Source organism: Martinezella dioscoreae (assembly GCF_009176305.1).
Taxonomy (GTDB): Bacteria; Pseudomonadota; Alphaproteobacteria; order Rhizobiales; family Rhizobiaceae; genus Rhizobium; species Rhizobium dioscoreae.
The window spans coordinates 1-56028 of record NZ_BLAJ01000018.1; the positions used below are offsets into that span (position 1 = coordinate 1).

General features: G+C 58.7%; 54 protein-coding genes (1 of these 54 only partly in view). 17 read left to right on the top strand and 37 right to left on the bottom strand.

The annotated features are described in order from the left end of the window. Positions 1-398 precede the first annotated feature (398 nt). The 7 genes from GDN47_RS29860 to GDN47_RS29885 all read right to left on the bottom strand — a co-directional run bounded on the left by GDN47_RS29860 (position 399) and on the right by GDN47_RS29885 (position 7738). On the bottom strand, positions 399-2354 hold the full coding sequence (locus GDN47_RS29860) for a MacB family efflux pump subunit (RefSeq protein ID WP_152094835.1): 1956 nt from the start codon (positions 2352-2354) through the stop codon (positions 399-401). A 3-nt stretch (positions 2355-2357) separates the two neighbouring features. After that, entirely contained in the window at positions 2358-3677 is a 1320-nt protein-coding gene (locus GDN47_RS29865; protein WP_371864938.1) for an efflux RND transporter periplasmic adaptor subunit, read from the bottom strand. A gap of 4 nt (positions 3678-3681) precedes the next feature. Further along, entirely contained in the window at positions 3682-5181 is a 1500-nt protein-coding gene (locus GDN47_RS29870) for an efflux transporter outer membrane subunit (protein WP_152094836.1), read from the bottom strand. A gap of 284 nt (positions 5182-5465) precedes the next feature. Next, positions 5466-6080 (bottom strand): hypothetical protein, encoded by a 615-nt coding sequence (locus GDN47_RS29875; RefSeq protein WP_113332668.1) that lies wholly within the window; start codon positions 6078-6080, stop codon positions 5466-5468. Positions 6081-6346: 266 nt separating this feature from the next. Next, on the bottom strand, positions 6347-6508 hold the full coding sequence (locus GDN47_RS32175) for a hypothetical protein (RefSeq protein ID WP_168192587.1): 162 nt from the start codon (positions 6506-6508) through the stop codon (positions 6347-6349). Positions 6509-6590: 82 nt separating this feature from the next. After that, entirely contained in the window at positions 6591-7442 is an 852-nt protein-coding gene (locus tag GDN47_RS29880; protein WP_113332667.1) for a helix-turn-helix transcriptional regulator, read from the bottom strand. 68 nt (positions 7443-7510) lie between these two features. Beyond that, complete coding sequence (locus tag GDN47_RS29885; protein ID WP_113332666.1) at positions 7511-7738, bottom strand: DUF1127 domain-containing protein; 228 nt, start codon at positions 7736-7738, stop codon at positions 7511-7513. A gap of 224 nt (positions 7739-7962) precedes the next feature. Between GDN47_RS29885 and GDN47_RS29890 the strand changes: the two genes are divergently transcribed. Then, positions 7963-9108, top strand: a complete 1146-nt coding sequence (locus tag GDN47_RS29890) for a M24 family metallopeptidase (RefSeq protein ID WP_113332665.1) — start codon at positions 7963-7965, stop codon at positions 9106-9108. 22 nt (positions 9109-9130) lie between these two features. On the opposite strand, the gene GDN47_RS29895 is transcribed toward GDN47_RS29890, so the two are convergent. From GDN47_RS29895 to GDN47_RS29920, 6 genes are all read right to left on the bottom strand, one after another. Then, the gene (locus tag GDN47_RS29895; protein WP_113332664.1) at positions 9131-10189 is read right to left on the bottom strand and encodes an ABC transporter ATP-binding protein; all 1059 of its coding nucleotides are present in this window, start codon (positions 10187-10189) and stop codon (positions 9131-9133) included. A 4-nt stretch (positions 10190-10193) separates the two neighbouring features. After that, the gene (locus GDN47_RS29900) at positions 10194-11024 is read right to left on the bottom strand and encodes a carbohydrate ABC transporter permease (protein WP_113332663.1); all 831 of its coding nucleotides are present in this window, start codon (positions 11022-11024) and stop codon (positions 10194-10196) included. Positions 11025-11027: 3 nt separating this feature from the next. Beyond that, positions 11028-11963, bottom strand: coding sequence for a carbohydrate ABC transporter permease (locus GDN47_RS29905; RefSeq protein ID WP_113332755.1), 936 nt, complete (start codon positions 11961-11963; stop codon positions 11028-11030). Positions 11964-12053: 90 nt separating this feature from the next. After that, positions 12054-13313 carry an ABC transporter substrate-binding protein gene (locus GDN47_RS29910; RefSeq protein ID WP_113332662.1) on the bottom strand — a complete coding sequence of 420 codons (1260 nt, stop codon included), beginning with the start codon at positions 13311-13313 and terminating at the stop codon, positions 12054-12056. A 41-nt stretch (positions 13314-13354) separates the two neighbouring features. After that, positions 13355-14521, bottom strand: coding sequence for a PLP-dependent transferase (locus GDN47_RS29915; RefSeq protein ID WP_113332661.1), 1167 nt, complete (start codon positions 14519-14521; stop codon positions 13355-13357). Continuing rightward, the gene (locus GDN47_RS29920; protein ID WP_113332754.1) at positions 14518-15213 is read right to left on the bottom strand and encodes a FadR/GntR family transcriptional regulator; all 696 of its coding nucleotides are present in this window, start codon (positions 15211-15213) and stop codon (positions 14518-14520) included. Before GDN47_RS29920 ends, GDN47_RS29915 begins: the two co-directional genes overlap by 4 nt. A 194-nt stretch (positions 15214-15407) precedes the next feature. On the opposite strand from GDN47_RS29920, the gene GDN47_RS32505 reads away from it, so the two are divergent. Both GDN47_RS32505 and GDN47_RS32655 read left to right on the top strand, forming a co-directional pair. Continuing rightward, positions 15408-15671, top strand: coding sequence for a hypothetical protein (locus tag GDN47_RS32505; RefSeq protein ID WP_113332660.1), 264 nt, complete (start codon positions 15408-15410; stop codon positions 15669-15671). Between the two features lie 363 nt (positions 15672-16034). Beyond that, a complete protein-coding gene (locus GDN47_RS32655) occupies positions 16035-16169 on the top strand; it encodes a hypothetical protein (RefSeq protein WP_257714007.1) in 135 nt (44 codons plus the stop codon). 134 nt (positions 16170-16303) lie between these two features. Here the strand turns inward: GDN47_RS32655 and GDN47_RS29935 are convergent, their stop codons facing one another. Together GDN47_RS29935 and GDN47_RS29940 are read right to left on the bottom strand one after the other, a co-directional pair. Next, positions 16304-17506: an amidohydrolase family protein gene (locus GDN47_RS29935; protein ID WP_152094838.1), complete on the bottom strand. Its 1203-nt coding sequence runs from the start codon at positions 17504-17506 to the stop codon at positions 16304-16306. 60 nt (positions 17507-17566) lie between these two features. Then, positions 17567-18280: a GntR family transcriptional regulator gene (locus GDN47_RS29940; protein WP_113351203.1), complete on the bottom strand. Its 714-nt coding sequence runs from the start codon at positions 18278-18280 to the stop codon at positions 17567-17569. A 268-nt stretch (positions 18281-18548) separates the two neighbouring features. Here GDN47_RS29940 and GDN47_RS29945 point away from each other — a divergent pair, with 268 nt between their 5' ends. The 6 genes from GDN47_RS29945 to GDN47_RS29970 all read left to right on the top strand — a co-directional run bounded on the left by GDN47_RS29945 (position 18549) and on the right by GDN47_RS29970 (position 24914). Further along, positions 18549-19637 (top strand): ABC transporter ATP-binding protein, encoded by a 1089-nt coding sequence (locus GDN47_RS29945; protein WP_152094839.1) that lies wholly within the window; start codon positions 18549-18551, stop codon positions 19635-19637. Positions 19638-19668: 31 nt separating this feature from the next. After that, complete coding sequence (locus tag GDN47_RS29950) at positions 19669-20967, top strand: ABC transporter substrate-binding protein (RefSeq protein WP_113332657.1); 1299 nt, start codon at positions 19669-19671, stop codon at positions 20965-20967. 69 nt (positions 20968-21036) lie between these two features. Then, on the top strand, positions 21037-21948 hold the full coding sequence (locus GDN47_RS29955; RefSeq protein ID WP_145317758.1) for an ABC transporter permease: 912 nt from the start codon (positions 21037-21039) through the stop codon (positions 21946-21948). Between the two features lies 1 nt (position 21949). Beyond that, entirely contained in the window at positions 21950-22771 is an 822-nt protein-coding gene (locus GDN47_RS29960; RefSeq protein ID WP_069615545.1) for an ABC transporter permease, read from the top strand. Between the two features lie 4 nt (positions 22772-22775). Next, on the top strand, positions 22776-23519 hold the full coding sequence (locus GDN47_RS29965; RefSeq protein ID WP_152094840.1) for an aspartate/glutamate racemase family protein: 744 nt from the start codon (positions 22776-22778) through the stop codon (positions 23517-23519). Between the two features lie 108 nt (positions 23520-23627). After that, on the top strand, positions 23628-24914 hold the full coding sequence (locus tag GDN47_RS29970; RefSeq protein WP_152094841.1) for a DUF763 domain-containing protein: 1287 nt from the start codon (positions 23628-23630) through the stop codon (positions 24912-24914). A 47-nt stretch (positions 24915-24961) separates the two neighbouring features. On the opposite strand, the gene GDN47_RS29975 is transcribed toward GDN47_RS29970, so the two are convergent. Beyond that, on the bottom strand, positions 24962-27298 hold the full coding sequence (locus tag GDN47_RS29975) for a glucose/quinate/shikimate family membrane-bound PQQ-dependent dehydrogenase (protein ID WP_152094842.1): 2337 nt from the start codon (positions 27296-27298) through the stop codon (positions 24962-24964). Positions 27299-27652: 354 nt separating this feature from the next. On the opposite strand from GDN47_RS29975, the gene GDN47_RS29980 reads away from it, so the two are divergent. After that, positions 27653-27841: a hypothetical protein gene (locus GDN47_RS29980; RefSeq protein ID WP_113332651.1), complete on the top strand. Its 189-nt coding sequence runs from the start codon at positions 27653-27655 to the stop codon at positions 27839-27841. A gap of 21 nt (positions 27842-27862) precedes the next feature. Here the strand turns inward: GDN47_RS29980 and GDN47_RS29985 are convergent, their stop codons facing one another. The 3 genes from GDN47_RS29985 to GDN47_RS29995 all read right to left on the bottom strand — a co-directional run bounded on the left by GDN47_RS29985 (position 27863) and on the right by GDN47_RS29995 (position 30187). Then, the gene (locus tag GDN47_RS29985) at positions 27863-28591 is read right to left on the bottom strand and encodes an esterase family protein (protein WP_113332650.1); all 729 of its coding nucleotides are present in this window, start codon (positions 28589-28591) and stop codon (positions 27863-27865) included. After that, entirely contained in the window at positions 28588-29547 is a 960-nt protein-coding gene (locus GDN47_RS29990) for an acetylxylan esterase (protein ID WP_152094843.1), read from the bottom strand. The genes GDN47_RS29985 and GDN47_RS29990 overlap by 4 nt, the downstream gene beginning before the upstream one ends. Before the next feature lie 82 nt (positions 29548-29629). Then, a complete protein-coding gene (locus tag GDN47_RS29995) occupies positions 29630-30187 on the bottom strand; it encodes a GNAT family N-acetyltransferase (RefSeq protein ID WP_152094844.1) in 558 nt (185 codons plus the stop codon). Between the two features lie 283 nt (positions 30188-30470). On the opposite strand from GDN47_RS29995, the gene GDN47_RS30000 reads away from it, so the two are divergent. The 3 genes from GDN47_RS30000 to GDN47_RS30010 all read left to right on the top strand — a co-directional run bounded on the left by GDN47_RS30000 (position 30471) and on the right by GDN47_RS30010 (position 33131). After that, the gene (locus GDN47_RS30000) at positions 30471-30692 is read left to right on the top strand and encodes a hypothetical protein (RefSeq protein WP_152094845.1); all 222 of its coding nucleotides are present in this window, start codon (positions 30471-30473) and stop codon (positions 30690-30692) included. Between the two features lie 30 nt (positions 30693-30722). Next, a complete protein-coding gene (locus tag GDN47_RS30005; protein ID WP_152094846.1) occupies positions 30723-31028 on the top strand; it encodes a hypothetical protein in 306 nt (101 codons plus the stop codon). Positions 31029-31340: 312 nt separating this feature from the next. After that, positions 31341-33131, top strand: coding sequence for a GGDEF domain-containing protein (locus GDN47_RS30010; RefSeq protein ID WP_152094847.1), 1791 nt, complete (start codon positions 31341-31343; stop codon positions 33129-33131). Positions 33132-33183: 52 nt separating this feature from the next. On the opposite strand, the gene GDN47_RS30015 is transcribed toward GDN47_RS30010, so the two are convergent. Genes GDN47_RS30015 through GDN47_RS30030 form a run of 4 tightly spaced genes read right to left on the bottom strand, consistent with a single transcriptional unit; the run spans position 33184 to position 37790 of the window. Further along, positions 33184-34146, bottom strand: coding sequence for a Csu type fimbrial protein (locus tag GDN47_RS30015; RefSeq protein ID WP_152094848.1), 963 nt, complete (start codon positions 34144-34146; stop codon positions 33184-33186). 15 nt (positions 34147-34161) lie between these two features. Beyond that, positions 34162-36525, bottom strand: a complete 2364-nt coding sequence (locus tag GDN47_RS30020) for a fimbria/pilus outer membrane usher protein (RefSeq protein ID WP_152094849.1) — start codon at positions 36523-36525, stop codon at positions 34162-34164. 22 nt (positions 36526-36547) lie between these two features. Then, positions 36548-37267 carry a fimbrial biogenesis chaperone gene (locus GDN47_RS30025; protein ID WP_113351177.1) on the bottom strand — a complete coding sequence of 240 codons (720 nt, stop codon included), beginning with the start codon at positions 37265-37267 and terminating at the stop codon, positions 36548-36550. Positions 37268-37292: 25 nt separating this feature from the next. Continuing rightward, complete coding sequence (locus GDN47_RS30030; RefSeq protein WP_113351178.1) at positions 37293-37790, bottom strand: Csu type fimbrial protein; 498 nt, start codon at positions 37788-37790, stop codon at positions 37293-37295. 705 nt (positions 37791-38495) lie between these two features. Between GDN47_RS30030 and GDN47_RS30035 the strand changes: the two genes are divergently transcribed. After that, a complete protein-coding gene (locus tag GDN47_RS30035; RefSeq protein WP_152094850.1) occupies positions 38496-39113 on the top strand; it encodes a hypothetical protein in 618 nt (205 codons plus the stop codon). A 98-nt stretch (positions 39114-39211) separates the two neighbouring features. Here GDN47_RS30035 and GDN47_RS30040 read toward each other — a convergent pair whose 3' ends face one another. The 4 genes from GDN47_RS30040 to GDN47_RS30055 form a co-directional block, all read right to left on the bottom strand. Continuing rightward, complete coding sequence (locus tag GDN47_RS30040) at positions 39212-39985, bottom strand: hypothetical protein (RefSeq protein ID WP_152094851.1); 774 nt, start codon at positions 39983-39985, stop codon at positions 39212-39214. Positions 39986-40258: 273 nt separating this feature from the next. Next, complete coding sequence (gene pepT / locus GDN47_RS30045) at positions 40259-41491, bottom strand: peptidase T (protein ID WP_152094852.1); 1233 nt, start codon at positions 41489-41491, stop codon at positions 40259-40261. Between the two features lie 185 nt (positions 41492-41676). Further along, positions 41677-42201, bottom strand: a complete 525-nt coding sequence (locus GDN47_RS30050) for a DUF992 domain-containing protein (protein WP_152094853.1) — start codon at positions 42199-42201, stop codon at positions 41677-41679. Between the two features lie 251 nt (positions 42202-42452). Beyond that, positions 42453-43700: an adenylate/guanylate cyclase domain-containing protein gene (locus GDN47_RS30055; protein ID WP_113351181.1), complete on the bottom strand. Its 1248-nt coding sequence runs from the start codon at positions 43698-43700 to the stop codon at positions 42453-42455. Positions 43701-43923: 223 nt separating this feature from the next. On the opposite strand from GDN47_RS30055, the gene GDN47_RS30060 reads away from it, so the two are divergent. After that, positions 43924-44505 carry a nucleoside 2-deoxyribosyltransferase gene (locus GDN47_RS30060; protein WP_152094854.1) on the top strand — a complete coding sequence of 194 codons (582 nt, stop codon included), beginning with the start codon at positions 43924-43926 and terminating at the stop codon, positions 44503-44505. Between the two features lie 31 nt (positions 44506-44536). On the opposite strand, the gene GDN47_RS30065 is transcribed toward GDN47_RS30060, so the two are convergent. From GDN47_RS30065 to GDN47_RS30110, 10 genes are all read right to left on the bottom strand, one after another. Beyond that, the gene (locus GDN47_RS30065) at positions 44537-45313 is read right to left on the bottom strand and encodes a phosphate/phosphite/phosphonate ABC transporter substrate-binding protein (protein WP_152094870.1); all 777 of its coding nucleotides are present in this window, start codon (positions 45311-45313) and stop codon (positions 44537-44539) included. A 45-nt stretch (positions 45314-45358) separates the two neighbouring features. After that, positions 45359-46363, bottom strand: coding sequence for an ornithine cyclodeaminase family protein (locus GDN47_RS30070; protein ID WP_152094855.1), 1005 nt, complete (start codon positions 46361-46363; stop codon positions 45359-45361). A gap of 112 nt (positions 46364-46475) precedes the next feature. Beyond that, positions 46476-47993, bottom strand: coding sequence for an HAL/PAL/TAL family ammonia-lyase (locus GDN47_RS30075; RefSeq protein WP_152094856.1), 1518 nt, complete (start codon positions 47991-47993; stop codon positions 46476-46478). 293 nt (positions 47994-48286) lie between these two features. Continuing rightward, complete coding sequence (locus tag GDN47_RS30080) at positions 48287-48709, bottom strand: type II toxin-antitoxin system VapC family toxin (RefSeq protein WP_152094857.1); 423 nt, start codon at positions 48707-48709, stop codon at positions 48287-48289. After that, on the bottom strand, positions 48706-48963 hold the full coding sequence (locus GDN47_RS30085; RefSeq protein ID WP_113332631.1) for a FitA-like ribbon-helix-helix domain-containing protein: 258 nt from the start codon (positions 48961-48963) through the stop codon (positions 48706-48708). The genes GDN47_RS30080 and GDN47_RS30085 overlap by 4 nt, the downstream gene beginning before the upstream one ends. Positions 48964-49203: 240 nt before the next feature. Next, entirely contained in the window at positions 49204-49950 is a 747-nt protein-coding gene (locus GDN47_RS30090; protein ID WP_069615566.1) for an ATP-binding cassette domain-containing protein, read from the bottom strand. Further along, on the bottom strand, positions 49943-51007 hold the full coding sequence (locus GDN47_RS30095; protein WP_113332630.1) for an ABC transporter permease subunit: 1065 nt from the start codon (positions 51005-51007) through the stop codon (positions 49943-49945). Before GDN47_RS30095 ends, GDN47_RS30090 begins: the two co-directional genes overlap by 8 nt. Positions 51008-51115: 108 nt before the next feature. Next, on the bottom strand, positions 51116-52105 hold the full coding sequence (locus tag GDN47_RS30100; protein WP_113332629.1) for a substrate-binding domain-containing protein: 990 nt from the start codon (positions 52103-52105) through the stop codon (positions 51116-51118). Positions 52106-52330: 225 nt separating this feature from the next. Beyond that, complete coding sequence (locus GDN47_RS30105) at positions 52331-53746, bottom strand: ROK family protein (RefSeq protein WP_152094858.1); 1416 nt, start codon at positions 53744-53746, stop codon at positions 52331-52333. Continuing rightward, positions 53739-54680 (bottom strand): tagatose-bisphosphate aldolase, encoded by a 942-nt coding sequence (locus GDN47_RS30110; RefSeq protein WP_152094859.1) that lies wholly within the window; start codon positions 54678-54680, stop codon positions 53739-53741. Before GDN47_RS30110 ends, GDN47_RS30105 begins: the two co-directional genes overlap by 8 nt. A gap of 228 nt (positions 54681-54908) precedes the next feature. Here GDN47_RS30110 and GDN47_RS30115 point away from each other — a divergent pair, with 228 nt between their 5' ends. Beyond that, positions 54909-55829, top strand: a complete 921-nt coding sequence (locus GDN47_RS30115) for a sugar-binding transcriptional regulator (RefSeq protein ID WP_173002603.1) — start codon at positions 54909-54911, stop codon at positions 55827-55829. Beyond that, positions 55829-56028, top strand: the 5' portion of a protein-coding gene (locus tag GDN47_RS30120; protein ID WP_152094860.1) for an HAD-IA family hydrolase. The gene runs 454 nt beyond the window's last position; 200 of the gene's 654 nt are visible here — the first part of the coding sequence; its start codon is at positions 55829-55831; its stop codon lies beyond the right edge, outside the window. The genes GDN47_RS30115 and GDN47_RS30120 overlap by 1 nt, the downstream gene beginning before the upstream one ends.

Sequence of the window (56028 nt, forward strand, 5' to 3'; positions counted from 1 at the left end):
CACGAGCGACGCGATTCAAGTCATCGTGGCATCGCGGCTTGGCCATCCCTTGCGGGGATGGGATCATCTGACGGAATATCCGTGCGATCAAACAGGCTTTACTTGCGTAGAACTCTCGAAAATTCTACATAAACCAATATTGAAAGTAAGATTATAGAACTTACCAAATAGTTCGTGCCGGCGGAAAAGCCGAGACATTAAATTTCGCCAAAATGCCTTGTTTCAGCAACATTCAGAAATGTCAGTGGCGGCAACTGATGTAAAATCGTGGTCGATCAGCAGCTTGGCTCGAGCAGGCTTTGGTCGCCCCGCATACCCGGCTTCGCCATGACGCCCCCAACACGAATGGCGAAGCCGGATTGCTTTCCGGCTCCGCCGTTGATTTTTTCCCCGAAATATCAGTCTCTTGATAATGCCGCGACAGGGTCCAGCAATGATGCGTTGCGGGCTGGCAGGTAGCCGAAGGTCAGGCCGATCGCGCAGGAGCATGCGAAGGCCAGAATGATCGAACTTGCGGAATAGACGAGCGTGAAGTTCGAGCCGAAATAGTTGAAAGCAAAACCAAAGCCAAGCGCCGTCGCGATGCCGAAAGCACCGCCCAGCAGACATACGAGGATGGCTTCGATCAGGAACTGCTGGAGAATGTCGTGACGTCTCGCGCCGACTGCCATACGCACGCCGATCTCGGCGATACGTTCCGACACCGAGACGAGCATGATGTTCATGACACCGATACCTCCGACCAGCAGCGATATGACGGCGATCGCCGAGACGAGCAGGGTCATCGTCCGGGTCGTGCTGGTAATGGTCTGACGAATATCGTCGGTATTGAGGATAAAGAAATCCTTGGTGCCATGGCGGAGCTCCAGAAACTGGGAGACGGCCGCCTCCGCGGCAACACTTTCGGTATTGTCGGCGACTCGTACCGTGACGCTGCGCAGCGACATATCGCCCAACAGGCGGGCTTGGACACCGGTATAGGGTAGATAGACGGAAAGATTATCACTTGAGCCGAAGCCGCCTTGCTGGGAGGCGATGATGCCGATGATGCGCGCGGGAACCTTGCCGACGAGAATGGTTTGCCCAAGCGGATCGAGCCCCTGATCGGCGAACAAGGTCGCCGCCGTGTTCTGATCGATTACCGCATCCTGCGACAAGCGTTTCACGCTGTCCGCGTCGAAGAATCTGCCCATGATAAGTTTCGATCCCTTCACGGAAAAATACGCGTCTCCCACACCATTGATGAGGGCGTTCGCCTCCATCGAGCCGAATCGCACGGTGCTGCTGGTCGAGACGGTCGGTGTAACAGCCGCGACATAGGTCAATTTCGCCAAAGCATCGGCGTCGGCGACCACCAGGGTCTTGATGCGGCCGGAGCGCGTATCGCCGAAGCTCTTGCCGGGAAAGATTTCCAGCGTGTTGGTGCCGAGGCTATTGATATTTTCCAGAACCTTTCGCTGCGATCCCTCGCCGAGCGCGACGACGCTGACGACCGAGGCTATGCCGATGATAATGCCGAGCATGGTCAGGAACGTGCGCAGCCGATGGGCCTTGAGTGCAAGGACCGCCATTCGGAAGGCTTCCGTCAGCCGGCCGGCCATCTCCCGCCAGCTGGATTTGCCGAAGCCGGCCGCGGTAGCGGAGGCTCGCAATGCTGGAGCTTTGCAGTCTGCACGTCGATCGGCAACAATCCGTCCGTCGGAGATCTCGATGATGCGATCGGCACGCGCGGCGACATTCATGTCGTGGGTGACGATGACGACCGTGTGGCCCTCGCCATGGAGCTCGTCAAGAATACGCAGAACTTCCTCGCCGCTCTGCCGGTCAAGGGCGCCCGTGGGCTCGTCGGCAAGAATGACGTTGCCGTTATTCATCAGGGCGCGCGCGATCGAAACTCGCTGCTGCTGGCCGCCCGAAAGCTGGCCCGGGCGATGGCTGTTTCGTTCACTCATGCCGAGCCGCTCAAGAAGCGCTGCCGCGCGCGCTCGTCTTGTTTCACCTGACTGCCCGGCATAGATGGCCGGTACCTCGACATTGCCGATCGCCGTCAGCTCGGAAAGCAGATGATAGCGTTGAAAGATGAAGCCGAAATGCTCTCTGCGCAGTTTGGATAGCGCATCGCTCTCTAGGTGATGCGTCTCTTCGCCGGCGATCGCATACGTGCCGGAGGTCGGGCGGTCCAATAGACCGATGATGTTCATCAGCGTGGATTTCCCCGAACCGGAAGGCCCGACGATCGCGACCATTTCGCCTTCGGTGATGGCAAGATCGACGTCCTGCAGGACTGCGATCGTGCGGTCCCCGGATTGATATTCGCGGCGCACGCGCTTCAGTTCGATAATCGGAGAAGGCATGGGTCAGAACCCCATTGGAGGGGGAGGGCCACCACTGCTGCTCTTGGCGATCGTCGTGCTTGCCTCGCCGACCACGACATTCTCTCCTTCGGAGAGACCAGACAGGATTTCGGCGGAGACGTTGTCGTTGAGGCCGACCATGACGTTGCGGCGGATCCTCTTGCCATTGTCGCTCACGACCTGAACCGTGCGGGATCCTTCGGCGGATTTGCCGCCCAATGCGGAGGAAGGGATGGTGAGCACATTCTTGGCCTGTCCGAGAACGATGTGAACCTCCGCCGACATGTAGGTGCGAAAGTAGTTATCGGCGTTCGGCACTGCAAACACACCGTTGTAGTAGATCGCCGAGGTGGAGGATGACGATGTCGTGCTGCTGCTTGATGACGCTGTTGTGGACGATGAGGTGATGCTGCTGTCGCTGGTGATCGATTCAGGTGCCGGCTCGATCGACTGCAATGTGGCCTCATACCGGGTATTCGGATCGCCAAGGATGGTGAAATAGATCGGTTGCCCCACCTTGACCTTGACGACATCGGCTTCGGAGATCTCGGTGCGAACGATCATCGTATCGACTTGTCCGAGGATGACGATCGTCGGCGCCGATTGCGCCGCGTTCACCGTCTGGCCCTGCTGGTTGACGATGGCGAGCACCGTGCCGTCCATCGGCGCCGTGATGTGCGTGTAGGAAAGATTCGCGCGCGCGGTTTCCACCGCGACTTCGGCCGATGTGATTTGCGCGTCGAGAGCTGCAATTTGGGCGGTAATCTTCTTGACGTTCGCTTCCGCACTGTCGAGGTCCGCCTTGGAGCCTGCCTGGTTGCGGAATATCGCCTGCTGGCGAACGAGCGTCGTCTGTGCGTTTTCAAGATCGGCCTCGCTTTCCTGGCGCTGTGCCCTAACGTTCGCCAGGGAAGCTTGAGCGGTCTTCAGGTCGTTGCTCTGTGTGGTCGAGTCGATTTCGGCAACAAGGCTGTCCTTCTTGACGGTATCGCCAAGCTTGACATGAAGTGCCGTGATCCGACCGGAGACCTGCGCACCGACCGCAACCAGCTTGATCGGCCTGAAGGTGCCGGATGCGAGCACGGCTTCCTCGACATTGCCCCGCATCACCGGCGCCGTGATGGCCGATGTCGTCTGCCTGCCGAAATAGCCGTATCGGAAAGAAAGGAGGCCGATTACGGCAAGGGCAAGGAGACCCGCATAGAGCATGTGCCGCGGTCTGATACTCCGCTTTGGCAGCGCTCTGGCGGGAAGAGGGCTTGCGTCCTTGGCCCGTTTCGGGTTGACGGTCGGCGGTGTCTTATGTTCCAGGGTGTTCAGCATGAGATTATTTGACCTTGGCCAGATGGGGACCCGTATCGGCGTCAACGACGACAGGCGTGGAGACATCGACCTGTCCGTCCCAACCTCCACCCAGCGCCTTGTTGAGTGCAATATAGTCGGTAGCGATCGATGCTCTGCTCTGGATCACGTTTTCTTCAGCGCTATAGAGCGAGCGTTCGGCATCCAGCACGTCGAGAAAGTCGATAACGCCGGCCTTGTTCATGGTATGCGAGAGGTCCGAGGCCCGGCGGTAGGAGCTGCTGGAGGAGACGAGCTTGCCGTACTTCAGCCGTTCCTGGGTCAGCGATACGATAGCATTCTCGACATCCTCCATGGCCGAAAGAACAGCCGATTGGTAGGCGATAAAATACTGATCCCGTTCGGCCTTGGCGACGTCCACGGCGGCCTTGAGCTGTCCGCCCTGGAAGATCGGTACCGTCAGAGTCGGGCCGAATGTCCATCCGATGGAGGACTTCTTTGCAAGATCGCCGATACTGGCTGCCGACGATGAAATGTCACCGGTCAGGGAGATCGAAGGATAACGATTGGCTTCGGCCTGACCGATCTTCGCTGTATATTGTGCAAGCTGCCGTTCTGCCAGACGAACATCCGGCCGCGAAATCAGAATATTGGCGGGAATGCCGACGGAGACATTCATCTTCGGGCTCGGAATCGGACCGCCGCCCTTGAGCCTGTCCTCAAGCGTGGCCGGAGGCTTGCCCAGCAGCACACCCAGGCGATGGACAGCTTCCGAATAGGAGATTTCGTAGGTTGGGATATCAGCCTCCGTGCTGTTAGCGAGCGCGTCAGCCTTGGCGGTATCGACGCCGGTGGCGCTGCCTGCCTGATATTCTGCATGGGTAAGAGCAGCACTTTCGCGCTGCGATGCGGCGGTGCGCTTGGCCAGATCGCGTAGCGCTTGATATTCACGCGCCTGGACATAATAGGATGCGACATCGCCGATCAGGGTCAGCATGGTGTCGCGCAGCTGCTCATCCGCAGCATCGACGCCGTATTTCGCCGCTTCCGCGGCGCGCTTGTTGCCGCCGAAGAGATCGAGCTCCCAGCTGGCGTCGAACCCCCCGTCATACAATGTGGAAAAGGTTGCATCTGTCGTGCCGCCTTCTGCAGCCGACGTGCGTGTGCGTGCCGCGGAAGCCGTTGCCGATGCCGTTGGCAGCAATGCGCCCCTCTGCTCCCGATAGGTGGCGCGCGCTTCACGGATCTTTGCCTTGGCTGTCGCAACGTCAAGATTGCTGGCGATCGCCTCCGCGATGAGCGCATCAAGGGTCGGATCCTTGAGCTGTTTCCACCATTGCGACAATTGCGGGGTTTGCGAGGGCTTGCTTGTGGCCTTGCTGCCCCAATGCGTCGGCACGGCAAGGTCGGGTGTCTTATAATCCGGCCCTACGACACAGCCTGTCAATGTTCCGACGAATATGGCGGCAATGGCAATATTCGACGGTCCCGTGTTTGAGCGCAAACATATCGGCAAGATTTCCATCCCTGGCTTGTTGATGCAATGCACTGGCCTCGATTGGGGCCAGGAAGACGTGGAGCGTGAGGGAGACCATCGCTTTTCCTCTGCGAAGAAGGAATGGCGGTGCTCACACGCCATTGGTCCGGGAGCGCCGGGCGGGGCGTTCCCGGACCATTCGGCCCGGCGAAGGGCCGCTCCTTCCAACCAACAGGGGCGTCCGGGGGGATCTCGATTGGCTGGAAGCGGAGAGGAAATGGTCTGTCGTGGTGAGGTGGAGGGTTTCGCCCAGAAAGACCCTCCATTGATGATCAGTGGAACGGATGCGGGCCGGGAACGAGCGAGCGTTCCGCGTCCGCCAGTTTGGTGAGCTGATCGGCGTTCAACATGTTGCGCAGAGCCACAGCTTTGTCCTTGAGAGCCTTGGCCTTCGCGGCACGATCCAGTACGCGATCGGCTAGGCGCTCTCCGAAAAGTTGAGCTTGCCCGTCGCTCTGATGAGCAGCCTGGGACGCGGCATCGTCGTCGGGCGCCGGCAGGTCCGGCAGCTCGTTCTTTGCGGGAGTCAGGAGATCGATCAGGGCGCTGGTATAATCCCGCCAGGCGTCGAGCTGGTTACTGCGGACGCCGATCAAGGTTTCGAGCGCTGACAATTTTTCCGCGATCATCAGGGCCGGGTTCGGTCTATGTGGAGGCCCCGGGGGCATGGGCATACCCCCGCCAGAGGCCATCATCGGCCCTTCGGGATGACGGTCCTGGAAATACCAGCCGTCCGATGGCGGGCCGACCGGACCCGGTTGCGCGGTCTCTGCGCCTGCAGGCTTTTGCTGCTGGGATTCGATTTCTGCACCGGCTGCATAAGCTGAAACGGTTGCACCGCCAATTGCCGTTACCAATAAAGCCGCGACGATAAGTCGTTTGTTCATAATCAATGCCTTCGCTACGAGTAACTGCAGCAAAAGCTAATGCGACCTTATGAATGCAATACGTCGATATGTTTCCTAACTTTTCCCGCAAGGGGAATATTGCGAATGAAGTTTGCTGATGGCCTGGCAGCAATGCTTCATTACAATTTCCTCTATTGTCGCCTTAAAGTTCGACTTCCAGTGTAACAACAAGCGACATTCGGGTCGATCGCAGGTCGTAGATGGAGAGAGCTGTCGCTTGGCGGCGGCTCTCTCCACAGCGTTGGCTATTCCTTGCTTCCGGAAGCAGCAGATGTCGATTGATCCGCCTCCTTCAACGCGGCCGCACATTCCTCGCAGCACACTTCCACCGATTTGCCGCCGAGATTGACCTTGATGGTCTCGGCGCCGAGTTCGCAATCGCAAGCGGCACATGTGGTTCTCTTCATCTCATGATCCTTTCCTGATCGATCCCCTTGCCAGGGCAGGATCATAAGAGCACCGATCATCATGTCGGCGCTGTCGGAATCTTTAGCGAACCGCGTAGCGCTTGGGCTTCAACTGTGCGGAGCGCTGGAATTCTGCTGGCGTCAGGCCGTAGGTCTGTTTGAACGCGGCGCTGAAATGGCTATGGCTGGAAAACCCGAGATCAAGCCCGAGCATGGTCAGGTCGTCATAGGAAGCGAGCAGATCGAGCGCGCGTGCCAGCCGAAGCCGCAGCTGATAGCGGTAAAGAGGGATGGCTTCTACCTGCTGGAAGACCTGTGTCAGGTAGACGGGCGAGACGCCGACATCCCTGGCGATCTCTGCAAGCGTCCAGCGCCGTGCAAGATCGGACGACAGAACGAGTTTTGCCCGGTCGACGAGCTTCTGCCGGCCGGAACTTGCGCCGGCCGCATGCGATGTCCGCTCGCCCAGAGAACGGCGCACCAAAGTCAACGCCAGTGTTTCGCCTTCGAGGCTCTCGGCTATATTGCGGCTGAGCCCATGGCGAAGCATAGCCACGAGCGCCTGTGCGCGGGGATCGATGCGTCGGCGCTGGCGGCGAAAGATAACGCTTTCACCGGATTGAACCTGTTCCTTCGGTGCAAGCTCCTGAAGAACGCTCTCGTCTATACTAAGATCGAGACAGGAATCACCGCCGTCAACAGGATGACTGATTCGATATTCCTGCCCGTTGTTGAAGAACAACACCTGGTTTGCTTCCGCAACAGTATCACTCTGGCCGACGTGGCGCTTGAAGACGCCACGATAGGGATAGACGAGGCTCGTCTTGTGGGCGCATTCCTCTCCGCTCTTATGCCGGCATTCGCCGTTACAGACGATATCGCGGATGACGACGGTTTTCGTCTTCAGCAGCAAGGCGGTCGAAATTTCTGACATGCCGAACTTCCCCATCCCGGCGTTAACGCCCGTCGCACCAGCGGAGCTTAGCACATCCTGCGCCATTTTTAGTAGCGACTATAAATATGAACATCGCTCCCCTTCTGGCCTCGGGAAAGGCCAATGTCCTTCAACTGATCGTCCGACAGTTCCAGAAGCGCATTGCGGTTCCTGCGCTCGACCATCTTGCGTGCGAGCGTGCGTGCAAGGTCCTGCAACGCCGAAAAAGGCGAGCGTTGAGCCTTGCGGAAAGCGCCGGCCGGTTCGGAAGAGGTGATGATGTTTGTGGCTTGCATGGCGATACTCCATCGGTTGCTTCGATGAGAGCAGTGAACCACTGGAGCCGTGTTCGCGCTGTCAGATAATTTAGCAATCGAACGCGGCTGCAGCCTTTCGGGAAAGTGATTATATTTGTATTTTCCTTGTCGACATAAGTCTTGCAGCAACGATAGTGTCGGCGCTGCTCCGCATGTTGCGACAATCACACTATGCAGGGCGACGATCATTAAGGAGAGTAGGAATGTCGTGGCAACATCCAGTACCCCGGATCACTGCGGAGGAAAGACAACAGCGCCTTTCGAGTCTTCGAAAGCTGCTCGATGCAAAGGGATTGGCCGGCATGTTGCTCGGGCCGACCGAAAGCCTCCGCTACTTTACCGGTCTGGTCTGGCACGCGAGCGAGCGGTTTCTCGGCGCATTGGTGACGCCGACAGAACTCTACTACATCGTACCGGGCTTTGAGCGTAGCAGGGTGGAAACCCTGCCGCATCTACCGGCCGAGATCCTGGAATGGCAGGAGGAAGAGAGCAGCGCGGCATTGATCGCCCGCTTGCTCGGAAATGCCGGCATCTTGGCGCTCGACGACAGCATGCCGCTTTATTTCTACAACGCCCTGGCGGCCGAGCTTGGAGCTGAAAGGCTTGTGAATGGCGGGCCGATCATCAATGGTATGCGCCGCATCAAATCTCCGGCCGAAATCGCGCTCATTCAATATGCCATGAACCTGACGCTGGACGTACACAGACAGGCTCATGCCTTACTCAAGCCGGGAATTCGCGCATCGGAAGTCGTCGAATTCATCGACCGGCGGCATCGCGAGGCAGGCGCCGATGGCGGTTCGACCTTCTGCATCGTATCCTTCGGCGAAGCCACGTCCCTGCCGCACGGCGCAGATGGCGACCAGACGCTTGGCGAAGACGACGTCATTCTGGTGGATACGGGTACCCGCATCGACGGCTATCATTCCGACCTGACGCGGACCTACAAGCTGAAGAGCGGCGATAGCGCCTTCGAGGATGCATGGGCGATCGAACGGGAGGCGCAGCAGGCCGTTTTCGACGCGGCAAAGCTGGGTGCTGCCTGCTCCAGCCTGGATGATGCGGCGCGCGCTGTACTCGCCAGACACTCGCTTGGCCCCGACTACGAGCTGCCGGGACTGCCGCATCGCGCCGGTCACGGCCTTGGCCTCGAAATTCACGAAGAGCCTTATATCGTGCGCGGCAACACGACGGTGCTGCAGGCGGGCATGTGCTTCTCAAACGAGCCGATGATCGTCTTTCCGAAGAAATTCGGCATCCGGCTCGAGGACCACATCTATATGGCGTCGGATGGGCCGCACTGGTTCACACAGCCGTCCAGCGGACCGACGGAGCCCTTTGCGAGCTGAGAATTTCTAGACAGGGCGGCCGTCAAGCCGCCCTTTTTCCATCCTCATCGAAGACATGCAGATGCTGCGCCGGGAAGGAGACGTTCACTTGCGTTCCCATACTCAAAGCAGTGCGATCCAGGGTGAATACCTTGAACGGAAGGCCGTGCAGCGAAAGATGCAGGATGATGCCGAAGCCGGTGGGTTCGATAAGTTCGACATTGGCCGTCATGTCGGACGAGTTGGACGACAACACGACATGCTCAGGCCGAATGCCGAGCGTGATCTTCGCAGCGGTTGCTAATTTGAGCGGCGCCGGAAGCGAAACGAGCGTGCCATCCCTGAGCTTGACGGCATTGCCCTCGTAAGTCGCATCGAGGAAGTTCATACCGGGTGAACCAATGAAGCCGGCCACGAAGAGATTGGCGGGGCGGTCGTAGAGTTCGAGCGGGCTGCCGACCTGCTGAACCACCCCGCCATGCATGGCAACGATCCGGTCCGCCAGCGTCATCGCCTCGATCTGATCGTGAGTCACGTAGATCGAGGTCGCTTTAAGATCGCCATGCAATTTCTTGATCTCGGCACGCATCTGCTCGCGCAAGCGAGCGTCGAGATTCGACAGCGGCTCGTCGAAGAGGAAGGCTTTCGGCTGGCGCACGATCGCGCGGCCCATGGCGACGCGCTGGCGTTGGCCGCCTGAAAGCGCCTTCGGCCGGCGCTCCAGCAGCGGATCAAGGCCGAGCTTGGATGCCGCACTGGCGACAGCCTTGGCAATGCCATCCTTGGCCACCTTCCTCAGCCGCAGGCTGTAGCTCATATTGCCGGCGACATTCATATGCGGGTAGAGCGCATAGGACTGAAAGACCATGGCTATGTCGCGGTCCTTCGGATGCAGCTCGTTGACACGATTGTCGGCAATGCGGATTTCGCCGCCGCTGATGTCCTCAAGGCCGGCGATCATGCGAAGCAGGGTGGACTTGCCGCATCCCGAGGGGCCGACAAGAACGACAAACTCCCCATCCTTGATCCTGAGGTCGATATCATGCAGCACCTGCACGTGGCCGTAGGCTTTCTTGACGTTCTGAATATCGATCGATGCCATATGACTAACCCTTGACCGCGCCAGCCGTCAGGCCTTGCACGAGATAGCGTTGGATGAGCAGGAAGAAGAGCGCGGCCGGAATGAGCGCCATGACGCCCGCCGCCATCATCTGCCCAAAATCCACCGAGAATTTCGAGACGAAGGTGAGAAGCCCGACCGGGAAGGTCGCGGCTTGATTGCCGTTGATGAGCATCAGCGCGAAAAGCAGCTCACTCCATGCCGCCGTGAAGACAAAGCCGAGCGTTGCAGCAATGCCGGGCAGGGTCAGCGGCAGGATGATCTGCCGGAAGGCGGTAAACTGCGTCGCGCCGTCGATCATGGCTGCCTCTTCCAGATCCTTCGGAATGCCGTCGAAGAAGGATTGCATCAGGAAGGTCGCGAAAGGCACGTTGAAGGCCGTGTAGACGATGACAAGGCCGGTCAGGCTGTTGGTCAGGTGCAGCGGCGTCAGGATCTTGAAGATCGGCGCCACCAGCATGACCAGTGGAAACATCTGCGTCAGCAGCATCAGCGCCACGATCCAGTATTTGGCGCGGAAATTGAAGCGCGAGAGCGCATAACCGGAGAGCGACGCACAGATGGTCACCGTGATCGCCGTCGAGGCAGAGACGATCAGGCTGTTCTTGAAGAAGGTCGGAAAGTCACTGTGCTGCAGCACGAAGGCATAGTGTTCCCAGGTCGTGCGCGACGGCCACATGCGTACACCCTCGGTATAGAGCAGATCATTCGGCGTCACCGAGACCTTCAACAGCCAGAAGAGCGGGAAGAGCGCGAAGACCACGTAGCAAAGAATGGCCAGACGATGGGCGATGGTGGGAAGGACGGATCGTCTCATGGCTCAATCCTTATTCAGCAGGGTCTGCCGCAGCAGGATGATCAGCATGGAATAGGCAAGCAGGAGGACCAGCAGCACCAGGGCGATGGCCGAGGCATAGCCGAAATCCAGCCGCTTGAAGGCTTGGGTGAAGATATAGCTCGCGACGATCTGCGTGCGGTCCGCCGGCCCGCCCCCGGTCATAACGACGATCAGATCGGCGAAATTGGAGATCCAGACCGTTCGCAGGAGGACCGTGATGGCGATGGTCGGTGCGAGGAAGGGAAGCGTGATGGAGCGAAAGCGCTCGAACCAGCCGGCGCCGTCGATTGAAGCCGCCTCATAGAGATCGCGCGGGATTGCCTGAAGGGCGGCAAGGAGCGTGATCGCGAAAAAAGGAATGCCCCACCAGACATTGGCGATGATCGGCCCCCACATCGCATAGTTCGGATCGGACAGGATATTGCCGGGCTCACTCATCAGCCCCATAGCATAGAGCCAATGCGGGATCGGTCCGATGACCGGGTTGAACAGCCAAGACCAGTTGAGGCCGGCGAGGAAAGAAGGAACGGCCCAAGGCAGGAACACCAGCGCCTGAACGATCGATCTGCCGAAAAACGGTTTGTCCAACAGAAGTGCCAGGATCAGCCCAAAGATGAACTGCAGCACCACGGAAGCGCCCGTCCACCAAAGTGTATTCTTCAGTGCCCAGTAGAAGGCCTTATCCTTGGAGAGATCGCGAAGGTGTTCCAGGCCGATGAAGCCGCCGGAAAACGGATTGAGCAGTTGAATATCGCGAAAGGCGTAGGATATGCCGATTGCCAGCGGCACCAGCATCACGGCGATGATGAGGATGAGGGCAGGGGCGCTGTAGAGATAGGGTTCCGAGGCGTCGGCAAGGCGCTTTAGCCACGGCCTGCGGTCGTGACGCCTGTCGAGCGTGTCGGTGATCGAAGTCATCTGCAAGAGTTCCCGTTCGCGGCGTTCGAACGCCGTCTGTTTCAATTGGGCAGAGATGGCGGCGGATCGCTCCGCCGCCGCATGTGCGTTCTATTTCTTGGCCAGGAATTTCTGCTGGGCCTTGGTCAGATAATCGGCCCATTGGTCGGCCAGATCCTTCGCCGAGATATCGCCGAGCAGCGCCTGCTGCGAGGTCTTGATGGCGAGGGAATCCTTGAAGAAGGCGAATTCCTCAAGATAGGTCGGCATGACAGTGGGCACGGTGTCCTTGTCGGCCAGTTCCTGGAACCAGCCCTTGAACTGATCGCCGGCATAGAAGGGGTCCTTTTCCGCGGCCGTATAGGCCGGCAAGGCGCCGATCTTCTTGTTCCATTCCAGATTGCCTTCCTTGCCTTCAAGGGTCGCGATCAGCTTCCAGGACAGATCCTTGTTCTGGCTTGTCGCGAACATCGACCAGCCGGCATAACCGATGGTCGGGAAGGACTTGCCATCGGGACCCTTCGGCAGCGGCGCTACGCCGAAATCATCCTTCTTCATGCGCTCGGCGACTGCGATCAGGGCGTCCGGATCCTGATCGAGGAAGGCGCAGGTGCCGGAATAAAAGCCGGCAACGACTTCGTTGAAGCCCCAGTTGACGCTATCTTTCGGCGCATAACCCTTCTTGTAGAGATCGACCATCCATTCGATGCCCTTGGCCCAGCCGGGGCTGTTCATCGTCGATGTGCCGTCATCCTTGAAGTACTTGTTGTCGCCGGCCATGGAGGCGGCAAAGATCATCCAGCCGTTGAGACCACCCGGACCGCCGCGCATGCAATAGCCGTATTTGCCGGGCAGCTTGGAGATCGCCTCGGATGCCTTGACGAATTCGTCCATCGTCTTCGGCGGCTCGGCGACGCCGGCATCCTTCAGGATCTTCTTGTTGTAGAACATGGCGCGCAGATAGAAGCCGTAGGGCAGCATATAGGCGGTGTTCTTGACATCCCGACCGAGCTGAAGCGCGCGGGGCGTCAGTTCACTCGTATGTTCCCACTTGGCGAGGTATGGCTCGAGGCTTTCGAGCATGCCGTTATTGCCGTAGAGCGACAGCCAGGTATCAGGCATTTCCATCACGTCGGGCGTATCGCCGGCCGAGACCATGGTGGCGAATTTCTGGAAGGCCTCATTCCAGGGCAGGGAGATGATGTCGACCTTCGTACCTGGGTTCGCGGCTTCGAACTTTGCGACGATCGACTTAAGCGTCTCGGTGCGCTCCGGGCTCGTGATGACTTCCACGAGCTTCAGAGTCGTATCGGCAAAGGCGGTGCCGCCCATCAAAGCGGTAAAGAGTGCTGCCGTTATCAGTCTTTTCATGTTGGTTCCCCTTTTTGGATTTTCCTCTCAGATTGACGATGTCACGAGGCGGCGGCGATTGCCTCCTCGAGTTCCTTCCACAGGGCCTCGGTTCCTTCGAGGCCGATATGGAGACGTACGGAGCGCGGATTGATGCCAAAAGTATGCGCCGAATTCGGCTGCGCCTTCTGCTGCAGCACGACTTCGCCCGGCACGATCAGGCTCTCATGTCCGCCCCAGCTCACACCCAGCTTGAAGAGCGTGAGGCGATCGGCAAAGGCGCGGATATCGACGCCCTCGCGGAAGATGAAAGAAAACAGGCCCGAGGTGCCGTTCAGGCCGGATGGCAGACGGTTGGCCAAGCCCGGATGGCAGACCTGCTCAACGACATCGAGCTCCTGCAGACGTTTGGCGATGGTCAGCGCCGCCGCCTCATGTGCCTTCATGCGAATCGGCAGGGTGCGAAGGCCGCGGATCAGGAGCCATGCGTCGAAGGGCGAGAGCTTGCCCCCGAGATAGGGGTAGGCTTCGGCTTTCAGGCGAGCGATCATCTCCTTCGAGCCGGCAACGACACCCGCGACCACGTCGCTGTGCCCACCGAGATATTTGGAGGCGGAATGGATGACGAGATCGACGCCGAGCTTCAGCGGCTGCTGGAAGTAAGGCGTGGCCCAGCTGTTGTCGATCATGGAGACGACGCCGTGCTGCTTGGCGAGTGCAGCGAGCGCGCCGACATCATGCGCTTCCATGACCCAACTCGTCGGGCTTTCCATGTAGAACACCTTGGCGCCGGGAAGCACCTTAGCGACCGCTTCTTCGTCGCGACCATCGACATAGGTCACGTCCACCTTCATGCGCTTTAAAACCGTGCCGAAGAGGCGGAAGGCATCGGGATAGACATGCTTGACCGCAACGATCCGATCGCCCGGCTCGACAAAACTCAGCACTGCAGATGAGATCGCCGCCATACCGCTGGCAAAACCGAGCGCATCCTCGCCGCCCTCCAGCTTCGCCAGCATCTCCTCGAACATGCGCACCGTCGGGTTGAGACCGCGCGTATAGATCGGCCGCACCTTTTCGCCGCGATAGGAGGCGATCATCTCGTCATAGTTCGAGAAGGTGAACAGCGACGTCTGGAAGATCGGCGGTACGACGGCTTCGGCAAAATTGCCGTCGTCGTGAGCTGTAATAAGGGATGCAAGTTCGAACGGCTCTAGCCCGTCGGTCATTGGGACATTTCCTTGATGTCTTCCTCGACGACGTCGAGAATTTTCAGCGTTTCGGCGCGCGCAGCCTCGGGATCCTGGTCGACGATCGCGTTGAACAGCGTGCGGTGATAGGGAAAGGACCGGCGGGCAAAATCCTGCCGATCGAAAGGATGCTCCCAGAAGCGCTCGAAGGTTTCGCGCATCTGTTCGAGAAGCTGTCGGAACAGCGGGTTATGCGTGGCGTCATAGACGGCAAGATGGAAGGCAAGATCCTCAGGCCCGGATGTGCCCTTGGCCATATGGACGCGCTCCATCTCGTTGAGTTTCTCTTCGATGATGACGAGGTCTTCGTCGGTGCGCTTTCTCGCAGCCACCATGCCGGCCTCGCATTCAATGCCGCGGCGGACCTCCAGCGTCTGCAGCAGCGCATCGCGCAGATGTGACGGGTTGAAGGAAAGCGGCATATGGATCGTCGCCTTCGAAACAGGCTTCAGCAAATAGGTGCCGCTGCCTTTGCGCGTCTCCATGACGCCGAGTGCCTGGAAATAGGTGATCACCTCGCGAATGGTGGAGCGCCCCACGGAAAGCGCGGTCATCAACTCGCGCTCGGTCGGAAGCCGGTCGCCTGCCTGCAGCTTGGACGATTCGATGAAGGTCGACAGCGCCTCGATGACTTGCTGCGTCCGATCGATGGAAGGAAGAGGGGTAAGCATGGGTTTCGTCATGGGATGATAAATTGGTCTGACATCTGCCATCAGGTCAATATCTTTTTCTTGGCGCGGTCGTTTTTCCGGCCCTTAAATCTTTAAGGGCGCAAAGCGAGCGGCAACGAAGGTTGTTTGCGGCCTTCAAGAGCACTGGCAGCGCTGATAGAAGGAACGTGTTGTGAGTCCCGGGCTGGAAGAGAATGGCCGCAAGAGATCGATATTCACGGAAGCTGGAATGCGCGAAATGCGACCACACCGGCTTCGCCGAAGTTTCCGAAACTGACGATCGTCGAGCGACGAACCGCGATTTCAAGATCGACGAGATGCCGCGCGGCTTTTCCACGGAACGGCCATCGACTGATCCGCGCAAGCATATGGTGCGCTGCCGGTGCGGCTCGGTATTTCCTTTCGAGCAGGACACGATTTATGCACCAGGCGGCGAGCCGCGGCGCAGCAAAGCATAGGCCGAAAAGAAAAAAGCCCCGCACAGGCGAGGCTAAGCTTGTGCCGCTCCGGGGAAATCGGAAGCGACGCGGCATTGTCTAACGGTCGTCTTCTCTCCCGGCTAGGTCAGTTTTACCGATAGCGGTACGCTCAAGTAAAAAAGCTCTTCATTCGTGAAATGAGATTGGTTTCCAGGCTCTCTCCTAGTGGCTGCAAAGATGCGAGGAAACTATCGTGCCGTGCAATATATTCAGCCAGCGTTCATTTTCCCACGGGCAAAAAGGCAATCACCGCAACGCCTTGCGGTCGTCGAGGCCCGGCTTCTATTGGTTTTCGAGCCTGGTTGCCGGGCCTCGCAGATACTGAAAAACTCGGATACCCACATGCGATTGCTTCGCGCCTTCATCGATTGGATACGCCGCAGACGGCGGCCGGAACAGGAAACGATCCAACATTCCGCCGACGACCCATGGGTTCTGCAGCAGATCGAGAAATTCGAGAGAGAGTTGAAGCGCTAGAGCGGTTCAGGTTTTCACGGAATACCCGAACCGCTCTAACTCTTTGTTTTCACGCAATTCCGGACGGAAAACCGCTGCACACTTTTCCTGGAGTTGCTCTAGCAGGCTCACCGATTCGTAGTCCTGGTGCCTGATCAGCGCCGCAGGACGGTCCCATCTTTGGCGACGAGTTTGCCCGCCTTGTAGACCGCGCGTCCTTTCGGCACCGCGACGACCGCCTCGGGAATATGCTCCGCCTTCAAGGTAACGAAGTCGGCTTTGGCGCCGATCTTCAAGCCATAACCCTCCAGGAGCAGGGCCTTGGCGCCGCTTTCCGTCACGACATCGAAGGCAACCTTCAATTCTTCGTCGGTATAGAAGCCGGACCGATAGCCGATCATCATGGCGCGACCCAGCATGTCGCCGTCGCCATACGGCCACCAGGAGTCGCGAATATTGTCACTGCCGCTGAAAACAGTGACGCCGGCAGCCCGAAGCAGGGCGACGGGCGGGAAGGTATGGGCGCCGGGTGCGTTGGTCATGATGGAGACACCGCTCTCGGCGATCAGGGCCGCAGCGCGCTTGGCCGCTTCGATCGAGAGATCGCCAAGTCCGTAGGCGTGGCTGATCGCGACGTGCCCGCCCATGGAAAGCTTACGCGTGCGGGCGCAGATTTGCTCGATGGTGAAGAGGCCGAGCGTGCCGCCGTCATGAAGATGGATGTCCACATCGACGCCATGCTTCTCGGCGACGCCGAAAACCACATCGAGATGTTTTTCGACATCGCGGTCAAAGCTTGCCGGATCGAGCCCGCCCACAAGGTCAGCTCCCAAGGCGATCGCCTCGTCCAAGAGCTTGGGCGTGCCGGGGCTCTTCAGAATGCCGCTTTGCGGAAAGGCAACGAGCTGGATGTCGATCAGGTCGCGGTATTCTTCGCGCACGGCAAGCACGGTCTCCAGCGATTTCAGTCCAACGGAACCGTCCACCATGACATGACTGCGCATATGCGTGCTGCCGTTGGCAATGCAGAGTTCGAGCTGGTTTCTGGCTCTTTCGTCCATCGGCGCGGCCTGCGCCATGTTTTGCGCCTGGAAGGCAACACGTTCGTGGACGTCGAAGCCGTTGGTGCACGGCTTGTGCGGTATCCAGGCATCACCGTAAAAACTGGTATCGAGATGAATATGCCCTTCGACGAAGCCCGGCACGACGAGGGCGCCTTCAAGGTCGATGAGCTGGGAGGCAGAAATCGGTGCTCCAGTCTCGGTAATCAACACGATCCGCCCGCCCGTGACGCCGATGTCCTTGATGGAACCGTCGGCAAGTTTGGCCCGGGTAAAGAGAGTTTCGATCGTGCTCAATTTTTTCTCCATGAATCGATGGCCACCGGTCGCGCGCGAAATGCCTGGGCAGCGGATGTCCTACCGCTCGAAAGCCTCTTTCAGGCCGAAGCTTTTGCGCTCACGTAGGTCAAGATCGGCTTCGATATGCGCGATATGATGCAGCATGAGATGACAGGCCGTGTCGACATCCTTGCGCTCCAGCGCGGTGATGATGTCCCCATGCTCGGAATGGCCGCAACTGGAGGCGCTTGACTGTCCATAAAGTGCAATCACCAGCGAGGAGCGAGCAACAAGCTCCTCCATGAAGCGCTGCATGATGAGATTGCCGGAAATGGCCGCCAGCATCAGATGGAAGTCGCCTGAGGCCTTGATCTCGGCCCGGCGCGCGGATTGACCCCGCTCTCCCATAAGGCGGCCTTCTTCCACGAGGAGCTGCCGGAGCTGTGCGAGCTGGGCCGCGGTGATGTGTTCGGCCGCCGATCGCACTATCCCCGGTTCGACCAGGCGGCGCGCGGCGAATATCTGTCGGGCTTCCTCTGGCGATGGATAGGCGACGAAAGCGCCTCGGTTTTTCTCGACGCTGACGAGCCCTTCATAGGAAAGAGCCTGCAGGGCAGCACGTGCCAGTGTCCGGCTGACGTTGAAGAGAGCGCCAACATCGCTCTCGGACAGTTTCGTGCCCGGTGCGAGCCGCCGCTCCACGATCGCGTCGCGAATGGCCTCGCGGATTTGTTGCGCGCCGCTATCGGTGGCGTCGCTGGGCGTCAAAAGCGCATCTGTTGAAGAGTTCATGATCGGTAGCCTGAGTAACTGGCTGCAATGATAGACAGGTTTCGCGCGGAAGTTAAACGAAATCTGATGCAAATAAGCCGGTAAAATGTATACAATATTTTGCATAAATCGCGCACAATAGCCTATTTCCTGTGCAGATTCCTAATTGCCTATCAGAAGGCAAAATTTATTTACGGAGAAAAAATTCAGAAATTCCAGCCGGTTAGTCAACCTCCGACAAAACTGGCACGATTGATGCAGTGTCTTTCCCAAACCAAAGGGGAAGATGATGTCGAAAGCGGCAGAGATCGATATAGTGTCCGTTTCGAAGGTCTACGGCACGACCACGGCTGTCCATGCGATCAGCCTGAAGATACCGGCGGGTTCCTATTGCTGTTTCCTCGGCCCCTCCGGCTGCGGCAAGACATCGACCTTGCGCATGATTGCTGGTCACGAGGGGATTTCCTCCGGCGATATCAGGCTCGGCAATACCGTAGTTACCGATTTCCCGCCCGCCAAACGCGGCACGGCGATGATGTTCCAGTCCTATGCGCTGTTTCCTCATCTGGATCTTATCGACAATGTCGCCTTCAGCCTGAAGATGAAGGGCGTTGCCAAGGAAGAGCGCCGCGCAAAGGCGCTCGAAATGCTGAAGCTGATGCAGATGGAAGCCTACGCCACACGCCGTCCGGCCCAACTTTCAGGCGGCCAGCAACAGCGTGTCGCGCTTGCCCGCGCCCTGATCACCGATCCGGAAGCGTTGCTGCTCGACGAGCCACTTTCGGCGCTCGATCCCTTCCTGAAGATCCGCATGCGCGCAGAACTGAAGAAGCTGCAGAAGTCGCTCGGCATCACTTTCGTCCATGTCACGCATAGCCAGGAAGAGGCGATGGCGCTTGCCGATATCATGGTCATCATGAATGACGGCCGGATCGAGCAGGCAGGCTCGCCGCGGGAGGTGTTCGAACACCCCGCAACGGCCTTCGTTGCCCGCTTCATGGGTGATCATAATGTCTTGTCCGGCCGCGTAACGTCGAGCGAAGAAGGCTTGATCACCATGACCGTGCCTGAAGGGCAGGGCTTCTCGGTAAACGGGTCAGGTCGGGCCGTCGGCGAAGCCGTCGATATCGCGGTCCGCACCGACCGCGTCCGGCTTTCGCCGCCATCGGACAAAGGGCTGGGCTTCAACGGCGTCGTCTCCAATATCGAATATCGCGGCGCAACGCTGAAGATCACCGTTATCGGTGCTGGCAGCGACGATTTCACCGTCATCGCAAGCAATGACGACGATGCGACTAAATCGCTCACCGTTGGCGATGCTGTCTCACTGAGTTGGGCTCAGGAGGATGCAATCCTTCTCGGCCGTATATCCGCATGAAAATCCGAAGCATTAAAAAAGGGGAACTGACATGACGACTGAAACCAGGACTGAGAAGACCACGAAGGGCATTTCCCGCCGCTCGCTGCTGAAGACCGGCGCTGCCGCTCTCGGCGCTATGGCCGGCTCCGGCGTAATCACCGGTTTTCCGACCATCTGGGCACAATCGAACATCACGCTGCGCCAGTTCGGTACCGGCGTTTCGAACATCAATGCCATTGCGGAGAAGTGCAAGGCCGATCTCGGCATCACGCTCGAGATGACCGCGACCGATTCCGATGCCGCCGCGCAGCGTGCGGTGACGCAGCCGAACAGCTACGACATCGCCGACATCGAATACTGGATCGCCAAGAAGGTCTTCCCGACCGGCGTCTTGCAGCCGATGGACGTCAAGAAGCTGAAATATTACGACAAGATCGTGCCGCTCTTCATCACCGGCAAGCTGAAGCCGGATAGCGTTATTGCGCAGGGCACGGCGCCGCACACCGTCGGCTTCGTCGAAGGACAGGGCTCCAAGAAGTTCGCCAAGGAGCCGACGCAGTGGATGACGATGGTTCCAACCATCTACAACGCCGATACGCTCGGCATCCGCCCGGACCTCACCGGCCGTCCGATCAACAGCTGGGCCGACATTCTCGATCCTGCTTTCAAGGGCAAGACCGCGATCCTCAACATCCCGTCGATCGGCATCATGGATGCCGCGATGATCATGGAAGCCGCCGGCAAGATCAAATATGCCGACAAGGGCAACATGACGAAGGCGGAAATCGACAAGACGATCGACTTCCTGATCAAGACCAAGGGCGATGGCCAGTTCCGAGCCTTCTGGAAGTCCTTCGACGAAAGCGTCAACCTGATGGCATCTGGCGAAGTGGTTATTCAGTCCATGTGGTCGCCTGCGGTCGCTGCCGTCCGCTCCAAGGGCATTGCCTGCACCTTCCAGCCGCTCAAGGAAGGCTATCGCGCCTGGGGTGGCGGTCTCGGCCTTGCCTCGCATCTCAAGGGTGCGCAGCTCGACGCGGCTTATGAATATATCAACTGGTACACCTCCGGCTGGGTCGGCGGCTATCTCAACCGCCAAGGCTACTATTCCGCCTGCATGGAAACGGCCAAGAACTTCATGTCGGCCGATGAATGGGGCTACTGGATCGAGGGCAAGCCGGCGCAGGGCGATATCCTCTCTCCGGAAGGCAAGGTCATGGAGAAGGCCGGCGCCGTTCGCGACGGCGGTTCCTTCGAAACCCGCATGGGTGCGGTTGCATGCTGGAACTCGGTCATGGATGAGGACCGCTACATGGTTCGTCGCTGGAACGAATTCATCGCTGCCTAAGCTGCGATCGATCACTTCCTCTCCCCGTCCGATACGGGGGGAGGATCCTATCAATGGAGAAGCCGGACCATGGCGACAATCGCTTCCTCGGATGCGGAGCAGGAAACTCAAAAGGCCCGACGCGGTTTAGCCGTGCCCGGCTGGGCGGTTGCTTATCTGCAGGCAACGCCGCTGTTTCTCATTCTCGGCTTCTTCTTCCTGTTACCGATCGCCATGATCGGCGTCGTCAGTTTCTGGGATTATGATTTCGCTGGCCTTTATCCGGCATTCCTGACCACGAATTATACCGATACGCTCGGTTCGTGGGTTACATGGAAAACCTACCTCAACACATTGAAATTCACAGCAATTGTCTGGGCGCTGACGCTCTTCATCGGCTTCTGGGTCGCCTATTTTCTTGCCTTCCATATTCGTCGCACCTCGACGCAGATGATCCTTTTCCTCGTCTGCACCGTGCCCTTCATGACATCCAACATCATCCGCATGATCTCGTGGATACCCGTTCTCGGGCGCAACGGGCTGGTCAATTCGACGCTGATCGAGATGGGCCTCATCCCGCAGCCGATCGAATGGCTGCTCTATTCCGATTTCGCCGTCGTGCTCGCCATGGTCCATCTCTATACGCTCTTCATGGTCACTCCGATCTTCAACACGCTGATGCGTATCGACCGTTCTCTGTTTGAAGCCGCGCGCGATGCCGGCGCCAGCGGATGGCAGGTGTTGTGGAATGTGGTGATCCCGCTTGCCAAGCCCGGAATGGCGATCGGCAGCATCTTCGTCGTCACGCTCGTCATGGCGGATTTTTCCACCGTGCAGGTGATGTCGGGCGGCCAAAGCGCATCCATCGCGCTGATGATGAAGAACCAGATGTCGCTGCTGCAATATCCGGCCGCAGCCGCGAATGCGGTGGTGCTGCTGATTGTCGTGCTGCTGATGGTTGCCGCCATCCTACGTATCGTCGATATCCGCAAGGAGCTCTAGGATGAACCGTGAAAAGCGCAGCCTGGAATTTTATGTTCTCGCGATCTTCTTCACGATCTTCGTGTTGTTTCTCTATGGTCCGCTGTCGGCGGTCATCATCCTGTCGTTCCAGGGGCCGGATGGCGGCTTGACCTTCCCGTTGAATGGCGTCTCGCTGCATTGGTTCGCCAATCTTTTTGAGAAGCAGGCGGTGGGCGATTTCGGTGCCTCGTTCCAGCGATCGCTGATCCTCGGCGTTATGGTCATGATCGTCACCGTCGTTGTGTCGCTGCTGGCCGGCCTTGCCTTTCGCCGCCGCTTCCGTGGCTCGACGTTTCTATTCTATGCCACCGTTGCGAGCCTCGTGGTGCCGTCCATCATCATTTCGCTCGGGATCGGCGTCGTCTTCCAGCAGGGTGGCATTGCGCCGGCCTGGTATTCCTCTGCCTTCGGCGCGCATCTGACCTGGACCTTGCCTTTCGGCGTGCTGATCATGTTTGCCGTCTTCAACCGGTTTTCGCCGGCCTATGAGGAGGCCGCTCGCGATCTTGGCGCCAGCTCCTGGCAAACCTTCCGTCATGTCGTGCTGCCGATGATTGCCCCGAGCCTGATCGGCGTCGGCCTCTTCGGCTTCACGCTGTCTTACGACGAGTTCGCTCGCACCCTGATGACATCGGGCACCTACAACACTCTGCCGCTCGAGATCTACGGCATGACGACCAACGTCACGACGCCGGTGCTCTATGCGCTCGGGACGGTGACGACGCTCTTCTCCTTCACCATCATTTTGCTGGCGCTTGCGGTCATGACCATGCTCGGCCGCCGCCAAGCCAAGAAAAGTTGAGATCATGCGCCTGCTGCTCCTCAATCCGAACACCACCGTTTCCATGACGGAAAAGGCGGCGATCGCTGCGCGCGCCGTAGCTGGCCCCGGTACGGAGATCATCGCCGCCACCTCGCAGATGGGGCCGGCTTCGATCGAGGGCTATTATGATGGAGCTATTGCCGTGCCGGGCATGCTGCGCGAACTGAGGGAGAGGCAGGCTGAAGGCTATGACGCCGCGATCATCTGCTGCTTCGACGACACCGGCCTGGAGGCCGCACGCATGTTCTGCGACGTTCCGGTCGTCGGTCTCTGCGAGGCGGCCGTCGCGACGGCCGGCTTCCTGGCACAGCGCTTTAGCGTGGTGACGACACTCGAGCGGTCACGCATCCTCATCGACAACCTCGTCCATCGTTATGGCATGGGTTCACGGGCAAAAGTTCGCGCCTCCGACATCCCTGTCCTCGAGCTTGAAGATTCGTCTTCAGGTGCAATCGGAAAGCTGCGGGCGGAAATCGAGCGTGCGCTTGCCGAAGATGGAGCAGAAGCCATCGTCCTCGGCTGTGCCGGGATGACCGATCTCGCAAGAGAACTGCAGTCGATCTACGGCGTCCCGGTCGTGGATGGTGTCGCCGCAGCGGTCAAGCAGGCCGAAGCTTTGGTGTCCCTGGGACTATCCACCAGCAAGCGCAGTTCCTACGCCTCGCCATTACCAAAGCCTTTTTCAGGGGCAATGCAGGATTTTGCACCGGCACCGGTATTGGCCTAATCTCATCACAATCCAACAGTACCACCTCCAATGATCGCTAAGCGTTGCGATTGGCATATCTTCGCTGCCGGGACTACAATGTCTCGGTAAATAACGAGAGTCGTGGATTTGGCACAGAGAGCCGGCAAAGCTGATCTTCCCCTGCATGGCGGACGCGTACCGCGCTGGCTCGGCGATCGCATGACGCGCCTGGGCGCCGTCATCACCGAAGCGATCGTACAGCATTATGGGCGTGACGAGCTCTTTCGCCGTCTCGCCAATCCCTTCTGGTTCCAGTCCTTCGGCGCCGTCATGGGTATGGATTGGCATTCCTCGGGGATCACAACGAGCGTTCTCGGTGCCTTGAAGCGCGGCCTGACGCCGCTTTCGGGCGAGCTCGGCATCCATGTCTGCGGCGGCCGCGGCGCGCATTCGCGCAAGACGCCGGACGAGCTCATCCATATCGGCGATCGCGTCGGCCTCGACGGCGCGTCCCTTGCCATGAAAAGCCGGCTGATCGCGAAGGTGGATAGCGCAGCCGTGCAGGATGGCTTCGATCTCTATCTGCATGGTTTCATCGTCGCCGATGACGGCAAGTGGGTCGTCATCCAGCAGGGCATGAACGATGAACGGCGGCAGGCGCGGCGGTATCATTGGCTATCGGAGGGTTTGACGAACTTCCTGGATTCGCCACACTCTGCCATCGAGGGGCGCGAGCAGGGCGAGATCATTAATCTCGCCGATCGACGCGCCGGCCACTCCCGCGACGGTCAGCTGGATTTGCTCGCTTCCCTGGGGCCGGATAAAATCGTCCGCGAATTCAACGCTCTGGAAGGGAAAGTTCCAGCAATCGGCAAACAAGAAGCGCAACCGATGCTGCCATATCTTATCATGCCGGCACATCACGACGTGCGTCAGGAAGATGTGAACATGCGGCGCCTGCACGGAAATCTTGCTGCGGCTGCCGATCGTGGTCCGGTGGATTTCGAGGATCTGCTTCTGACGCCCGGCGTCGGCGCACGCACTGTAAAGGCTTTGGCGATGGTCGCTGAAGTCGTTCACGGCGCACCTTGCCGCTTCTCCGATCCCGCGCGCTTCTCGCTCGCCCATGGCGGCAAGGACCGGCATCCCTTTCCGGTGCCGCTGAAGGTCTATGACGAGACCATCAATGTGATGAAATCGGCGGTCAGGAAAGGGCGTCTCGGTCGCGACGAAGAATTGTCTGCGCTGAAGCGCCTGGATGACCAATCGAGAATACTGGAGCGCTATGTCACCGGCCCCGATCTCAAGGAGATCGTAGCGGGCGAATTCGACCGCTCCTTCTCCTATGGCGGCCGCAGCGTTTTCGGCTGGGAGCCTCCCGTGGACGCCGAGGACGATGGTGCCGAGGGCGGCCTCCGCTCTTCGAAGAGCTAAGCCGGGTACGGCAGAAGGGAGCGGCTTAGTGCCGCTCCATTATCGGCTCATGGCAGCGTATAGCCGATCACATAGTCGCCTGGTTTTGTTCCCACAGAACCGTGACCACCGGCCACCATGACGACATATTGCTTGTTGTCGCTGGCGGTATAGGTCATCGGCGTTGCCTGGCCACCCGCCGGTAGACGCGCCTGCCAGAGTTGTCTCCCGGTCGTCACGTCATATGCCCTGAGATAATTATCCACGGCTGCCCCCAGGAATGCTACTCCGCCCTTGGTGACGATCGGCCCGCCAATGCCGGGAACGCCGACCTTGAAGGGAAGGGGCAGCGGCGTCATATCGTGAACGGTGCCGTTCTTATGCTTGTAGGCGATCTTGCCGGTCTTCAGATCGACACCGGCGACATAGCCCCAAGGCGGTGCCTGACAGGGGATGCCGAGCGGACTGACGAACGGACCCATATAGACGCCGTAGGGTGAACCTTCGTTTCGGTTCAGGCCTTGTTCGCTGCCCTTGTCGCCGGCTCCCTTCGGCGGGATCTCGGCGCGCGGCACGAGTCTCGAGGTGAAGGCGAGATAAGTCGGCATGCCGAACATGATCTGCCGTTCGGGATCGACGGCGACGCTGCCCCAGTTGAAGGTGCCGAAATTGCCGGGGAAGATGATGGAGCCGCGCAGCGACGGAGGCGTGTAGCGGCCTTCATATTGATGCTGATGGAAGGCGATGCGGCAGGCGAGCTGATCGAACAGCGAGACGCCCCACATGTCCTTTTCCTGTAAGGGCGGCGGCGAGAAGGTCAGATCGGAAATCGGCTGTGTCGGTGAGGCGTGATCTTCCGGAATGGTGCCGCCGGGAGCGGGAATTTCCTTGAAGGGAACGATCGGCGCGCCGGTGCGGCGATCGAGCACGTAGATATCGCCCTGCTTGGTCGAGGCGACCAGCGCAGGAACCGTGCTGCCATCGGCCTTGGTCAGATCGACGAGCACTGGTTGGGCAGGCACATCCATGTCCCAGAGATCGTGATGGACGAATTGCTGCACCCATTTGAGCTGGCCGGTATTGATATCGAGCGCCACAACCGAGGAGGAGAAGCGTTCGACATTGGCGCTGCGGCCCATGCCAAGCTGGTCGGGCGTCTGGTTGCCAAGCGGAACATAAACCATGCCGAGCTTTTCGTCGGCGCTGGAAACCGACCAGCTATTCGGTGAGTTGGTCGTATAGGTCTGCCCGGCAGGCAGCGGCGCCGTCTGATCGGGATTGCCCGAATCCCAGTTCCAGAGCAGTGCGCCCGTCCGGGCATCGAAGGCGCGGATGACGCCGGATTGCTCCTGGGTGGAGTAGTTATCGTTTACCGCGCCGCCAATAATGATCTTATCGGCGACGATCACGGGCGGTGAGGTCGAATAATAATAGCCCGCCGGATTGTATTTCATGCCGGTTTCAAGATGCAGGGTGCCCTGATTGGCAAAACTCGGACAAACCTTGCCGTTGGCGGCATCAAGCGCGATCAGCCTGGCATCCGAGGTCGGCAAATAGACGCGATCGGCACACGGCGCGCCTGCGGCAACTGCCGTGTCATGGTAATAGGAAACGCCGCGGCAGGTCTGATGCTGCCGGTTGGGGTTCATGCCGGCATTGGCATCGTAGCGCCATTTTTCCTTGCCGTCCGTCGCACCGATGGCGATCGCCAGGCTATGGGGTGTGCAGATGTAGAGCGTGTCGCCGATCTTCAGCGGCGTGACCTGATAGGTCGTCTCGCCAATGTCGTCGGGACGCTTCACATCGCCGGTCTGATAGCGCCAGACTTCCTTGAGGTTCGCGACATTCTGCGCATTGATCTGATCGAGGGGCGAATAACGTTGGCCGAAGGAGGTTCTGCCATACTGATGCCATTCGCCATCGGGCACATCGCCGCCCATCGGGGCATTTGCGGCTGTTGCCGTCGGCAAATCGCCGGAAAGATCGTGCGGATCGGTCGTCATCGAATAGACGGCCACGAGGATGGCGATGATCAAGGGGATCGCGAGCGGCCAGGGATTGGCCCCGTAGTGAACGCCGTCCAGGCTGCGAAAGCCCAGCGGGCGCCGGACCCATGGCGTCAATAGCCACAGACCGATCAGAATGATCAACCCGCCGCGCGGGCCGAGTTGCCACCAGTCGAAACCGACCTCCCATATCGCCCATCCAAGCGCTGCCAGCACGAAGATCGCGTAGAACCAGAGCGCGGCGGCTTTCCGCGTATAAAGCAGGATGGCGGTTACCAGGAAGGCAAGACCGGCCAAAAGATAAAAAAGGCTTCCACCGAGCAGTGCAAGCCACAGCCCACCGCCGCCGAGCGCCAGACCGATAAGTGCGAGGATGATCGATGTGATTACGAGGGCCATGATCTGCTCCAATCTAACCGTCGATGAGACAGTGATTACTCGAAGGCTTGCAAACTCGCGCGAGGTCCCTCCGGACCTCGACGGCTGGCTATAACGAAATCGGTGTCTGTAGTTTCGCCGGCAACGAGAGGAGCCACGCCCAGGGCGATTTGGATCGGTTCATCAATCCCCCTAATCAAATCAGAGACTGAACGTCACGATTGCGAGAATGTTCCAATCCACTCACCCGTTCAAGCTTTAGGATCTGTGGACTGATTTGATTAACGAACGTAGTTAATTTTTTAACAATTGTTGAGATACTAATGGAACAGATATTGGAATCAAGGGTTTCCGTGCAGAGCCGGAGGACTATAAATGAATATGAAGATCGTGACTGCCCAATCGGAAGTAGCAACCGAGGACACCGGCACTTATCCGGATGGCATGATGGAACGTATTCTTGTCGAGTTTTCCGCAAGCTCCGAACGGCAGCATCGCAAATCTCACGAGCGTGATTACGGCACGCACAAGGTGCTACGGCCGATCCCGGTCGGGCTTGCTTGAGCGACCGGAAACGCGCTTTCGCTAGATGTAGAGCGGCGCCATTCGCCGCCATGCGCCTGCCTGATGGGCGCGCCCATCCCATACATGCAGCCGATGATCGATCCGCTTGTCGGCTAGCAAGTGGCTCAGATACCGATTGTTGTCGAGGAAGGGATCGGCATCTCCGATCGCCATCACGATGTCGATCTGGCGCAGGCTCTCCAACCGCCATTCGCAGGCAAGTCTCGGCAGAAAATGCGTCGGGGTGTGAAAATAGATATCGTCGTCGTAATAACCGTCGAATAGATCCGTGAAGGATTCGACATTCGTCGTCAGGTCGTAACGGCCGGAAAAGGCGACCAGCTTGCGGAAGAGGTGAGGGTGGCGAAAGACCAGGCTTGCGGCCTGGAAAGCGCCGAGGCTGCAGCCGTGAACGATGGTGCACTCGTGCCCGTTCTTCTGCGCCATCAGTGGCAGGACTTCGTTGAGAATATATTCCTCGAACGCATTATGTCTGCGAATGCGCTCGGCCGGATGGCGATGGAAACCGTAGAAGGTTTCGGTTGCCAGTCCCTCGATGCAGTAGAGCTGAAGCTGTCCGGCATTCAGCTTGTCCGCGAGGCTGGCGACGATGCCGACCTGCTCGTATTCCCAGAAGCGACCGTCGCGGGTGGGAAATACCAATACCTTGGCGCCGGCATGGCCGAACACCAGCAACTCCATGTCGCGATGCAGCCGAGGACTGTACCAGCATAGGTATTCGCGGTTCATAGCACCTTGAAGAATTGCCCGACCTTGTCTCGCAGAATCGCGTTCTGCTGCTCGCCGCCAGCATAATCGAAGTGACCGGCATCCAGAATGAAGGTTTCGTTAAATTTCTGCAGCGCATTTGCGACAGAGAACTGGCAGGGTGGTGCGACTGCGGGATCGAAAAGCGCGGGTGCGACAAGCATCGGCACGGTGATGCGCTGCGCGGCGATCGCGGCATCGAAGAACCGCAGTGTCTCGAGAACGCTGCCGTGCTTTTGCTGATAGGCCTGAACCGATTGGGCGCTGCCGACGGTTGGCAGTGTCAGCCATAGCTGCCGGTGGCCAAAAGTCGGGACGATGAGATGGCCGCGCCTGATCCGCGCATCGAAAGGAATTGCCAGGGCACCGATGCCGCCACCGAAACTGATGCCGCTATAGCCGATATGGCCGGCAAGCCAGGGATAGAGGGTCTCCAATGTCGAGACGGCGAGCCAAATGTCTTCCACGCAGCCGCCGATGACATAGGTATCGCGGCTTTCGATGCCGCAAAGGACATGGCCCGACGCATCCGAGGGGATTTTCGGGCTGGCGCTGAGGGAGAGCCCGCGGCAGCAGGGAAAAAGGATCGCCGTTTCTTCCACCGGCCAATCGAATTCCGGTTGGTCTCTTCCGCCATATCCGTGTCCGACAACGAGGCCGCGCCGCACCTGTCCGCTGCGGGGAATGAGCAGCCAGCCATTGATCTGAAATAACCCTGTCGACGCGTAGCCGATATCAAAGACGTGCCAATTGTCGTGGCGCAGCTTGCTGTGGCGAAGCTTGGGTTGCGGATCGACGGCGAGAGCCGCCCTGTAGCGCTGCTGCCAGAAATCGTCGAAGCCCGCCGGGGCTTCCGGCGTCTCTATCGCCTGCAACTGTGCAAGCTGCATGCCATAGGTCGGATCGAAATCGAAGGGGTGGGATGTCGGTATGCTCATGGCAGATATTTCGCGTGAAAGGACGGGGAACGCAAGAATAGGGATGGCCGATCCGCAGGCTTTCGGCGCGGCTTACTCCTGTTCATTCATGGATTTTCTGCTTGGGACGGTCGATGCGATAGAGCACGTGCGGTCGCAGAATATGGCCTGGCGGCACTGTGATGTCATCGAAATCACCGCCCTCGACATAGATCATGCCAATTTTCTCCATCACGCGGCGGGAAGGAATGTTGATCGCCGAGGTATAGCCGATCACGCAATCAGCCTGCAGTTCCTGCCAGGCGAAATCCAGGCAACGTCGGCTGATTTCCGCTGCATAACCCTGCCGCCAATAGCCACGCCCCAGAATCCAACCGATCTCCAATGGAAAATTGCCCGGAACTTCCGGACCAGGGCGTGAAAGACCCGCGCCGCCAATCAGTGCGCCGTCGGCTTTCCGCTCGACGGCCATGAAGCCGAAACCTTCGTTGGCCAACTGCGCGTTGGCTTCATCGATCAGTTCATCTGTCTCGGCAGCCGTGAGCAGGCTCGGATAGTAATATTGCCGAACCTGCGCATCCGCGTTTACGGCTGCAAAAGGAGCGCGGTCGCTATCCTGCCAAGGCCTGAGAACGAGCCGGGAGGTTTCCAGAGTAAGCATCGTTCTCCCAGGGACGAACGGATTGATCTCGATGGCGCGATCGCGCCCAATCTTTGACAGGGCGGCAGGCTGCGCCGTATCTCCATCGATGAATTCATCATGAAAGTCTATATCTGCCTACCGATATTAGCCTCTGTGCTTTCTGCCGCACAGCAGGAAAGATGACGCAAATAGACTTGGTTTGTTGCGAACTGCTGTCGCTTCCTTGCCTTCGTTGAGGTATAGTAGAAGCATGATCAGGGTCCTAACGATACTTGCGGGAATTTCGATTGCAGGCTCCGCAATGGCAGGTCAAATCACTCAAAGCACCTACAATGTTCAGGATTGCTCGAGTGCGGTGGATCAGGTTCTGTCGACGACCAAGGGACGCCTCCTATCCGTCAAGCCACGCGAGAATCGTTGTATCGTGACTGTGATCGTTCCGCATGGCGAGCAACGACCGGAAAAGGTCGTGGTTCGTGTCGACTACGGCAATAATGACAACAGCCAGGAAAATGGCCAATAACCGAAAGCGGTGAAAGGGACCGCGTGAGAAATGGGCGAAGTCATCCAGTTTCGGCCCGCAGCGAGATACGGCAAGCACCTTGATGCGCAGGCTCGCATGGAAAGGGAGCTGCAGCTTCCTCTTGCAACGGCGGACCAATCCACCCGAAAGGCCATCCGCGCGAATCCGCCGGATACGTCGATGGCTCCCAAGTCAAAAATTGGGCTGCCCATTAGCGGCATCGTCATCGTAGTCGGCTCTATCCTGGTCTATGCGCTGGTGATATCCCATGTCGTCGGCCAGCCACATTATTCGGCTCGGGCCAACCTGATGCCTTCGATTTTTCTGCAAAACTAGACTTGCCCGGCAAGAACCGCTTGATGAAGCAGGTTCGCTATCAAGCAGTTGCCATACGCGCCGCGAACGCATTTTCGGCACTATTCTTTCCTATCGCATGCACGGAGCACGACGCCGGCAACCGGCCGCAATATAATTGCGGCTCAAGATCGACAAAACTGTCATCCCGCGCGCGGAAGACTGTCATATCAGGCCGACTGTTCGGATATGCGGACTTAAAGAACATGAGAAAGATTTAAGCCTGTTCGTTAAGTGAAGATTCCATCAAATCTGATGTAATCCGCAATAGACGGTGATTTTGGAGAGCATTTATTGTCGCGGCTTAAAATTCAACAGCTACAATGGATCGGCGCAATAGCTGTTATCATGGTTTGCCTGATGATGGCCGGCTCGACGATTGCCTTCAGCCTGTCGGATTACCTCAACTATAAGCGCGGCGTAATCGAATTCGGCCGTTTTCATACGGCGCTGCATGCGGCCGCGACGATATCGAGAGAGCGCGGTCCTGCAAACAGTCTCATGGGCGCTTCGGAGCGTGAACAAGCGCAATTTGCCGCCGATCTGAAAGCAAGCCGCGAAGCAACCGACAGGGATATCGCCAAGCTTGAAGCGCTCTTTAAAACGGAAATAGACCAGTCCGCGGAAATGCGCAGCGCATTCATGGCGCTTAAGGCTCAGCTGGAGAGCGGCCGTCAGGCGGTCGATGCAGTGGCCGCCTTGCCACGCGGCGAGCGCAGCGGCGCAAAGATCGCAGACGCCATACAGGCGATGTTCCGTGCAGCGGATCGCGCCCAGGATTACCGGGATGTCGCCGGCCGATCGGTCATCGCACTGGCGCCTGAGACAGGCGCCGAAGTCATGCTGACCTCGATGGCCGGAACGCTCAGAGAGCGTGCCGGAAGGCTGGGCTCCTATGTCGTCATAATGCTGGCCTCGCAGGGGCAAGCCCGTTCCCACTATAGAGCTGCGTTCGACAACGAGTTAAACCGGCTTTTTGAAGTGAATGCGCTGCTGAAAACCTATGCGCCCGTTACATTGCAATCTCAGGCTTTGGCAAGGCTGTTGGATCAGGTGACGGTCAGTTACTTTGCCGGAGCGCTGCCTTACGCTCAGCGCGTCGCTTTTGATCCGAATGCGAGCGATGCGCTCACACCCGGAGAGTTCACAGCGAAATACGTGCCTGGTATGAAATCGACCGAGAACCTGCGTGAACTCATCGAAACCGCGGCATTGAATTCTCTTGGAGAAGTACAGCAGAAATCCCTGAGAGCCATGCTGATCTCCGCGCTGCTTGCCGTCATGGCGGTATCGGTTGTGATTGGGTTGGCCTACGTGCTCAGGCGTTCGCTCTTTCGGCCGATGCTGGCCGTCATGCGACAGATCGACGAGATTGCCGTCGGCAACCTTACGACGCCACCACCGATACCTCACGCCGGACGTGAAATGCGGGAGCTGTTCCTGCGTCTTGACCTTTTGCGTGAGCAGCAACGCTTCAAGCGGCACCTGGAAATGGAGCGCAAATCGATGACGGAGGAGTTGAGACGTCTCTCCCAGACGGATGCACTCACTGGCCTTCTCAATCGGCGCGCATTGGAGGATGCGGTGGAGGAATTGCTCGCGACCCCGACAGCGCGCTCCCGAGGCTTTGCAATCATCATGTTCGACATCGACCATTTCAAATCGATCAATGATCGGTACGGTCACGCCGTCGGCGACATGGTGCTGCAAAGGACGGCGCAGATTCTAGGCCCCTGCCTGCGCGCGGCCGATCTATTCGCCCGCTACGGCGGTGAGGAATTCATCGTCGTAATGGGTGACGTCACCGAGGCCTCGGCGCGTTCAACGGCCGAGCGATTGCGGGAAACATTAGCGCAAGCCGTCGTCAGCGATGAGCATGGCTTGAAGGTGACTGCGAGCTTCGGCGTCGATTGGCAGGCGCAATGCATGTTCGAAAATTGGGAAAAGCTGGTCGTCGTTGCGGACAACCGGCTCTATCAAGCCAAGCGCAACGGGCGCAATTTGGTCTGCTCGTCCGAGAAGACGACTGGACAAACGGCAATCTCCGCCTCGAGACGCGGCCAGAGCGGCGCAAGCGCGGCCTGACACGCTTCGCTATGACCGAGATCATCCGAACCTGCTCATTGGAAACTCGTGGTCAGTAGGTGAGTGTCACCACGACGGTATCGGTGTAAGTGCCTGAGGATGGCGTGGTCTGCGGTGGCACTCGGCCGTAGACCGTCAACAGTTGAGCACTGCCGGTTCCCGTTCCGGCGACGGTGCTGCCCGGCGTATTGGCATCGCCCCAGGGCTGCAACCGGTTGGTATCCTTGTAGAGGCCGTAGGTCACCGTCTCCGATCCTTTCGCCATTTTTCTCGCCGTCGGCGGAGCATTCGCGCCGCCACCGCCCAAGGAGATCGTATAGGTCGTGCCCGGCGTACAGGTTGCCGTGACGGAACCCGTGGCATCGACATTCGTGCTCAATATGCCCTGTGTCCCGAAATCGATGTTCTGGACAGTGACGAGGCAATTGGCGGCGACAGTTGCATTGACGCTGAATGATGCGGTTCCAATCGTTCCAGAGGGAGCAGAACAGGTAGTCGCACTACTGTAGCTGTAATAGAAGGAGGTGTAGGTCGATGTGAAGCTGGACGTAAACGACCCCGGCACTGCCGTCGGCGGAGAGCCGAGTGCAGCTCCATAGACCGTTATGCTGCCGGTTGCGCCGATCAACGAGCCATTCAGCAAGGCCATTGTCAGCGCATAGACCGGTGCGCGTGATGGATAGGACCAACTGCTCGATCCCCACACCACGCTTCGGCCGTTGTCGGAATAGAGCTGATAGTTCAAAGAACTGCTGCCGTTCAACATCTGGCGCGCCGCGGCCGACGATGCTCCTCCACTGCCGGCGCCGATGTCGGGGCAAATCAGAAGCCGCTTGCCTAGGTCCAGGAGCCCGCCGGAACAGGATACACTTATCGTAGATGTCGAATTGACCGGGGTGCCCGATAAGGTATCGACCGCGCCAAAGTTCATATTGGTAGCCGAGAAGTTGCAGCTTTGTGCAGCGCATAGCGAAGGCAACAACAGTGCGAGCAAAAGAGTGAGCGAACGCAGCATCTTTTCAACTCCCTTTTAAAGGCACCTGACGTCATCGATGACGACCTGTTCGCCTCGCTGCGGCTTGTAGGCGAATTCGGCATGGCACTTCGTTCCGTCTTCAAGTGATATGTCGATTGCGTTCCTTGCGTGCAGTCCGCGAATGTAGGCCTGTCCGTCATAGCCGATGACGAAATCCTCGCTTGATCCTTGTAAGGTGCCGGCGAGCCCGGCACGCAGCGGCACCCCGTTCTTGTCCTTGATCGTAATGAGAGCGGCTTGCGGTGCTTCGGATACACCGAACTTGACGACAACGCCGCTGCGATCCGCCGGCACGACGATTTCCTTCGTTGCCGGCACGTCGGCGTCAACGGGTAGGTTCTTGGGATCGATGGATAGGGTATTCGGTTCATAGGAATTGAGATTGGGCACCAGGATGCGGCCGCTCGAATTGGTCTTGCCGGCAGGTCTGTTCTGCTGTTGAACCTCGACATCGGGAGCGCCGACATCGACGACGGCAAAGGCATCGTCAATCCTATTGGTGGCAAAGACGCCACCGCCTGCAACAGCAATGGCTCCATCGACGCGAGCGACAGCATTGGTCTGATGATCCTGTTGCTGAAGGCCCGCCTCGAGCTGCGCGAAGGGAGCCCGATAGCTGATTGCCCCCTCGCGATAGGTGTCTTCGCCTTCGGAGGTACGCAGGCGCCAGCCGAAACTGCCGTCCTCCTGCTGCATCGACTTGGAAACGTCGGCCACGACGCCGAGGCCGTTAGGCCCGCCTTGTACACCCGTATTGGCCGTGACATTGCCGCCGAAGGGAATAGAGAGGCCGGCAAAGAATCCGAAATTGCTTCGGTTGTCGAGGTCCGCGAAGGCGGTGGCATAGACTGTCGCACGCTTGAAGGTCTGACTGTAGGAAAGACCGGCTATCTTGCTCCTGGTGCCGTCGGCACTTTCCAGGTTGGTGTAGGAAAGGTTGAGGCTGGAAAGATCGAGTGGCGTTGGCACGCTCAGCGTGATCTGATCGATGGCTCGCGGCACACCAGCGCTGAGGATGCTCACATCTCCGGCGGTGCTGGTTGTCGGCCGAGCGGAGACCGAGGCTATGTCGTCATAATCGCCAAAGGTCCGCTGCACGCGGGCATAAAGAGCCCATCTGTCGTAACTGAGCTCGAACGCGGCATTCATTAGCGCGCCGGAACGCGACCCGCTTTTGCTTGCCGCGCCCGCTATTGACGCTACACCGAACGAGCTCACCGGAAAGGCGGCTCCCGCACCGCCATTCAGAAGATCGGCACCGCCCTCGAAGTGGCCTTCCAGTGTCAACCAATCGGTCAGGCCGTACCTTGCGGTGGCGGCGCCCATGATACGGCCGTCATAATCATTGGAATCCGTTCCGAAATTTAGACGCGGAGTGCCGAGCTCGGCGGAAAAATCCAACAGGCCTCGGCGCAGAAGCCAGTTGGAGGAATAGAAGGGCAAGGTCTGCGTCGTTTCCCGCCCGAGGCTGTCACGCAAAACGACGGTCGCTTGCCCGCCTCCGGAAAAGACCGGCAGGTTGGTCACCTCGAATGGTCCGGCAGGGACATCGCTCGAATAGGTGCGAACGTTCTGCGTATAGATATCGAGTGTCGAAGGGACGGCGGCCGTCCCGGTAAAGGAAGGCAGCGGTTCGGTCACCAGGTCGGAGCGCAGCGCAAAATTGCGCTGAAACTGAATGCCGCCAAAATAAACTGGCCGTGTCCATGACAGGCCACCGGTCGTCAGGTCGCCAGCACGATAGGTAACGAGATTCTTTGGATCGGAGTAGCTCCAGGTCGTGTTGAGGCGAGTTATACCGTCGAGGCTGCCTTCTGAATATCCGGCGAGGAAGGACTGGCTTAGCGTGCCGTACGGGCTGAAGAGCCGGACATCGAAGGATCCGGATATTCCCTGGAACAGATTTGAACTGCCTTGGAAGAGACCGTTGGAACTTGCGTAGAGGGAATAGTTCAAGACGGCGCCGTAGCCGGCCTGGGGTGCCGGGATCGCGTTTTCCTGCTGCTGTCTGACATTGATGACGCGGGGTGCGCGCCCCTTATCCGTCGTCTGGACATAAAGGCGCTGCGTTTCATCGTCGACCTGATAGGACAAGCCGGGCAAGGTGTTGAGCTCGACCAGCTTGTCGTCGGCCGCGCCGGCTGGCGGCTTAATGCCGACTTCGCGCAGCTCTTCCGCGGTTGCCGCGAGGGAACCGTTCGGACGCTGTTTGAAATTGCCAATCATCTTCATCGATGCATTGTTGATGAATACTTCGAGGTAGACGTCCAGTGTGGCCGCCGGTTGGCCCGCCATGGCTGCGTTTGCCGGCAGATCCGGCACTTCCTGAGCACGCAGCGCCGAAACTGAGAAAAGCATGCATATGAGAACGGTGCCGGCACTACCGTTGATTAACGGCGACTTCAGCATCGAACGGCCCAAGATCGCTCTGGCCATGGAGTGTTACGACGCTGCCGGTGAGGGATTTTGCTGTTCCCATCGGCCATTGCATCGTCGCGCCAGCAAGTACGTATCCAACCAGCCCGTTGCGGCTGCCGATCTTCGTTGTGCCCTGCGCCAGGGTTACGTTCGACAGACGGAAGCGGCTACCGCCATTGTTCCTGCCGGTCAGAGAAAGGTTGTTGCCCTGTCGTTTGAGGCTCCAGACGATATCGGCGGGTTTTACGTCCGGCCGTTTGAAGAAGGCTGGAATGGACTGGCGCATGATGAGGGTGACCGTGCCGGCGCGCGCGCGGGCAGGGTCTGGCAGCTCATCGACGATAACACGATAAGTCTCTTCGGCCCTGACAGGCGCCTTGCTCGTACGAACCACTCTGACTACATACTGAACATTGGGATTCAGTCTCGCCGCGGGCGGGCTGGCAACGACATCCCGGGTCGGCTCCAGGGTTTCTATGCCGCCCGCCTGGCTCCACTTGAAGACACGTATCTGGACGTTGATCGGATGATCTCCGTCATTGGCGAGGTTCAAGACCGTGGCAGCGGCCGGCGCCGTGAGCTCAAGACTTGTGGGAGCCACTCGCAGAGATGCCGCGTTCAAGCCGTAAGCACCGAGCAGCAAAAGCATAGTCGCGGCAATGCATGGCAACATGCGTTGCATGACGGCCTCCTGAATCTGTGAGTTTTCAGTAGGTGACGGTAACCGCCACGGTATCGGTGTAGACGCCCGCGGCTGGGGTGGTCTGCGGGGGTACCCGGCCATAGACATTTATATTCTGGACTGCGCCATTGCCTGTGCCTGAGACGGTATCGGTGCCTATTGTGGTGCCCCAAGTCTGCGTTCGGTTGGCATCGCTGTAGATCGCATAATTGATCGTCGCACTTGCCGGGCCTGTCATGACACGGACAGCTGTTGTCGCTCCCGCACCAGCGCCGGCACTCAGGCCGACATTGTAGGTCTGCCCGGATGTGCATTGCACACCGATGGTGGTTGCCTGATCGATATTGCTGGTGATGACACCGATGGTGCCAAAGTTGAGATTATTGGCGCTCTGTACGAGGCACTGCGCCTGGATGGTGATGGTGACCGTCATATTGGCGGTTGCAGTGGCAGCCATCGCCGGCGATGCTGCCATGGTCATTGCGATACCAGTCAGGACGGCACCGCAGAGCATTCTCAGCATTCACATTCCCCCTCGCATATGCTTCAGAAAATATCAGAATATAATAAAATAAGCACATATATGCTTCGCTGGCAATCAGGCGGGAATGCGCTTGGACGGACGCGACAGCATCGAAAGAATACCCCTAAAGTATAGTTTGATTTTACTCAGCGAATACCCATAGATAATTAATAGTTTTAAAAAACATGGTTAATAATATTCGATGCAATCCACCTGCAGCCAGGATAAGTGCGGCGAGAATATGAGATTCAATTTAACCGAATCAGCGACTTTGAGGAGCCATCCGCCCTGAATGATTCGCCATTTCGATCACATAGCTGCAGCAGAAACATCAATTCTTGCCGTATGTTCGCAGCCGTTTGACTTATACTCGCCATCCGCGAACTCCGACCGACCATCGAGCCCGGGCCTATTTTTCATCGCAGGTCTTCCGATGGTCTTATGAAGCGGAATGTTAGCCTGATCTCCAGCGTGTCGAAGAAACCATGCCGGCATGGATGCATACGAGCCGCAGCAAAAGTCACCGGATTTACGGCAGGCTGAATGGCGGCCCTTGAATGCGGCTCATCCATACCGTCCGGATACGCAAAGTGCATTCGTCAACATTTCTTTGCAAAAGGTCTGCAATTGGCCATGTTTCGGTAAAAGCCGCGCCACAGTTCGCATGAAAATGGCTATCCGGGATTTTGTCAAAAGGAGCGGTCGATGGATGCGCAGCCTATGAGGTGGTGGAATGGTCAAAGCGAGACAACCCGAAGGCTGGGTTCCGGGCTTGCTGTTTGCGGCACCGTTGTCGGTGCTCTTTATGTCATTGTTCAAACCGGCCCCGTCGACCGCACCATACAGTTCATCGACGACAGCGGCCGCGTCGTTATCAATCGCCCAGCACCCGCACCGCAGCTTGCCGTGAACCATTTACAGTTAGCGATTGATGCGAGCCCGGCAAAGCCGCAGATGGCAGTGCCAATCCCGCAACCTTCGCCGCTTGCTGCCATGACCAAGACCAATTTGCCGGTAAAGCGCATTGCATCGCATTCCGATGCCGCAAAGACCAGGATCGCGTCATCCGGTGACGTGGAACATTTCGACCGCTGCCTGCCGCAATGCGAAACACAGGATCCGCTGATAACAGGTCACCCGGAATATGCTGAGGCAACTCCGCCGCTTGCAAACGACGATCCGCCTCCCGTGCTGGAGGAAAGGGTCGGATTTCATCCGCTTGCCGGCGCGCGCAACCTTTTGAACAGAGCGGTGGATGCCCCTGGCATGATGTTGCGCCGCAGCCGGCAGATGATCGACAATGTGGCCCGCGTAGACTGGTAATTGGGACGCATGTCCGTGCCCATTGCCGATATCGAGGCAACGGGCGCAGACTTTTATTCTCGAGCGAAGGGGTGTTGAGACACCCGACGAAAAGCCGCCTATAGGCCGCCGGCGCTCGCCGTACTGCGCAGCAGCCGGCAAAGGCTGACAAGACCAGCATCGAAATTGCCGGATGCCGTCACCTGACGACAGGCAATCAGCATACGTTTCTGCTCAGCGCTCGACATGGTACGGAAAGCGGCAAGCGTGCGCGTGCTCGATCCCCTGCCGGAATTGCCGGAGCCCAGCCCGAAGCCGCTCGTGCCGCCTGTGCCTCCGGTTGCCATACCCATTCCACTGGAGCCGGTACCCCCAGTCGAGCCAGTCCCGCTGCCGGTTCCACCGCCGCTGCCGCCTGAACCGCTCCCACCGATACCAACACCCACGCCGGCGCCCACTCCGGATCCGCCGACGGAGACACCAGCGCCAGCATTGACACCACTTGAGCCTCCAACCGAAGCGCCGAGACCAGCGTTGACGCCGTTGCTATTGGCCGATGCGCCTACGCCGGCATTGACTCCGTTGGAACCGCCAACGGACGCGCCGACGCCCGCGTTCACACCACTCGTTCCGGATACGGAAGCACCCGCACCGGCGTTGACGCCGTTCGTGCCGCCGAGCGATGCACCGACGCCGGCATTAAACCCATTAGAGCCAAGCCCTGCGCCCAAACCAGCGTTGATGCCACCAGCCGATACGCCAACACCCAATCCGCTGCTTCCGGATCGGCTGCCACCGTGATCCGTCCCGCCGCCGGGCTCTGCATAACTTGTCGAGGTCAATAGAAGAAGAGCGGACGCAGCGATTGCCATCCGTGAAGATTGTATTTTCATGACTAAACTCCGTTTCAGTTTAGGCTTTTGTCAGCCTGTTTCTGATTGTCGGAGCGCGCGCACCGTAGAGTTGGAATGAAGGGGCCTATTTATTCTCCTTTCCTCCCAAGACTATATTATAGAATATCCTAATTTAGTAATGCTTCAATATAAAAATTCGCGAATGGCTTGCATAATGACAAAGAGATTGGCTCCGAACAGACCAAAATGGTCTATTTCGCGACAGGGTTACTAGGCTTTTATAGGATGAACGAGGTTTTTTCTCGAAAGCTTTCAGGAGCGCTCCGCCCACACCTTGGCCAACTCTACAAGCGTCTTCACGGCTCTTTCCATATCCTGCCGGCTTACCCATTCCAGCGGCGAATGAAAGGCATGCCCGCCGGCAAAGATATTGGCGCAGGGCAGCCCCATGAAGGAAAGCCTGGAACCGTCCGTACCGCCGCGAATGCTGCCGCGCACTGGCGTCATGCCGGCACGGCGGATGGCCTCGACAGCATTTTCGACGATTTCCGGATGGCGATCGAGAATCGTCTTCATGTTGCGATACTGATGCCGAACGGTGAAGGTGTGCGAGGAGCCGGGATAGGCTTTCATGACATCCTTGACGATCGCCTCCAGCATAGTCTCCTTGTCGACAAGGCCTTGCTCGTCGAAATCGCGGATGATGAAGCCGAGTGAAGCCTTCTCCATCGAGCCGCTGATGCCGGTAGGGTGGATGAAGCCGTCGCGACCGTCCGTCGTCTCTGGAGCTATGTTCTTCGGCAGCCTGTCGATGATCGCGCCGGCAATCCTGATGGCATTTTCCATTTTTCCTTTGGCGAAGCCTGGATGGATGGCGGCGCCATGGATGATAACCTCGACACTGTCGGCCGAGAAAGTCTCGTCTTCTATATGCCCCGCCGTTTCACCATCAACCGTATAGGCGAATTGCGCTCCCAGCTTCTTCAAATCCACCTTGTCGACACCACGCCCGATCTCTTCGTCCGTCGTGAACAGAAGCTTGATGGTGCCGTGGCGGATATCGGGATTGTCGACGAGATATTTGGCGGCTGCGACGATTTCGGCAAGACCGGCCTTGTCATCCGCGCCAAGCAGCGTCGTACCGTCCGAGGTGATGATGTCGTTGCCGATCTGATCGCGCAGGGCAGGGTGTTCTTCAACGCGAATGACCTGCTGCAGGTCGCCGGTGAGGCGGATATCACCGCCGGAATAGTCGCGCACGATCTGCGGTTTGACATTCGTGCCGGTAAAATCGGGCGCTGTGTCCATGTGGGAACAAAAGCAGATGACGGGAACCGGCTTGTCGGCATTCGATGGAATGGTGGCATAGACATAGCCGTGCTCGTCCAGATGTGCATCGGCAAGCCCGATCGCTAGCAAATCCTCAACCAGGATGCGCCCGAGATTCTTCTGCTTCGCAGTGGAAGGCTGCGTGACCGAAGACGGGTCCGATTGCGTGTCGACGACGACATAACGAAGAAAACGATCGGTGACGGTATCGGTCATGAATCTGGCTCCGAAGAATCTCTAGGGTTTACATAGCTATAGCGCCGCGAGGGTACATGGATAGACCGATTTTGCGCGGAAGGCGCCGGTCTGCGAAGCTGGCTGTCACCGCCCCGACAGAAAAGGCCGCTCCAGCGCCAGGCAGGAGCGGCCATATTCAATGGTCAAGACTTTAAGCAAAACACTCAATCGACCGACGTCAGCGTGACCGACGTACCGGTAGCCGCAACGTTCAAGCCGAGCTGACCCGTAACGCTCACGGTCTGAAGGTGGATGGAGCCGGCGGTGCCACCGACAAGGATGTTCGTGCCCACGCCGGCACCGACAGTGGCTTCAACGGTAGCACCCTGATAAAGGCCGCTCAGAGAACCACGATGGTAGCCGGCTGTCGGCGCGAAGACGAGCCAAACGAGCCGGCTGCGGGTCGTAAAGCCGAGATCGACGCCCATCTTCCGGATCGCGCCGGTATAATGATCGACACGACGCGAATGACCGACCGTCGAATGGAACGTGCAATCCATTTCCTTTGCAGAGCCGAGGACGTAGCCGACGCCGCCGCCGATATCGCATTCGAGATAGCCGATTTTCACGCCATTGCGGTCATCCGGCTCCTCGCTATAGGTCGCCGGCATGTCGGCTGCGCGCGCCGCAGCGGTGCCCGCAACGATCAACGCCGCCCCTGAAAACGCCAGGGTCAGGATTTTTCTCATCTGTTTTCTCCTTGTCAGAGTATTATGGGTGGCAAACACCCTCGTGGTAGAGCCGATAGAATCAACCCTCATTTAACGTTCGTACGCGCAGAACGATCCCCAAATTAAGGCGGCTATCGTCATGATCCACTTCACAATATAGGGAAGTCCTTCCGCCACGGCACCCTTTGGGCATTTCACGTTTTGCAACCGACTGAATCGCGCCGTACAAAATCGAGGATTTGCAGGGCAAAGCTCGCCCTGCCTACCCGTCAACCGTGTTGAAGCAAGACTTCCTTGGCGGCAAAGGCGAACACATCGACCGGTTCTCCAAGCCCCTTGAGAGGGAAGGAGCCGAGGCTTTCCATATCCCGCCTGCAGCCGGCCATGTCGACGAAGGCCTTGGACAGAAGTACCGGCCGCTTGACCTCCTTCGTCAAGGACTCCAACCGTGAAGCGATATTGACGGCCGGACCGATGACCGTGAAATCAAGGCGAGTGCGTGAGCCGATATTGCCATACATTACGTCACCGACATGCACGCCGACACCGTAGCGCAGAATTTCACGGCCATGCTTGCGGTTTTCCTCATTAAGTGCGGCAACGCTTGCCTGCGCCTCGCTGATGGCAAGAAGCAGATTGTGACAGGCATTCGGATCGCTCAACGGGAAAATGGCCAACAGGCCGTCGCCCATGAATTTGAGGATCTCGCCGCCATGCTTTTCGATCGGGTCGACCATCGCGTCGAAATAACCATTCAGTAATTCGATGACATCGTCGCGCGGCCACATGTCAGAGATGGTGGTGAAGTCGCGCAGATCGCAGATGAGGATCGCTGCACCGACGGTGGTGCCGCTGCCGCGCGTCGTGGCGCCGGCCAGGATCTTCTCGCTGGCATGCGGTCCGACATAGGTCCGCAGCAGCGTGCGGGCCATGATGTTCTTCAACCGGATCTCGGTCACCATTGTCAGGGCCGGCAACAGGTCCTTCAAGAAAGTGATGTGCTGTTCGGTAAAGCCGCCCGGAGCATCCGAGGCAAAGGTCACGATATGGCGCTTGCCGAGCGTGTGGTAGATCGGCCAGGCGATATAGTCGGTCAGTCCTTCCGCCTGCATTTCTTTATATAGTGGATATTTCAGCTCCGATTTTTCACAGACCTCGAGATTTTTCCGGACTTCCGTCGCGCCATTGAAAATCTCATTGATAGGGCTTGCCAGAAATTGCGGCGTGTTCTCGACCCCATAGCTGAAGGTCGCGATATCGGCCTCCTTCATGCCGGTGCGCCAAAGAATTCTCGCCCCTAGCCATTGCGGATGCAGCGTTCGGAAGTGCATCGTCGCTCTTGCGACCGGAACTCCGATTGCCCGCATTTTCTCGCAGAGTTCCACGAGGATATTGTCGATGAAACGCTGGTCGCGGACATCATTCATAAGCCAATCGAGGATCTTGCTTTGTTTCGTCGGCCAATTGCCCTGGTCGTCCTGTGTCGAGGCGGCAACGGCCTCAAGAGAAGATTGCATTTTCTATACCCCACAAATTCCGTCACCTGTCCTGAACAGAGAGCGCCATTCGGTCCGAAGGGAACTATACGCGTCTCGTCGTTGACCGGGAACGGCAATCGCCGTTATTTCGCGATTTCGTAAATTATGCGCCCAGCTATGGCGGTAGCGCCTTGAATCAGCCATAGGCTTCATATGGTTCCGCAACTGCTGCGGTGCAAGATTTCATTAAAGAGGTGAGGCATTGAGAGCATATCTGGCAGGCCCGGAAGTCTTCCTCCCGAACGCTAGGGAAATCCTCGATCGCAAGATCGCGCTGGCGCGCAGCTATGGTTTTACGCCGGTTTCTCCCGGTGACCTTGCCGTGCCTGAGACGGAGACGCGCCGGCAGCGCGGCCTTGCCATCAGTTCCATCAACGAGAAACTGATGATGAGCGCCGATCTCATCATCGCCAACCTGACGCCGTTTCGTGGTGTCGCCGCCGATATCGGCACGGCCTTCGAACTCGGCTTCATGTGCGCCCGCGGCTGCCCGGCATTTGCCTTTTCCAACTGCCTCGATAACCACTTCGAGCGTGTGAGCAGGCTTTATGGCGGCGAAGTGCAGCTCGGGGAGGACGGACGCCACCGTGGTCCCGACGGCATGGCGCTGGAAAATTTCGACATGACCGACAATCTGATGCTCGATGGCGGCATAGCGACACGTGACGGCGTCATCGTCACGCGTCAGGTCGCGGCTGACCAGCTCTTTCTGGATCTGACGGCCTTCGAGGAATGTCTGGGTCTCGCAGCAAAGAAATTATTGATACACGTCGCCAGCGCATAATGTGCCGGCTATTGATTGGCGCATCCGAACTTCACCATGTTCCGAGAGCAGAATCGATGGCGCGCGCTCTTGCGGGAAGCTGGTCATAAGCGGCAACATCCGGCTCGGCAAAGGCCAGCAGTCCGAGCGATGCGAGAATATCGCTCCCTTGCCGATCTTGGTGGGCATTGAGAAGAACGGCGCGTAGCGCGTCGACGATATCTGGCGATTGCTGCCTTGCGGCCACCAGCAAAGGGAAGGGAGCCGGCTTCGTGGTAGCGACGATGCGCAACGGCGCAATCATGTCCGGCTCGTGCATTGCCATCAGCTGAAAGGCATAGGCGTCGATGGCGCCGACATCTATGGTATCTAAACGAATGGCGTCGACTACGCCGCGTGGATTGAGAAGTGGGCCGACGATCTGCGCCGCTGCGGGTCTATTCGCAAGCATGGAAAAGAATTCCCTCGGCGCATTATAGCCGGACTGAGAGTCCCGCACGGTCCAGCCCCACCGTGCAGTTGCGAGATCGGCTTCAGTCAGCGCTCTTTCACGAGCGGCGACGATATGGCTCGCATAGACAGGCTGCCCGTTTGCCCAGTCCGCCAGGGAAACCGGCGCGGCCAATGGCTGCGGACGCTCCGCCGGCGATAGCCGGGAGAACGGAAAGCCGCACATGAAAACGGCACCCATGTCCGGACGTCTCCATAGGTCGGACAGAGGTGCCGGAGCCGCATGCGCAATGATTTCGAGCTCGACGCCTGACCGGTCGGCAAGCCAATGAAAGAGCTCATCCCAGAGACCGGATATTTTCGGGCTCAGATTGTACATTCGTGAGCAGGCAATGGCCGCGGCAGAGGATATCGTCATGACGCGTCACGCAAACCGAAGGCGCTGGCCGATATTCATGCGCTTTGCCTTTTCAACCATGGCTGCGCCAAGCGCGACGTCGGTGGTGCTCAGGCCCCGATGCCAGAAGAGGATGGTCTCGTCATCGCTTTCGCGGCCCGGCTTCGTGCCGCAAACGATCTGGCCGATTTCGGCATGCAGCGTCTCCGCCGTCACCTTACCTTCATCGACATGGCGGCGAAGGGCACCGAAGGGACGCCCGGGTCCGCATTGTCCCCAGTCATCCACGACGACCTTGTCCATGATGTCGGTCAGGTCGAATTCGAGTGCACTCATCGTGCCATAAGGTACGACGAAAGCGCCTTTCTTGACCCAGGCGGTCTTGAAAAGCGGCGTCGGCTCTGGCAGCCGGCTCGCCTCGATCATGATATCGGCGCCTTTCAGGCAATCCTCCCAATTGTCCGTCACGATGATCGTCTTGCCGAGATCCTTTTCCAGGCGCGCCGCAAAGGCGTCGCGACTTTCTGGACGGCGCGAATGCACGCGGATCTCATCAAAGTCGAAGAGGTGATCGAGCAGCCGCACGTTCCAGTAGGAAGTGCCGCGTGCGCCGATATGGCCGAGGATCCTGCTGTTCTTGCGGGCGAGATGGCGCGCGCCGATAGCCGTGACCGCGCCGGTGCGCATATCGGTGATGGCAGTCGCATCGATGATCGCTTTCGGTACGCCGGTGCGCGGATCGAAGAGATTGAGAACCGCCAGCTCCGAGGGCAGGCCCTGCTTGTAGTTGTCGACGAAATCGCCGACGACCTTGACGCCGGCATAATCGAGCGGCTTCACATAGCCGCGCAGCACATTGAAATGACCCTTGTCGGAACTCTCGGGCACGAGATGAACGCGAGGCTCGATGACCGTCTCGCCGCGCCCCTGCGCATCGAGCGCCTTGGTCACGGCGTCGAGTATTTCGTCGTTGGAAAGGGCCAGCGCCTTGGCGTCGATGGCGTTGAGATAGTCGATCCAGATTTCCTGCATTACCGTTCTCCAGCATGTCACCGGCCGTGCCGGTTTATCGGATGATGCAGGCCGCCAGACGGCCTGCGAGAAAGCGAGGCGGCGGGCGTGGACCGCCTTGCCGCCATATCGATCAGGAAGCCATCTCCATCATGTCGGCATTCTCAATGAACTCCGACAGCCTCTGAAAATCTGGTCCTTGCGCACGATCTTCCTCCAGCGGCGGGACAATTTCGCGCACCTTGCGATAGGCGCGCTGCGTTCCGCCGCCGAGCTCGCCCGCCACACCGCGCAGATCAACGGCCTGGGCGGACGCGACAAGCTCGATCGCAACCAGATAACGCATCCGCTCGATCATCGCCTCGATCTTCGTCAGGACACTCGGCGCCATCGACGCCTGATCCTCGACGCCGTCCGCGACCGGGATCGGCGTGAGCGAAACCGGATTGGCCAGATGGCGTATCTCGGCTTCAAGCGCCGAGACCGTTTTCTGCACGGTGGCAAATCCTGTCCTGCTCTGTCCGAGCGGGGTCAGGAAGCGCGGCAGCTCCGACATGCCCGGAGACATGATTTTCATCGTTCTGTAGGCGGTCGCCGCCGCACAATGTGCGATTGCCTGGCCAAGCCGCTCCCATGCGAGAACGAAGGCCGTCATGTCGAAATTGCCGTGAGACAGGATAAGTCCCTCGTCGGCGAGCACGACGGGATTGTCCCCGGAGCTGGCAAGCTCGATCTCGGTGGTGGCGCGCGCTTCTCCGATCGCGTGGAGCAGGGCACCCCAGACCTGCGGGGCACAGCGATAGCTCAAAGGATCCTGCAAGCGCCGCGCCGCACCGTCGACAAAAAGAGAGCTCCCGGAAAGCAGCTCGCGAAGTCTCGCCGCGGTTTCGCGCTGGCCGAAGGCTGGTCTTGCCGCCAGCGCGCGGTCATCGAAAGCCGAGACATTGGCGCGGAATGCCTCGAAATTCAGTGCGACGGCTGCAAGCGACCAATCGAACAGGCGCACGATATCCTCGATGCAGAGGCAGGCCTTGCCAACCGACAGGCTGTTGGCGACCACGAGGACGTGGCCATCCTTCGGCGCGACCGGCAAAGGTTTCAGACCGAGTTTCGAGAGGGCATCCCGCGCCGGCATGATCGCGCCATCAAGCTCCGCCTCGCCGTCGCCCAACAAGGCCCGTGCCATATGCGCCAGAGGCGCAAGATCGGCTGCGCCGATCGAGCCAAGCGAGGGAACCACCGGATGAAAGCCTGCATTCAGCGCGGCGACGAGACCGGCGAAAACCGGGAGCGATACGCCGGAGCCGCCAGCCGCCATGCCAGCAATACGAGCGGCCATCATCGCCCTGATGATTTCGCATGGCAGCGCCGGCCCGACCCCGACGGCGCGGGCTTGCGGTACACGTAACTGAAAGGCGATCAGGTCGTCCGTGGCCAGCCGTGTGTCGACCCCGGCACCCAATGCCGTCGTCAAACCATAGACTGGTTTGTCGGCTGCCAAATAGCGTTCGACGACTGCGCGCGCAGCGGCGATTTTGTTTTCAACGTCAGTCGAAACCTCGATCCATGCGCTACGGCGCGCTATCGAAGCAATGTCGCTTATCTTCGGTGCGGTACCGGTGAAACGCACGATGGGTACGGCTTCGGTCATGCCTGCTTGCCTCCAGGAAAAGCACTTATAGCCCGGTGGCTCTTCCTCGATCCAGCCTCCAGATTGCATTTGTTGCCGGGATGGCTGAGGAGTCGCACATCCCGTTTGAAGATTACGAATATTTCCTGATTAGCTCCCCGATTAAGGATCGAATGCATTCGGTACCGCGAGAGTAGGAAGATCGACGGGTGCGGTCACGCGGATCGTCGGGCGATGCTCAGCGTGAACAAGCTGTTGCCATTTGAATATTCGGATTGTTCGGCAGACTTATCACGCGACTGCCTTAACCGTCTTCATTTTATGTTCCAAGGGTTGATGACGCTTAAACCGCCAGCCTCAAAAGGGCTAGTATCGCGCGTAGCTACCATAAAGCCATGTGAGGCAGCCGTGGCGGCAATATAGCCGTCTGCCGTGCCAATGGATTTGCCTGCCCTCCTCGCTAACGCCATCAAATCGGCATAGGCTTGCGAGGCATCCAGGTCAAAAGGCAGAACCCGGTTGGCAAAAGCCGGTAAAACCTCCCTTTCCAATCGGTCTTGATAGATTGTACGCCGCTTGCCCTCAGGCATCGCAGCCAAGCCGAAGCGCAGTTCGGCAACGGTGATGATCGAGAGGTAGAGTGTTTCGATCATCTGCGCATCGATCCACGACAACACATTCGGATCGGGCGTGATCTTCCACAGCTCGGAAATGACGTTGGTGTCGAGAACAATCATTCGAAGCTAATTGGCCCGACCGGGGTCTTATCGCGAAGCTGGTTGAAACCCTCAGCTTCGGCTTCGGTTAGCCCTCCCGCTTCACGAGCAATGGATGTCAACAGCGAACCCAGCTTCAGGCGGCCTTCTGGTTTTGCTGCCTTTTCCAGAATATCGCGGATCTCGGCTTCAGTGCTGCGACCGTGCATAGCAGCTCGCACTCGGATCGCACGATGCACCTCGTCCGGCACATTGCGAATGGTGATCGATGCCATTGCTTCACGCTCCCATATTTGATTGCATTGATAGCAATATATGAGAACGCAATCAAAGCAAAGCAAGCGGAAACGCGCTTGCTGGCTTTCTACGCGCTCCAGCATTAACTGCCGGCCTCTTGGTTCTTGCTACTGCTCTGGTGAATCCAAAATGAGCGCCTTTGATTGCTGATAACGAAACGGCAATGGCGACGAAACACCATCGCCGCCCTCGGCTCAAATCATGTGCCGGCGATCCTGCTAACCGCCGACCATGAGCCTCACGACTTCCTCGTGATTGGTGTCGGCGATGTTGCGTTCGCCGGCAACGATCCCGCGGCGCAGGACGACGATGCGGTCGGAGACCGCAAAAATGTCCTGCAGATTGTGCGATATGAAGATGACGCCGCGCCCCTGCGCCTTCAGCGACTTGATGAGGGCCACGACCTTGCGCTGTTCCGGCACGCCGAGTGCTGCGGTCGGCTCGTCCATAACGAGGATGCGGGCATTCCAATAGACGGCACGCCCGATCGCGACGGCCTGCCGCTGACCGCCGGAAAAGTTGCTGACGGGCGCATCGAGCCTCTTCACGTGGAAATCCAGCTCCGCCATCGTCTTGCGCGCCGCTTCGGCCATGGCTTTCCGATCGAGCACCGGCAGGAAGCCGAAGAGCTTCTTCATCGGCTCACGGCCGAGGAAAATATTGGCGCCGATCGGCAGATTATCGGCGAGCGCCAGATCCTGATAGATCGTCTCGATGCCTTTCTCGCGCGCATCCTGCGGCGATGAGAAGGTGACAGGCTTGCCTTCGATCAGGATTTCGCCGGCGGTCGGCGGATAGACGCCGGAAATCGCCTTGATCATCGTCGTCTTGCCGGCGCCGTTGTCACCCGCAAGTGCCACGACTTCACCAGGCCGCACGACCATGGAGCAATTGTCGAGGGCACGCACCGCACCGAAATAACGCGAGAGATTGCGGACCTCGAGGAGGGGAGTTGCACTATTCATCCTGTTTTGCTCCGCTGAACCGACGCTGCGCCTGGTCGATGAGCACCGAAATGATGATGACGACGCCGACAGCGATGAACTGCCAGAACGGCTCCACATTCATGAAGACGAGACCATATTGGATGACGGCGATGACGAGAGCGCCGGCAATGGTGCCGATGATCGTGCCGGAACCGCCGAAGAGGCTGGCGCCGCCGATAACGACGGCGGCCACGCTATCGAGCAGCAGGGGCTCGCCCGCCTGGGCGGCGCCTGCAGTGAAACGGGCCGCATAGAGCGCGCCGCCCAGGCCCGCACAGACGGCCGAGAGAATATAGAGCCGCAGCAGATGGGACTTGATGTCGATGCCGGCGCGGCGCGCCGCCTGGGCATTGGCGCCGATGGCATAATTATGCTGGCCGAAGCGGGTCTGGCTCAGCAAATAATGCATGATCACCACGAAGACGAGTGTGACGATGACGAGATAGGGCACGCCATAGAATCGTCCGTTGCCAAGCTCGGCAAAATAGGAGTTCTTGACCGGCACCGTCGTACCGCCGGCGAGCAGGAAGGCCGTGCCACGCGCCACGCCGAACATGCCGAGTGTACCAATGAACGGCGGAACCTTGAGACGAGAGATCAGGAGACCATTGATGAGGCCGGGGACTGCGGCTGCCAGCATGGCGACGAGGATGCCGAAGACCATTGCGACGGGCAGAGGCATGTAAAGACCGGCGATATTGGCAATATGCGCGGCGACGACGGCCGCAAGGCCCATGATGAAGCCGGTCGACAGATCGATACCGCCTGAGATGATGACGAAAGTCTGCCCGATTGCCAGCAGCAACGGTGCTACCGCGAAGATCGCAACGGACTGCCAGTTGAAGCTCGAGCCGATGAACGTGCCACCGAAGTCGATCCGCGCCCAGATCTCGAAAGTTACGATGAGCGCAGCAAGAAAGAGCCACGCGCGCAATTGCGCGATACGATTAAGAAGTGTTTTTGCCTGGTCGCCGTGGTCTGCCTGTGGCGCCACGTGCTGATCCGCCTTGCGGACCTCTGCATTGTCGATTGTCATGGATCGGTCCAAACTGGAGCGTTGGAAGCGCGAAGATTAGGGCGCCGTCGCTCTATCATCGTTGGATAATGTGCCTCGCCGATCGGCGAGGCACAGACTATCCCCGCATCAATCGGAGTAGATGAACTTCGCGATCTTCTTGTCGGCTACGTTCGACTTATCGATGACCGTGAAACCGGTCCCGATCGCTGTCGGAATCGAATTGCCGGTGAGATGCGCATAAGCGGCCATCACTCCGAAATAGCCGATCTCGGCCGGATGCTGCGCAATCGCCAGATCGACGAGACCGGAGTTGATGTTATCAACGATAGACGTCGGCGCATCGAAGGCCACCACGCGGATCTTACCCGTCTGGCCGGCCTGCTGCACGCCGTTGGCAGCACCGAGAGCGGAGAACAGATTGGCCCCGAAAACGCCATCGAGATCGGAGTTGCGTGCGAAGACGGCCTGCAGCTGCGATGCTGCCTTGTTGGCGTCGTCATCATTATATTGCGTCTCCAGAACGGTGATGTTCGGATACTTCTTCATCTCCTCCTTGAAACCCTGCTCACGCTGGTCGGTGGTCGAGACGCCGGGCTTGACGTTGGAAACATAGACCTTGCCCTTTTCGCCAACGGCCTTTGCCAGTGCGCGGGCGGCAATCGCCCCGCCGAGCAGGTTGTCGGAAGCGATATAGGCCAGCGGGAAATCGGCATCACCGCTGCCGGTCTGGTAGACGCCGTTACCGATGAAGGTATCGACGGTGATGATCGGAATGCCGGCATCAGCAGCCTTCTTCAGAGGCTGGATGAGCTGATCCTTGTCGGTCGGCGCAATCAGAATGAAATCGGGCTTCTTGGCGATCACTGCGTCAAGAACCGGAACCTGGGTCACCGGGTTGAAATCGGGGCCGCCCTGAAAAACGAGCTCGGCACCGACAGCCTTGGCTGCCGCTTCGGCACCCTTGCGCATGGTAATATAGAAGGCGTCGGTCGTCAGACCCGGAATGAGGGCAATCGTAAACTTCTTGTCTGCGGCTTTGGTGCTGCCGGCAACTGCCGCAACACCGGTAGCGAGCGATGCCACGGCCGTAGCCTTGAGAAATGAGCGGCGCTCCATAATTTTCCTCCTCTTGAAGCCGAACCTCCCCTGTCCGGCAAAGCGATAATCAGTGGGTTACTGCGGCACGTCAAGCAATTTTTTTCTGCAAAGAATTTCCATCATCTTGTTGATATAGCTACACAATTCTGCCATGCACACAATGCCGGCATCTGCCGGGGACATAGCGTCGCACGACAGTTCAGGATTATTTCGCATTTATGCCGTCTGCCCGGACGGCGGCGCTTATGATTCGCCCTCGAAGATCTTTGAAAGCCAGGCCATGATAGCCGCCATATCCGGTTCCTCCGTCTGGTCGACCGTCATTACGGCACCACACCCCATAGGCTCGGCCCGTTCGGCAAGCGCTACCAATTCCGGCACATATTCGGCACCTGGATGTCCAGGTAATCGGTCCTTCAATCGACTGGCGTAACGCGCGCCGGCAACCGATCCAGGCACCTTGCACCAGAGCTCTGCGACATGGCCTATCTGCGCAGCATTGAGATAACTCTCTAGTTGAGCCTTCGGCTGAAAGCCGAACCATGCATCGACAATGAAGGTCGCGCCCGTCGGCGCCTCCGCGATAAAGGACCAGATCGCCTGGTAGCTTGCCTTTCCCAGCGTCCGATTGAAGTCGCGGTCGACGGAACCGATATGCTGCAGGAACGGGTTCTTGATGCCGTCGAGAGACAGGACCGGCCAGCCGGTCCGCAGCGACAAAGCCTTGGCCAGCCTGCTTTTGCCGGAAGCCGGCACGCCGTTGACCATGACGACCCGCTTTCGCCGCGGCAGGGCATCAGCGCCGAAAATCGAAAGTCCGGCGCCGATCACGCCGGCATCGTCTGAAAGCTTCGCCGGCAATATGGCGGGGCAGAACCAGGGAGCGCTTGGTGGCAAATCGGCAAGAGCCCGCGCAGCATCACAGCCAAGCCCGCCGCCGAGCAGGATAATCTCCGGATCCATGGTCGCTGCGATATTGTCGAGTGCGGCACGCAAGGGTGTTGCCCATTGGCGCAGCACACGGACTGCCGTGTCGTTTCCTTCCGCCGCCATGTTGAAAATTTCGCGGATTGTCGTCACCGACAAACCGGATTCGGCGATGTGCCGGCGTAAGGCGGTTCCGGAACTGAAGGTCTCGACGCAGCCGCGTCTGCCGCAAGGGCAGGGCGGGCCATCCTGCGATACACAAATATGGCCGAGTTGACCGGCCGCCTTGTGCCCGTGGTAGATGCGCCCTGCATGGGCGACAGCTCCCCCGATGCCCGTCCCGATCGTCAGCATCGCGACGTTTTGATAGCCCTTGGCGCCGCCGATCCGCATTTCGGCGATCAACGCCATACTGCAATCATTCTCGATGACAATAGGTTTTTGCAGCACTGTCTCGAGCCGTTTTACGAAATCGAGGCCGGAAAGGTTGAGGATGCCGCCAGACAGAATCTCGCGTCTGTCGACGTCGACCCGCCCTGGTATGCCGACACCGATCCCCAAAACTTCAGGAGTGTCGAGCGAGCGCGCCATCGCAATGACGCGCTCCAATGCCAACAGGGGATCTGTCGGGGTTCTTTCCGACAGCTTGGAAAGGATCTCGCCTTGAACGGAGACGAGGGCGGCACGAATATTCGTGCCGCCAATATCGACACCGATGGCGATGTCAGCCATGGGCGCGCTGCCTTTGATCATCGCCGTTAGAGCCTGTGCCCTTGAAGTGCGTCGCGATGACGGCCTGAATTTCGCGAAGCCTCGGCACCGCAACCGTCTCCAGACGATTCTTCGTTACCGAACGATCGAGCGAGATGCAGTCTTTCCACAGCGAGCGACCGGCGATGACGCCCGAAGCGCCGTTGCGCATGGCATCCTCGACCTGGCTGAGGAAGGTGGCGTGGTCGACACCGGCCGACAGCACCGCCCACGGCACATCGCCGGAAAGGCGCGTGACTTCGGCGCAGGCTTCCGACGAGCCGGGATAAGGGATTTTCAAGACTTTCGCACCGAGATCGAGGCAGATCTTGCTGCCGCCGACGATCAGAGAGGGCAGCTTCGCCTTGTAATCTGTCTCATCCTCGTCTTCGAACTTGTAGGTCAGGAATTCAACGACCAGCAGAAGATCCTCATGCGCGAAATCTTGGATGCACTGCTTCAGGATCTGAATATTGTGGGCGTTCGCCGCATCCCGATCCGAGCGCAGATAGACCATAATCTTGCCACCCGTTGCCCCCAGCTGGCGCACGCGGCGTGCGGAGATGCCGGCAACCAGCTTCGACAGACGATAGCCGTCCGCCGATGTATCCCAGCCGGAAGCATCGAGGCCGATCAGCAGTGCGGTATCGCGCTGAAGGACACGATCATCCACCAGCGCCGGCACGGCGCAGATGGGATCGACGAGAACACAGGACGCCTTGCTCGCGAGGAAGCGGGCGATATCGGCCTTCGTGTCCCCCAGCACCTTATCGGAGATCGCCGCCTGTTCGGCCGGGTCCTTGGCTAGAAGGCTGCGCATGCCGCCGCGCTGATCGCAGGCAATCACCATCATGGCACCGTCGCTGCCGCAAATCTGCTGGTAGCCGCGCATCTCCGCTGTCGTCAATTTCGTCATGTGATCCTTCCTCCAGCCGTTGCGAAACGGCACCCATACGAGCAAGCCTTCCCTACTCCTCGAAGAGGGCAATACTCTTGAAATTGAGGACTCTCATGCGCGGTATAAACGTTGCGAAACCGGGCTTTTTAAGCGATAACTCCTCAAGTGCCGTACGTGTAACACATTGCAGAAAGGAATTTCAATCTGAATTCGTCTCAATCGCAGGAGGCTGCGGCAAATCGCGCGTTGCTGCACACGGTCGCCAAACTGCACTACCAATCCGATATGGCGCAGGTGGATATTGCCAGGAAGCTTGGTCTGTCGACGGCGACGGTTTCGCGGTTGCTGCAGCGAGCCCGGGCAGTCGGGATCGTCCGGATCGAAGTGATCGATCTCTCACCTGCTGAAGACCTGAGTGCTGCACTGATCGACAGCCTGAAGCTGCACACCGCTGCCGTAATCGATACGCCGTCATCAAACGTGCTAAGCGCGCTTGCCGCGCCTGTCGGCTCGCTCCTGCAGCAAGCGGGCCTGCGTTCAGGTTCGACGCTCGGCATCGGCTGGGGGCGGGCGGTGCGCGAGGTGACATTGGCTGGCCTGCCGCAATTGCCTGGCATCCTCACGGTTGCGCTGAACGGCGGCATGCAGCACGCAGCGCCTCACTTCCAGATCAACGAATTCGTGCGCCAGGCGGCGGTCCAGATGGGTGGCGTGCCGCATTTTCTGCATGCGCCCTATATCTCTTCGACAGAACTCCGGGACGCGTTTCTCGGAGATCCTACAGTCCAGCAGGTGACGTCTCTCTGGGACAGGCTGGACGCGGCAATCGTCGGCGTCGGGCTGACACATGCGGCCAACCCCTCGGAAACAGCGTTGCCGGGCGAAAAGGCGCTGAGCCATGCAGCCGGCGATGTGCTGCGCCACTACGTCACCGAGGAGGGCGAGATCCTGCACTGGGATGGAGAGGAGGGCATGATTGCAGCCTCTCCCGCACAATTGCGGAAGGTGCCGCTCTGCATCGCCGTTGCTGCTACTCCCGGCAAAGCTAGCGGCATTATCGGCGCGGCACGATCGGGAATGATCAATGCTTTGGTCACCGATGCCAATACCGCACAGGCTATCCTCGATCGTCTGTCGTCCAACCCAAAAGTCGAGGATCGATCCTGATGCCCTTTGACGACCGCTCCTTCGGCGCCTTCCTGTTCGATATGGATGGAACCGTCCTGAATTCGATAGCGGTCGCCGAACGGGTCTGGACCTCGTGGGCGGAAAAACGCGGTGTCGATGCCATCGCCTTGCTGGCGACCATTCATGGTCGCAAGGCGATCGAGACGATCACCCGCCTCGGCCTTTCGGGGATCGATCC

What these genes read in the sequence shown, in the direction of transcription:
- GDN47_RS29860 (WP_152094835.1), bottom strand. Translation starts at nt 2,354, where the DNA reads ATGCCTTCTCCGATTATCGAACTGAAGCGCGTGCGCCGCGAATATCAA.
- GDN47_RS29865 (WP_371864938.1), bottom strand. Translation starts at nt 3,677, where the DNA reads ATGCTGAACACCCTGGAACATAAGACACCGCCGACCGTCAACCCGAAA.
- GDN47_RS29870 (WP_152094836.1), bottom strand. Translation starts at nt 5,181, where the DNA reads ATGGAAATCTTGCCGATATGTTTGCGCTCAAACACGGGACCGTCGAAT.
- GDN47_RS29875 (WP_113332668.1), bottom strand. Translation starts at nt 6,080, where the DNA reads ATGAACAAACGACTTATCGTCGCGGCTTTATTGGTAACGGCAATTGGC.
- GDN47_RS32175 (WP_168192587.1), bottom strand. Translation starts at nt 6,508, where the DNA reads ATGAAGAGAACCACATGTGCCGCTTGCGATTGCGAACTCGGCGCCGAG.
- GDN47_RS29880 (WP_113332667.1), bottom strand. Translation starts at nt 7,442, where the DNA reads ATGTCAGAAATTTCGACCGCCTTGCTGCTGAAGACGAAAACCGTCGTC.
- GDN47_RS29885 (WP_113332666.1), bottom strand. Translation starts at nt 7,738, where the DNA reads ATGCAAGCCACAAACATCATCACCTCTTCCGAACCGGCCGGCGCTTTC.
- GDN47_RS29890 (WP_113332665.1), top strand. Translation starts at nt 7,963, where the DNA reads ATGTCGTGGCAACATCCAGTACCCCGGATCACTGCGGAGGAAAGACAA.
- GDN47_RS29895 (WP_113332664.1), bottom strand. Translation starts at nt 10,189, where the DNA reads ATGGCATCGATCGATATTCAGAACGTCAAGAAAGCCTACGGCCACGTG.
- GDN47_RS29900 (WP_113332663.1), bottom strand. Translation starts at nt 11,024, where the DNA reads ATGAGACGATCCGTCCTTCCCACCATCGCCCATCGTCTGGCCATTCTT.
- GDN47_RS29905 (WP_113332755.1), bottom strand. Translation starts at nt 11,963, where the DNA reads ATGACTTCGATCACCGACACGCTCGACAGGCGTCACGACCGCAGGCCG.
- GDN47_RS29910 (WP_113332662.1), bottom strand. Translation starts at nt 13,313, where the DNA reads ATGAAAAGACTGATAACGGCAGCACTCTTTACCGCTTTGATGGGCGGC.
- GDN47_RS29915 (WP_113332661.1), bottom strand. Translation starts at nt 14,521, where the DNA reads ATGACCGACGGGCTAGAGCCGTTCGAACTTGCATCCCTTATTACAGCT.
- GDN47_RS29920 (WP_113332754.1), bottom strand. Translation starts at nt 15,213, where the DNA reads ATGCTTACCCCTCTTCCTTCCATCGATCGGACGCAGCAAGTCATCGAG.
- GDN47_RS32505 (WP_113332660.1), top strand. Translation starts at nt 15,408, where the DNA reads ATGGCCGCAAGAGATCGATATTCACGGAAGCTGGAATGCGCGAAATGC.
- GDN47_RS32655 (WP_257714007.1), top strand. Translation starts at nt 16,035, where the DNA reads ATGCGATTGCTTCGCGCCTTCATCGATTGGATACGCCGCAGACGGCGG.
- GDN47_RS29940 (WP_113351203.1), bottom strand. Translation starts at nt 18,280, where the DNA reads ATGAACTCTTCAACAGATGCGCTTTTGACGCCCAGCGACGCCACCGAT.
- GDN47_RS29945 (WP_152094839.1), top strand. Translation starts at nt 18,549, where the DNA reads ATGTCGAAAGCGGCAGAGATCGATATAGTGTCCGTTTCGAAGGTCTAC.
- GDN47_RS29950 (WP_113332657.1), top strand. Translation starts at nt 19,669, where the DNA reads ATGACGACTGAAACCAGGACTGAGAAGACCACGAAGGGCATTTCCCGC.
- GDN47_RS29955 (WP_145317758.1), top strand. Translation starts at nt 21,037, where the DNA reads ATGGCGACAATCGCTTCCTCGGATGCGGAGCAGGAAACTCAAAAGGCC.
- GDN47_RS29960 (WP_069615545.1), top strand. Translation starts at nt 21,950, where the DNA reads ATGAACCGTGAAAAGCGCAGCCTGGAATTTTATGTTCTCGCGATCTTC.
- GDN47_RS29965 (WP_152094840.1), top strand. Translation starts at nt 22,776, where the DNA reads ATGCGCCTGCTGCTCCTCAATCCGAACACCACCGTTTCCATGACGGAA.
- GDN47_RS29975 (WP_152094842.1), bottom strand. Translation starts at nt 27,298, where the DNA reads ATGGCCCTCGTAATCACATCGATCATCCTCGCACTTATCGGTCTGGCG.
- GDN47_RS29980 (WP_113332651.1), top strand. Translation starts at nt 27,653, where the DNA reads ATGAATATGAAGATCGTGACTGCCCAATCGGAAGTAGCAACCGAGGAC.
- GDN47_RS29985 (WP_113332650.1), bottom strand. Translation starts at nt 28,591, where the DNA reads ATGAACCGCGAATACCTATGCTGGTACAGTCCTCGGCTGCATCGCGAC.
- GDN47_RS29990 (WP_152094843.1), bottom strand. Translation starts at nt 29,547, where the DNA reads ATGAGCATACCGACATCCCACCCCTTCGATTTCGATCCGACCTATGGC.
- GDN47_RS29995 (WP_152094844.1), bottom strand. Translation starts at nt 30,187, where the DNA reads ATGCTTACTCTGGAAACCTCCCGGCTCGTTCTCAGGCCTTGGCAGGAT.
- GDN47_RS30000 (WP_152094845.1), top strand. Translation starts at nt 30,471, where the DNA reads ATGGCAGGTCAAATCACTCAAAGCACCTACAATGTTCAGGATTGCTCG.
- GDN47_RS30005 (WP_152094846.1), top strand. Translation starts at nt 30,723, where the DNA reads ATGGGCGAAGTCATCCAGTTTCGGCCCGCAGCGAGATACGGCAAGCAC.
- GDN47_RS30015 (WP_152094848.1), bottom strand. Translation starts at nt 34,146, where the DNA reads ATGCTGCGTTCGCTCACTCTTTTGCTCGCACTGTTGTTGCCTTCGCTA.
- GDN47_RS30020 (WP_152094849.1), bottom strand. Translation starts at nt 36,525, where the DNA reads ATGCTTTTCTCAGTTTCGGCGCTGCGTGCTCAGGAAGTGCCGGATCTG.
- GDN47_RS30025 (WP_113351177.1), bottom strand. Translation starts at nt 37,267, where the DNA reads ATGCAACGCATGTTGCCATGCATTGCCGCGACTATGCTTTTGCTGCTC.
- GDN47_RS30030 (WP_113351178.1), bottom strand. Translation starts at nt 37,790, where the DNA reads ATGCTGAGAATGCTCTGCGGTGCCGTCCTGACTGGTATCGCAATGACC.
- GDN47_RS30035 (WP_152094850.1), top strand. Translation starts at nt 38,496, where the DNA reads ATGGATGCGCAGCCTATGAGGTGGTGGAATGGTCAAAGCGAGACAACC.
- GDN47_RS30040 (WP_152094851.1), bottom strand. Translation starts at nt 39,985, where the DNA reads ATGAAAATACAATCTTCACGGATGGCAATCGCTGCGTCCGCTCTTCTT.
- pepT (WP_152094852.1), bottom strand. Translation starts at nt 41,491, where the DNA reads ATGACCGATACCGTCACCGATCGTTTTCTTCGTTATGTCGTCGTCGAC.
- GDN47_RS30050 (WP_152094853.1), bottom strand. Translation starts at nt 42,201, where the DNA reads ATGAGAAAAATCCTGACCCTGGCGTTTTCAGGGGCGGCGTTGATCGTT.
- GDN47_RS30055 (WP_113351181.1), bottom strand. Translation starts at nt 43,700, where the DNA reads ATGCAATCTTCTCTTGAGGCCGTTGCCGCCTCGACACAGGACGACCAG.
- GDN47_RS30065 (WP_152094870.1), bottom strand. Translation starts at nt 45,313, where the DNA reads ATGTACAATCTGAGCCCGAAAATATCCGGTCTCTGGGATGAGCTCTTT.
- GDN47_RS30070 (WP_152094855.1), bottom strand. Translation starts at nt 46,363, where the DNA reads ATGCAGGAAATCTGGATCGACTATCTCAACGCCATCGACGCCAAGGCG.
- GDN47_RS30075 (WP_152094856.1), bottom strand. Translation starts at nt 47,993, where the DNA reads ATGACCGAAGCCGTACCCATCGTGCGTTTCACCGGTACCGCACCGAAG.
- GDN47_RS30080 (WP_152094857.1), bottom strand. Translation starts at nt 48,709, where the DNA reads ATGATTGTTCTCGACACCAACGTCATTTCCGAGCTGTGGAAGATCACG.
- GDN47_RS30085 (WP_113332631.1), bottom strand. Translation starts at nt 48,963, where the DNA reads ATGGCATCGATCACCATTCGCAATGTGCCGGACGAGGTGCATCGTGCG.
- GDN47_RS30090 (WP_069615566.1), bottom strand. Translation starts at nt 49,950, where the DNA reads ATGAATAGTGCAACTCCCCTCCTCGAGGTCCGCAATCTCTCGCGTTAT.
- GDN47_RS30095 (WP_113332630.1), bottom strand. Translation starts at nt 51,007, where the DNA reads ATGACAATCGACAATGCAGAGGTCCGCAAGGCGGATCAGCACGTGGCG.
- GDN47_RS30100 (WP_113332629.1), bottom strand. Translation starts at nt 52,105, where the DNA reads ATGGAGCGCCGCTCATTTCTCAAGGCTACGGCCGTGGCATCGCTCGCT.
- GDN47_RS30105 (WP_152094858.1), bottom strand. Translation starts at nt 53,746, where the DNA reads ATGGCTGACATCGCCATCGGTGTCGATATTGGCGGCACGAATATTCGT.
- GDN47_RS30110 (WP_152094859.1), bottom strand. Translation starts at nt 54,680, where the DNA reads ATGACGAAATTGACGACAGCGGAGATGCGCGGCTACCAGCAGATTTGC.